Here is a 47,017-nt window from a genome sequence, read left to right on the forward strand (position 1 = left end):
GCAACAGGCCGCACGCTGGCAACAAATCAAAAAGGACTTTATGCGCAATAAAGCACTAGGTGGGGATAATGCAGATGTGGGTGACCGTGTTGTTGCACAACTTGCTGATCTGGTTGAAAGTGTACAAGCATTAAGCCAGCAAGCATGAAACAGTGGTTGAACCAACGACTGAAACTACTTGCTATTTTGGCTGGGCTATTGGTCATCATCCAAGTGATCAATAGCCTAACAGGCTATTCGTTAAATCGCTTTGGTATCATACCCAGAAGCTTAGAGGGCCTCATCGGTATCCCCCTTTCCCCCTTTATTCATAGTAGTTGGGGACATTTACTGAGTAACCTTCCTCCTTTACTGATCCTCAGCGCAGTACTGCTACATAGAGAGATCCGTGAATATCTATTAGCTTCGCTCTTTATTATTATTACTGGTGGATTAGCTGTTTGGTTAGTTGGTCGCTACGCCATTCATGTTGGCACAAGTGGTTGGATTTTCGGGCTTTGGGGGTTACTGATCGCCCAAGGTTATTTTCGTCGCAAACTTTCTGACATTATCATCACTGTCTTGGTGCTATTTTATTTTGGCGCAATGGCATCCGGCTTGCTGCCCGTTCATCAATATATTTCAACTGAATCGCATATTGCTGGTGCAATATCGGGTATTTTCTATGCATGGTGGGTTAATCGCCGCAAGAAAAGCGCCCTTTCACCTACAGAAAGCTAATTTTTAGCTAACGTGATCAGATTCACTTTTAATATTTTTTTTATTTTTATGTATCCTTTTTTATCTACTTGGTTCACATATTAATAATTTAACTATTATTTAACTCTTCATTTACAAATTAGTGATTGTTAGTCTCATAAAACAATAAAAAATGGAGACTCACCTGATGAAGATAAACAACTTATTATCTGCGGTTATTATTTTTGGATTAACAACACTTTCATCTACTGGCTATGCCGAACCGAATAAAATCAAAATCGATCGAGATAGCTACGGCGTTCCTCATATCTATGCCGATGACGTATATAGCCTTTTTTATGGTTATGGCTATGCTGTCGCCCAAGACAGGCTTTTCCAGATGGAAATGGCAAAACGCAGTACCCAAGGCACCGTTTCAGAAGTGCTCGGCAAAGATTTTATTGCCTTTGATAAAGATATCCGCAGTAATTACTGGCCTGACTCCATCCATCAACAAATTAAAAATCTCCCTAAAGAAGAACAGGATATCCTACGTGGCTATGCAGACGGCATGAACGCTTGGATCAAACAAGTGAATGCGAGGCCAGATAAATTAATGCCTAAACAATTTATTGATTATGACTTCACACCATCTCAATGGAACAGCTTTGATGTTGCCATGATTATGGTGGGCACTATGGCTAACCGCTTCTCAGATATGAACAGTGAAATCGATAATCTAGCCTTATTAACCGCCTTAAAAGATAAGTATGGTGAGCAAACAGGGTTAGCAGTATTCAACCAAATAAATTGGCTAAACAACCCTAATGCCCCCACCACTATTGATGCTCAAGAATTTACCTATTCAGATACAAAAAATAAAAATAAACAATCTCAGGTGAATCAAATAAACGATTACCGTCTAATTCCCCCTATGTTTGAGCGCCCTGCAAAGGATGCCTCCGGCAAATTAATCGCATTAACAGCACAGCAAAATAGCCAATTGATTGCCAAGCAATATGAGCAAGGCGGTGCGAACGGGTTAGCAGGTTACCCAACGACGAGTAATATCTGGGTTGTCGGCAAATCAAAAGCCGATGGCGCTAACGCAATTTTGCTCAACGGCCCACAATTTGGCTGGTTTAACCCAGCCTATACCTATGGCATTGGTTTACATGGTGCTGGTTTTGATTTGGTTGGCAACACCCCTTTCGCTTATCCAGCAATATTATTTGGCCATAATGGCAACATAGCATGGGGATCAACGGCTGGTTTTGGTGATGGTGTCGATATTTTTGCAGAGAAACTCGACCCAAAACGTCCTAACTATTACCAACATCAAGGCCAATGGAAAAAAATGCTCAGCCGCCAAGAGGTCATTAACGTGAAAGATGCTTCGCCTGTCACATTAGATGTTTATCGAACGGTGCACGGCAACATAGTCAAACAAGATAACAGCGCTAACATCGCATACAGCAAGGCTCGAGCGTGGGATGGAAAAGAAGTCTCTTCCTTGATGGCATGGGTAAAACAAGCACAAGCCAAAAATTGGCAGCAATGGCAAGCTCAGGCACAAAATCAAGCACTGACCATTAATTGGTATTATGCCGATCGAGATGGCAATATTGGTTATATCCATACAGGACATTACCCTGAGCGCCAAGAAAACCATGACCCTCGCCTTCCAGTGCCAGGTACCGGGGAGTGGGATTGGCAAGGTATGCAACCCTTTGCCAATAACCCAAAAGTGTATAACCCGAAATCCGGTTATATTGCCAACTGGAATAATTCCCCAGCCAAAAACTACCCCGCTAGTGATTTATTTGCTTTCTTATGGGGTTCGGCTGATCGAGTGACAGAAATAAATAGACTGATAGAATCAAAAGCTTTGTTAAACCAAGAGGATATGTGGGATATCCTAAAACAAACCAGCCGTGTTGACCTCAATCATCGCTTATTCACCCCTTATATCATCCGTGCTACGCGTGATTTACCTGCCGATGATGATGCAGTAAAACTTGCTAATATACTGAACCAATGGGATGGCATTAATCATCTTACAAAGGATGGTAAGCATTATATTCAACCAGGCTCGGCAATATTAGATATCTGGCTCAAGGAGATGTTAAAAGCGACTCTCGGTCAAGCTGTACCGGCTCCCTTTGATAAATGGTATTTAGCCAGTGGCTATGAAACAACACAAGACGGCCCTACAGGTTCACTGAATATTAGTACGGGGGCCAAAATCTTATATGAATCGTTATTAGGACAACGCTCTGCAATTCCTCAAGCGATTGATCTCTTTGCAGGCAAACCTCAAGATGAGGTCATTCGCCAAGCATTACGCAATACTTATCAGCAGATGACCCTAAAATATGGTGATAATCTTGCAAGCTGGCAAACCCCTGCCACGGCACTCACTTTCAGAGCCAATAATTTCTTTGGCGTTCCTCAAGCCAATGCAAAAGAGCGTTTTCATCAAAATGAGTATCATAATAGAGGCACAGAAAATGATTTGATCGTGTTTAGCGATGGTAAAGTGAAAGCTTGGGATGTCGTCGCACCAGGCCAAAGCGGTTTTATTTCACCTCAAGGCAAACCATCACCTCATTATCAAGACCAATTGTCACTCTACGAACAATTTGAAAAGAAACCATTATGGCTCACAACGGAAGAATTGACGCCGCACATCGAATCTAGCGAACAGGTTGAGATCGAAAAATAGTCAATCTCAACAGGGCCGAGGTAACACTCGGCCCTATTTCATTTGCCGTACACGATAGACACAACGTCCCGCGCCATTTAACAAATATTGCTCACGCTCAACTGTCACATCACTTCCCATAATATCGCGAAACAGTTGCAATTCTGAACGACAAAAATTTTGGCAGACCGTCGCCGCAGCACAGATAGGGCAATGATTTTCAATAAATAACCAGCTATTACCATCTTGCTCAATATGTGCCATATAACCTTCTTCGTTGCGAACATCGGCTAATGCCTGTAATCGTTCAACGAAAGGTAAAGAGCCACATCGCGACAAATATTTCGCCTTAACTTCCCCTTCTCGTTGGCTAATTAGCTTTTCCAGCCCTTCATTACCAAAAATATTTTTTACAGAATCAATGAGCTGCAATGTTAATTGAGCATGTGTGTCAGGAAAGCGCTGATGCCCTAATGCTGTGAGCACCCAATTCTGCCTTGGTCGGCCCGCTCCGGTTTGAGAGGTACATTGCACCCCTTCAACTAAACCTAAAGACGTCAGTTTCTGAATATGCTGGCGTGCCGCTTCCCCCGTCATTGCCAAGTCTTTTGCAATCACAGCTGTCGAGATAGGGCCTTTTGTTTTTATGCAAAACAAAACCTTATCAACCGCTTGGCTGATATTTAAATTATCAAAGTAATCACTTGCATTAATCATTCTGTCACTCTAATATCCAAGTCAATACTTGGATATTAACGTTTTTTTAACTCTCTCGTCTAGCAGGTCTCGCTATGAGCAATGAAACCTCCACGACAACTCAAGCTAAGTGGGCTGATTTACTTAGTGGTCGTAACGCATTATTGACGATTGCCCTCACCGGTGGTGTCGCTCTTCATGCTATCAATATTTATATTGTGACAACTATCTTACCTAGTATCGTCAATGATATCGGTGGTCTTGAATATTATGCGTGGAATACGACGATTTTTGTTGCTACTTCAATTGTGGGTTCAACACTGTCGAGTAAAATACTCAATCAATTAGGGCCTAAATTCGCCTATTTAACGGCTCTGCTTATTTTCTCATTAGGCTCCATTTGGTGTGCACTGTCACCATCAATGTTAATGTTACTTGGCGGGCGAGCGTTACAAGGGCTAGGCGGTGGAATTTTATTCGCCTTAAGCTACGCCCTTATTCGCGTTGTGTTTACTGAAAACCTTTGGTCACGTGCCATGGGCATTGTTTCCGGTATGTGGGGAATAGCGACACTTTGCGGTCCTGCTATTGGTGGAATATTCGCTCAAACGGGTCATTGGCGCTGGGCTTTTTGGTCATTACTTCCCGTTGCACTTCTACTCGTTCTAATCGTGATAAATCAATTGCCTAAAAGGACAAATCAATCCCAACAGATCAGTAAACTGCCTGTTCTCGCCATTTCACTATTAGTGATTTCCGTCTTAGCGATTTCCATCGGTAGCTTATCCAGTCAGTTGATATTCAATGCCATTGGCCTATTCGTTGGCCTTATCTTATTGGTCACTATCGCAAAAATCGATGGTAAAAAAGGTAAGCGATTACTACCAACAGGCACTTATTCATTAAAAAATTCACTCGGTGTGATTTATTTAACGATGAGCTTGTTGGTGGGTGGTATGACAACGGAAATTTATGTTCCTTATTTCTTACAAACCATCCACCACTTCTCGCCATTATCAGCAGGCTATCTTACAGCGATTATGGCAGCAGGTTGGACGATTGGCGCATTATTAAGTGCCAATAAAACTGGCCCAATCGTGTTAAAAATACTTCGTACAGGGCCAATCATCATATTTATTTCATTAATTGTGTTAGCCATTTTGACTCCTCATACGGAGCTTGTGAGTTCAATCTTACTGTTTACAATTTATTTAGTCGCAATGATGGGAGTTGGCCTTGGTATTGGTATTTGCTGGCCACACTTGGTGTTAAAAGTGTTCAGTGTCGCCCCTAGTGGTGAAGAAAATCTCGCGTCTTCATCCGTCATTACCGTTCAACTATATGCGACTGCGCTTTCTGCCGCGCTCGTGGGTGTCGTCGTGAATAACAGCGGGTTGATTTCCCCTGGTGGAATAGCAGGCGCTCAACAAGCCTCTGTTTGGTTATTTATTTTATTTGCCATTTGTCCATTCTTTGCCGCACTGTTGATCAGGAAAGTGAAGTAATACTCCCGCGTGGGGGATACGTGGTAAAAGCAGGGAAGTGTCATTTAATTCACTTCCCTTTATTCATTAACGTTAATTTTTACGGAAAAAGTAAGGGATACACAGCGTGCTGATTATGACAATAATCGCTGTCGATACCATGACACCAAAAAAGGCTTGATCAAACGCTATGTGCGCTTGATTTATCAATAAATTAGCACTTTCGTGCGGCAGATGCTCCGCAACAATAAAAGCTTCATCAATGCTATCATAAGCTTTATTATCAACGACTAAGCTATCGGGCAATGATAATTTCATTGTATAAATGGCACTCATCAATCCCCCCATAAAGGTTACACCCAACACACTACCAATTTCATATGCGACTTCTTCAATAGACGCGGCCATACCGGCTTTTTTATCTGGCGCATTGAGCATCACGGTTGTTGAAGCTGTCGTAAAAATAATTCCTAAACCAAAACCAATTAAAAACAGGAATAACAATAAGATGAAACCTGTTGAGGTTTGATAAATAGAAATGAGACCAAGTACCCCTGCCAAAGTACAAACAAAGCCAATGACGGTTAAACGTCTTTCCCCCATTGTATGTAATAACATTCCAGTTAATGGGCCTGCTAATACAGAAGCAATCGGGATCGGGATAATATACAGCGCCGCTTGAAGTGGCGTATACCCCTGAACTAATTGTAGTCTTTGGCTCAATAGGAGTTCGACACCCACAATAATCACCATCGATAATATCGCCATTAAAATACCGGCACTAAAACGAGGGTTAGAAAATAATTTAAAATCAATCATTGGTGATTCAGACGCTATTTGTCTGCGGCTAAATAACCATAAAAATAGCCCACCGATAACCCCAACAATAGTCAACTCCCACCAATTGGTATAAGGCTTACCCAGCTCTTTTAGAGCATAAATAATGCCAACTAACCCGACTAGCACTAACCCAGAGCCAAGATAATCAATTTTTTGTGAGCCTGTTCCGCCACATTTAGGAATTAAAAAATAGGCAAAAGGTAATACCAGCAATACCACAGGAACATTAATTAAAAAGACCGATCCCCACCAAAAGTGGTTAAGCAGCGCACCACCAACCAAAGGGCCTATCGCAGCACCACCTGATGCCACCGCCGACCAAATACCTATCGCAAGTGCACGCTCTTTTGGATCTAAGAAAACGTGTCTAACAATCGATAAGGTTGCAGGCATACTCAGCGCCGCTCCCACAGCTAAAAAGCCTCTGGATAAAATTAGGCTCATTGCCGTCGGAGAAAATGCCGCACATAAAGAAGCGACCGCAAATAAAGGTAGCCCTAACAGAAACATGACCTTATGGCCAATGCGATCACTAAGCATACCCGCAGCAGGCAACAGCCCAGCGACAATTAATGGGTAAGCATTCATGATCCACAATTTTTCAGAAGATGTGGCGCCTAAATCATGCGTTAATCGCGGTAACGCGGTATATAACACCGTCACATCGATAACAATCAGAAAGAGTACACTTGATACTAAAAGTAAAATAATCCAGCGTTTATAATTTGCTAGCATAAAATCATCTCAACAAGTTTATTTAATCACTATTTATTCATGATCGTGCTACAATATAAATCCATACGTATGTATTGAAAAGAGGTTTTTGTTAAATGGGACGTCAACGAACTATCGATCGAGATAAAGTGCTCGATGCCGCTGAAAACATCGTACTTAACCAAGGTGCTGCTGCTCTGACGATTGATGCAGTCGCAAAATCCATGGGGATCTCTAAAGGAGGGGTTCAATACTGTTTTGGTAACAAAGATGCCTTAATCGATGCAATGTTTGAACGCTGGGGTTATACCTATGAGCAAATATTTAACCGTGAGATTGAAAAAGACAGCTCCCCAGAAAATCGTATTAATGCCCATCGGCTTGCAACCTATGAACATGACAAAGTCGCGATGGCGAAGGGGGCAGCATTAATGGCAGCTTTACTACAAACCCCTGAATACTTAGAAAGTACCCGTGTTTGGTATCGTGATAGATTGCGCCATATAGACACCTCAACAGAGCATGGCAAACGCGCTCGGCTGATGTTTCTTGCTACCGAGGGCGCCTTTATGTTGCGCTATTTTGGTTTGATGGAAATAGACGAAAACGAGTGGCAAGAGATGTTCCATGATATGTCACGTTTTTTAGGCTAACGTGACAAACCTAGGAACTTATCCTATAAAAAAACAATCGTTCGTTGTATCGATACAGAGATACAAAAAATCGCTATTTTTCATTACGACGAAATAAATGGACGGGAATGATGCCAGAAACGGTAAGCAAATTAGGCGTATTTTTATTTGTGGGTATTTAGCCACTTCTTTGCCTGCAAAATTAAAGGTAAATCTACCATTTTGCCATCCACTTTAAAGGCGTACTGCTCTTGAGATTGTTGTAATACTTTTTTTGACCAAGCCAGCTGCTGCTGTGTTATATCAAACGATCGCTTGATAATAGCAATTTGATTGGGATGAATAGCTAATTTTGCTGTAAAACCAAGAGCTTTAGCATGCAAACACTCTTGCTCTAAAGCAGCCAAATCATCAATATCTGGTGTGACACAGTCAATAGGAGCTAAAAGATTTGCAAGGCGAGAAGCAAGCACCACTTGTGTTCTTGCAAACAACAGTGATTCACGAGACATGTCACACTGCATATCAAGAGAAAAGTCTAAAGAGCCGAATGCAAGGCGCTCAACACCTGAATGTGCGATATCATAAACACGGTGTAACCCCCATGCCGTTTCAATGATAGCAATCATCGATAGTTGCGGATTATCAAAGAGATGTTTTTTAACATCGTTGATCATCGCTACAGATTCAACTTTAGGTATAACAAGGTGAGATAAATAGATGAATAAGTTATTTTTCTTTAGCCAATCAATATCTTGATCATATTCAATACTATTTGGCTGGTTAATTCTAATGGCTATTTTTTGCGTTACCTCCTTTCTTGGATAATGGAGTAACCAATCCATAACTTCCTGCCTAGCAAGAGATTTATGTAAAGGATGGACTGAATCCTCCAAATCTAAAATCAACACGTCTGAGCCACTAATACACGCTTTATCAAAGAATTGAGGGTGATCTCCGGGTACAAATAAATAAGTTACAGAACAATTAGTCATCGTGAACCTTCCTAATCAATCATTTGAATAACATATTATTTTCCCTTACATCTCAATTGAGAATAAAAAAAACAATAATTCTCATTTACTATTTTTTTCGGCAATGCTAACTTTATTACCAATATCTTTCAAGTATTCAAAATTATTTTTCTAGTTAATGATATTCATCATTAATTAATTCGTTCTCATAGCTATAAGAGGCTAATCATGACGAATACCCCTAAACAAACAAATGTTTTAAATATTAATGCTGAATTTTCTCATCATAATAGCCTTAGGCGTTTAATTCATTGCTTGTTTGCAGAAAAACTGATTGATAAAAAACAATTTTATTGGGATTTTGATTATTGTGGATATATTTATCAATCCATAACATCATCATTTAAAATCCTTTTCACCGATGTAGATATATACCCTGCCAATACCGTATTAAGTTATGGAAATATTTATATAATCGATAAAAACAATCAAAAGGAAATTATTCAAACGATAGATGACATGCTTGATATATTAAAAGAAGATTTAAATATAGCGTTTACCCCTAACAATTTAAATAAATTAAAAAATGATATAAAAAACAGTGTCGATAATGACATTAATGCACGCAACTTCCGCATTAATTGGTCACACGATATTAGCCAACAAATGTCTAAATACGGTTTTAATGACTTAACTGATTGGGTCGTTCATAAATACAGTATCCGCGATGCGGCTTTGTTTCTCGACCAATGGGGCTCACTTGAAGGGCATCCCTATTATCCAACATGGAAAAGCCGACCAAACATGAAAGCCAAAGATGTTATGGCTTACTCTCCTGAATTTAATGCTACGGTGAATCTTACTGTCGCAGCTCTACGCCGAGATATGGCCTATATTGAAGCATTGCCGCATGTCGCTAATATTCACCTCTGGTTTCTTCAACAATTTCCACTTACTGGTCAACAATGGTGTGATTGGCTTGGGCAGCAAGGTAGGGATCCTCAACAATGGCTTCCATTACCCATTCATCCCTGGCACTTAAATCATTGGGTAAAAGAGCAAGCAGCAGAACTCATTCAAGATGAAATACTGCTTATTGATGGGCCTCAATTAGAGACCAAACCGACGATGTCCTTTAGGACCATGCTCCCCACAGATGCCACTAATAAGGCATTTGTTAAATTACCCATCGCAGTTTGGATGACAAGTGAAATGCGTAGCTTGCAAGCAAAATCCATCCATATGGGGCCTAGAATTAGTCAGTTAATCGATACCATCTTAAAACAAGAGAAAAACTTTCATGGGAAATTAGAATCTCTACGTGAAGATCTCGGTATCCACTACCGACATGCCATTGAACAAGATGATTCAGCTGGGCGCTTTCTTTCTGTCGTATTTCGTTGCACGAATTCTTATGAAAGAAGTGACAATTTATTGCCTATCACGGTTGCAACACTCTTTACTGCTTTACCAAATCAACAAAAACCGATTTTCACTGAACTCATTGAAAAATCAGGATTAACTCCTCGTGAATGGTTCCGCAGCTATACAAAAGTTATTTTAGAGCCTGTTATATCTATGTATTTGATATATGGCATTGCTCTTGAAGCTCATCAGCAAAATACCCAAGTACTCTTCACATCAGAAGGTATCCCAGAAAAATGTTTAATCCGTGACTATGGTGATGGCCGAGCCTTTTTACCCCTATTGCACCAACAAGGCTATCAATTACAAGCCTACTCTTGGCCCGGTATTTTACCGACCGTTTTTGAAGAGGATATAGAACCTGTACGGAGTTTTTTGATTGACGCTTGTTTTGTAAGCCATTTACATGAACTAGCTGTCCATATTACTCGTTTTTACCGCTTAACTAACCACCAGCTTTGGAGGGAATTAAAAAATATAACTCAATATATTTTTGAATCAGTTAAGCCTCGAATTGATGAAAGTTTTTGGAGGCAAGAATATGAAATATTTATGAATTCACCTTGGCAAACTTGCTCACTACTCACTATGCATATCCAACGATATATTAATTATCGAATACAACATGGTTTAACGAATCCATTTTTATTATTTCAATAGAAGGTAATACTAAGTTTGTTTCCTTCCTTGTAAATAAAGCGAATAAAACGACTAATTCAATATGAAAAATAAATTATTAACTATACCATTTAAAGACATAGCAAAACATAAAATTACCTATCACTCTTTATTTTGTGTGGTAATTTCATTCTTTTATCCTAATACCCTTTTTGCTAAATCAGATAATAAGCTCAGCAAAGATAGTATCATCGTATCAGCTAAGGGTAATAATAACCTACAGCCTAACCTTTTTTCTTCAAGATCAATACAAGCGGGGCTATTAGGGGATAACGATATTATGGATATTCCCTTTAATATCACTAATTACAATTCGGCTTATTTAGAATCACAACAAGCACAACAAATTTCAGACATTCTTTCTCACGATACTTCGATACAAATTAGTAGCTCTAAAGGTGGACTACTTGACTCATTATATATTCGAGGCTTCCCTATAACGGAAGGTAATATCGGTGAGTTTGCGCTTAATGGTATCTATGGTGTATCCCCTAACTTTCAATTATTAGCAGACTACGCTGAACGTGTTGATATTCTAAAAGGACCAGCATCTCTGTTATATGGTATGTCACCTGAAGGGGGGGTTGGTGGTGTTATCAATGTCGTAACCAAACGTGCCAGTGCGCAACCTATCACTCGCTTAACCGCCCAATATCTAAGTGACTCTCAGTTAGGTGGTAAATTAGATGTTGGCCGTTTATATGACCTAGGGAATAACCAATATTTTGGTATTCGCGTGAATGGAAGTTACACCAATGGTAATACTGCCGTTGACCATCAAGACCGTCGGCTCGGCGTCGGTGCTATCGCGCTAGATTATTCTAGTGAACGCTTTCGCGCTTCATTGGATCTCATTACTCAAAACCAAAATATGAATGCGACTAATCGTCCATTTTTTTTAGGGGAAAATGGGGTTGTTCCACCTGCGCCTAGTGGGAAAACCAATTTAGCTAGCCCATGGACATGGTGGAAATCCAATGATGATTCCGCCTTATTACATATGGAATATGATGTGCTAAGCAATACCTCATTATTTATGGATATTGGTGGTGCTCGAACCCGTATCGATCGGGTTAATGAACAAACCTACACCGTCCTTAATGATCAAGGGGATATCTCCACATATATCATGAATTTTCAAAGCAAAACCCAGCGTTACTCTGTTGGCACTGGTATCAAAAGTGAATTCATGACAGGAAATACCTCTCATCAACTCGCATTACAGTGGAACCGCTATTTTGATCGTTATAATGTCGGTACAAATGCAGGCACGCCATACAATACCAACTTATATCACCCTACTTATATTGATAAACAAATCCCTGATTACCCAGAAATAACAAAACGCTCCGAAAATACACTTTCAGGGGTTTCATTGGTCGATACAATTGGCTTTTTTAACGATAGCTTTATGGTCACCCCCGGTATTCGCTATCAAAATATAAAATCTGATAGCTTTACTTTAGGGGCTCTTTCAACAACTTATGATGAATCCACTATTACCCCATTAGTCGGTTTATTGTTTAAACCTACTGATAATATCTCGCTATATGCGAATTATGTTGAAGGTCTCAGCAAAGGAAGTACTGCTCCGGTTAATGCTAAAAATAGCGGCGAAATGATGAAGCCATTTCGTTCTAAGCAATATGAGTTAGGCGTTAAATATGAACAACCCGTCGCAATAACAACACTGAGCCTTTTCCAAATCAGTAAACCAAGCGGGTCATTAGACCCTAACAGCCTGATTTATTCTGCCAACGATGAACAACGTAATCGTGGTATTGAGCTAAGTGTCTCTGGTAAGCCATTTGATTCTCTCCGTTTAACCGGCGGCGTCACTTATATTCAAGCAGAGCTCACCAAAACTGCATCTGGGCAAAATAAAGGAAATGAACCGATTGGCGTTTCCCCTTGGGTCGCAAATTTTGGTGCGGAATATGATATCCCTTCTGTTTCAGGTTTAAGTATCAATGGCAATATCAATTACCATACTCGTCAATACGTTAATAAAGAAAATACTCATTCAATACCTTCATGGACAACCGTCGATATTGGCTCTGCCTATAAGACTAAGATATCGAATACGCCTGTTACGTTGAGACTAAATATCACCAATATTTTAAATGAGCGTTATTGGTCTGGTGTAGCCTCCTACAGCACATTCGCTCAAGGCTCTCCGCGAACCGTACTCGGTTCTATTTCAGTTGATTTCTAAGAGGTGAAATCATGGTGAACCAAACTAACTTAACCCATTTTTTATCGGTACCTTATCAATCTATCAAAACCGTAGCGCCAACAGAATTACCGCCGCTCATGGATGAGCAGGTCAAACGGCTATGTTTTGAAAATAATGAAAGGCTGGTAGAACTGGTTAAGCAGTATGGTTCCCCATTAAATGTGATTTTCCCTCATACCATGCAACAAAATATTCTAAAACTGAATGCTGTTTTTCAAGAACATGGTGTAACAGGGCGCATTATGTATGGCGTGAAAGTTAACCAATCCAATATCCTAGTCAAAATAGCCGTTGAAGAAGGTATTGGCGTTGATGTATCAAGCCTTCATGAATGGCAAGATGCCTATGACTATGGGATTTCACCAGAGAAAATTTGTGCTACTGGTCCTGCGAAGACCAATGAATTTCTTTGGAAACTGATATTACATAACTCACTGATTATCGTTGATTCTCTTGAAGAATTACAAGATATCCTCAACCTATTATCAGGAACATCATTCATCGCGAGGGTTCTATTTCGCTATCAACCACAAATGAGCCGCTCTAGGTTTGGCATGAAATCTGCTGCATTTATAACGGCACTTCAATTAGCCAAACAGCATGCAGGCTTACTTTGGCAAGGTATCCATTTTCATTTAGGTGGCTATAAAAGCACTTCACGCGTACAAGCTTTCCGTGAATTACAGCCACTTATAAAATCAGCACTGTCATTGGGGTTTGAAATTAAAACCATTGATATTGGCGGCGGGCTACCGGTTCAATATGTTTCAACGAGGCAATACCAATCATGGATAGATAATCAAACGAGCCAATATTACCAAAATAACCGTATACCAACCGATTTTTACCCTTATGGAGGGGAACAATCAGCCACCCAATGGTTAACTACATTCCTATCATCCCAATACACAGAAAACGAAACCATCTCTCAATACCTTAAGAAAAACCATATCACACTAACGATAGAGCCCGGCAGATGTTTAGTCGATCAAAGTGCAATATCGCTATTTCGAGTTGTGCGCGTTAATCAGCAATTCCAACATCCTATTATTTTTGTTGAAGGCAGTAGCTTTAGTGCCTGTGAAACTTGGTTTAACTCAGAGTTTTTACTCGATCCACTACATGTTTTAGTACCACACTCAAAACAACATAAACAGCGCCCCACCCGAGTATGGATAGCAGGACATAGCTGTTTAGAAAATGATGTGATCACCCATCGCTTAATTTTATTTACTCACCTTCCTCAAGCCGGTGATTTGCTCATTTTCATAAATACAGCCGGATATCAAATGGACTTACTTGAAAATCAATTTCATCGGCACCCTATTCCTTGTCGATTGTATGCACTGGAAAATCATGATGGGCAGTTTATTTTTTTCAAAGATAACAAATAGGAATATTTATGATCAGCAGCAAAGTCACTGATTTGATCGGCAATACACCTGTTTTACGTATCGCTGTTCCCCACAAAAAAAGTGCTCTATTTCTAAAAATGGAAAAGAACAATCCAGGGGGAAGTATGAAAGACAGAATGGCTCGAAACATGGTTATTGCTGGCCTTAAATCAGGAAAAATAAAACCTAAAAGCACTATTATCGAATCCTCATCAGGTAATACCGGAATAGGACTCGCGCTGGCAGCAATCGAGTTTGATTTGCATTTTATCGCGGTTGTTGACCACCATGCCGCCCCCGACAAAATTTCTATTATGAAGGCGCTAGGCGCAGATATTCGCTATGTTACAGGTGATTATCAAGAGGATGAAGTGGCTGTTGTTGAACGGCAACGCCTTGCCAGCGAGTTAGCATCTCAACTGCCTAATGCAACCTTTTTGAATCAATCAGATAATGCCGCTAATTCAGGAGGTTATGCAGCTTTAGTCTGTGAGCTTATTGAGCAAATAGGTAAAATTGATGCTTATGTCGGTTGTGTCGGTACAGGTGGCTCTATTACTGGCATCTCTCAAGGGTTAAAGGCTCATAACCCACAAACGATTACCGTCGCTGTAGAGCCTGAAGGCTCAATTATTTTTGGTAACCCAGGCAAACCCTATTATCAATCAGGAACAGGGACGCCAAAAGGGGACACCGTAGGCTTAGTGCTCGATTACAGTTGTATTGACCATAATGCTCAAGTTTCTGACTGCCAAGCTTTTGAAACAACCCGTTTTCTCGCCAACAAATACGGTTTATTAGTAGGAGGGTCAACCGGAGGCATTGTCTATAAAGCCTTAGAATATATAAATACAGATATTCTTAGCGGCAATGTCGTGGTCATTGTTGTTGATGGCGGTGAAAAATACCTGAATACAATATTCAACGAACAATGGTTAAGCGCTCGCAACCTGATTTCAGAGGAGATTTCGCATCAACTCAATCGTTGGCTAACGAATACCATTCCACTAGAGCAAGCTAACTAGAGGAAACCATGATGATAGATAACAAACAGCTCAAGGTTGTTGTCTGTGGGGGAGGCCAAACCGGTCATTTAGCGGTTGCTCTGTTTAGCCATTTCGCTCATGTTAAGGCATCATTACTTACCCAAAATCCTATAACCGTCGAACGCCACCAGCAGCAGAACCAAAAATTATCAGTTCACTATCATGATGGAAAAGTTATTGATTATTCGATTGAATTAATAACTAATTTACCGCAAATCGTCATACCTCATGCCGATATAATTATTCTTACTGTTCCTTCCCATCAACAAGCAAATTGGCTAAATTTTATCTCACCCTACTTATCGACATCCCACACGGTGTTTATTGGCGCCATTCCCGGTATAAATGGCTTTGATTGGCTTGCTGAACAATTTTTTAAAGATAAACCTAATGTCGTAATATGGGGCATGAAAGATGTGCCTCATATTGCATGGGGTTTAGAACTTGGCACAAAAGTTTGTTTCGGTGGTGAGAAATCTGAACTCTTTATTGCGTTTCATCATCGAGAAAATGAAACAAATAAAAACCAACTCCATTGTTGGTTATCGGAAATATACTCGGCTCCTATTACCATTCTTGATAATTACTTAGAAATAACCCTTACTCCCGCAAATCCTATTATGCACAGCTCAGTCATTTATGGGCTGATAGGCCCCTACGCTCAATGGCATCAACGCAATTTTGAATCTCCACTGTGCTGGTGGAATGATTGCCCTGAACTTGGTGCTTACTATTTACAGCGCTGTGATGAGGAGCGACTGGCGATTTGCCAATATTTAACCAAAGAATTGGCAATCTCACTTAATACCGTAAAACCTTTAATTGAAGAATTACGAGAAGCTTATACCGAACAAATCGAGGATGCCAAAACACTATGGTCAATTCTTCGTTCAAACAAGGCCTACCATGGTATTCAATTACCTCTTATAAAGGCTGAAGGCGGTGGCTGGGTCTTCAATAAAAACCATCGCGTTTTTCAGGAAGATATTATTTATGGTTTGTGCTTACTCGTTAATTTAGGGAAGCATCTCAATATCCCTATTCCCTATATGCAAGAGATCTACACTTGGTGTATGGATTATTTAGGGCTAAAACCTGAAATTCATCACCCTATATTTACCAAGATAGACCTCACTCAATATAGGGTGGCTAAACGGTGAAATTGCTTAAAAACCATCTGATTATTGGGTTCTTATTCGGTATTCAAATAATATCAATGGGTGCAATGGAAATGAGTGGGCCATTTTGGCCAATTCATTTGCAAAATAACAGCTCAGATTCACTACTCCCTTTCGCCCTAACAATGGTCTATGTAGCCCCCATGATTGGCATCATGCTAACCAGTACTTTTTGGGGGAAAGCTGGTGACCGGATGGGGAATAAAGCAATGATAATCCGAGCCTTGCTTGGGTTATCAATTACCCAAATTTTACTGTCATTCTGTAATGACCCTTGGTTAATTTTACTATTAAGGTTTATTCAAGGAGCATGTGCGGGGTATATAGCGCCAGCGCAAGCTTACGGGGTGGCGGTGACAGCCCCTAGAAAACGGACTCATCTCTTTGCCCTACTACAAATATCAACCAATATAGGCTCTCTATTAGGGGCGCTGGCTGGCGGGTTAATTTTAGATTATCTCAATTTCTTTTGGATCAATATGATGGCTGGGTGGCTTTGTATGCTAAGTGCCGTGGCTGTTTTTCTATTTTTACCATCAGATAAGCATTCCCCCCTTTTATCCCCCGCCAAAACAGCCCATACAACGAAAAAAAACGGTTCCCCTCAAACTATCGTTAAACAATTGATGTTGCTTACAGGGTTATTATTAATGATCCGGCTTATCACCCTGCCCAGTTTCTCCTTATATATCGAAAAAACCTATTCAACAGACTATTGGGTAATAGGGCTTATTTATGGATTACAAGCGATGGGGGTGATCCTATCGGCTCAATTATGGGCTAAATGGTTTGAACACCAATCCATTGTTGCCTCTTTGACACGCTTAAGATGGATTATCTTTGGCTGTGCGGCTATTGCTGTCAGTCTCGCAAACGCTTCAATTATTTGGTTTGCCTTACTCTATTTTATTTGGGGAATTTTACTAGGCGCGACCACTCCCATCTTAACAGCACTGATCTCCTCAGCATCGCCAGCAGAACATCAAGGTTATGTACTTGGTTTATCGCAAAGTATTAATCAATTTGCATCAATCGGGGGGATCTCTCTCGGCAGTATTCTTATTATTTACCCTGGAATCAATATGCTTTTTTATTATATTTCAGTCGGTTATCTAATATGCCTTAGCACGATTATTTTACTAACAAAACATATCATCAATAAGGAACAATATGAAAAAAAAGTATAGGCTACACCAGCAAATGGCTAAATTTTTACTTATTCTTTTTGGGTTATTATTTTCCACAATAATCTCAGCAAAACCGACCGTTGTTACAGATATACTTGGTAGAAAGGTCACCGTAAATACCCCCATAAAAAAAGTCATTTTAGGTGAAGGGCGTATGCTCTACCTTGTCGCCATGCTAGATAAAGATAATCCAGCAAAACGTATTGTTGCGATGGGGAATGATATGCAAACGTCAGATCCTGCAACATGGCGACAATACAGTACTTATTTTCCTCAACTAAACCGTATTCCCACATTTGGCGGCACTGAAAAACGTTCACTCAATATTGAAAAAGCATTAGCGCTACAACCCGATGCTATCATCATGAATATTGAGGCAAAAACAGCAATAGAAGAACAAGGGTATGATAAAGCATTAGAGAAAGCAGGGATCCCTATTGTCTATATTGATTTTCGCTATAACCCATTAAAAAATACGACGCCAACGATGCGCCTATTCGGCACTTTATGGGGTAAAGAAGAAATAGCAGAAAAGTTTATTGAATTTAGAGATAAGCAATTAAAACGAGTGAGTGATGTATTAAGTAACCAAAATCCTAAAAAGCCACGTATTTTTATTGAGCGCATTGGTGGATATACCGATGAATGCTGTCTGACATTTGGCAATGGTAACTTTGGGCGTTTTGTTTCACTCGCCGGAGGTGAAAATATCGGTGAAAAAAATGCGCCTAACACATTTTATATGATGGATCCGGAGCAAGTTATTGCCGCAAATCCTGATAAAGTCGTTGTTACCAGTGCAAACTTTTCATCATTTATGCCTAATGGTGATTGGATTGGTTTAGGGCCAAATGAAAATATGGAAGCGGCAAAAGCGAAGCTAAAAAAATACCTAAAAAAGCCTGCTTATACCGGAAGTTATGCCGTCAAAAACCAACAATTTTATGCAATTTGGCATCAATTTTATAATAGTCCATACGATTTTATTGCAATCCAACAATTAGCACGTTGGTTCCATCCCGAATTATTTCCAGATTTAAATGCAGATGAAACATTTAAGGCGCTTTACGATAAATTTTTACCGATCAGCTATGAACCTGGTTACTTTGTAAGTTTAGGTGATAAATAACCATCTTGGTAAGAAGGAGGGGGTATGACTATCAATACCTATCATATTGAACTGAAGCCAATACAATTTCTTTGCTCATCTGAAGAAACGGATCAACGCCACGTCGACTATTTAAGTAAAAAAATAATTGGTGAGGGTATTTGGACAACCCCTATTCCTTGCGAAATAAACTCCGGCATTATTATGGATGGCAACCACCGCTATCAAGTGGCTAAGCGGTTAAATCTGACTTTTCTCCCCTGTATTTTACTAAATTACCAAGATGAACGAGTCAAAGTACACCATCAAAACTCAGATCAACCTTATAATATACAAACAATTTTTGATGTTATTTTACACCAAAACAAACTCCTTCCTTATAAAGCAACGTGTCATTACTTTTCACCATCATTGCCAATAATTGGTATTGATCTCAGCATGTTAAGATAAAAATAAAAAATCCGATTATGCAGTTAAAAGCATAATCGGATTTAATGTATTTAAATTTTAAATAATTCTAATTTATTCAACCGTCACTGATTTAGCCAAGTTACGTGGTTGGTCAACGTCAGTACCTTTGATCAACGCAACATGGTAAGAGAGCAGTTGTAGAGGAACCGTATAGAAAATCGGCGCAATCAACTCTTCAACATGTGGCAACGGAATAATTTTCATATTCTCACTCGCTTCAAAGCCTGCATCTTGATCTGCAAACACATAAAGCAAGCCACCACGAGCGCGTACTTCTTCGATATTAGATTTCAATTTTTCTAACAGTTCGTTGTTAGGTGCAATGATAATGACAGGCATATCGGCATCAATCAAAGCCAATGGACCATGTTTCAATTCACCCGCCGCATACGCTTCTGCGTGAATATAAGAGATCTCTTTGAGCTTTAATGCACCTTCAACCGCAATAGGGTACTGCTCGCCACGACCAAGGAATAGAGCATGATTTTTATCAGAGAAATCTTCCGCCAGCGCCTCAATCACTTTATCTTGAGATAACATGCTTTCAATGCGTGCAGGCAGTGCATGCAGAGCATTAGCAATACTCTCTTCTAATTCAGGACTTGCGCCTTTAATACGTCCCATATAGGCGACCAGCATCAACAGTACGGTTAATTGCGTGGTGAACGCTTTGGTTGAAGCAACGCCAATCTCTGCACCTGCTTTAGTCATTAGTGCAAAGTCTGATTCACGTACCAATGAAGAGCCAGCCACGTTACATACCGCAAGAGACGTCAAATAGCCTAGCTCTTTCGATAAACGTAATGCTGCTAGCGTATCAGCCGTTTCACCTGACTGTGATAGCGTGATCATCAGGCTGCCTTTGCGATGAGCGGGCTTGCGATAGCGGTATTCAGAGGCAATCTCAACATCACAAGGAATGCCAGCCAAAGATTCAAACCAGTAACGTGCAACCATCCCCGCATTGTAAGATGTACCACAAGCTACAATCTGAATATGCTCAACTTGAGATAATATTTCACTTGCTTTAGGGCCTAACTCACTCAGATCGATGCCATTGTCTTTGCTAAAACGCCCTTCAAGGGTGTTTTTAATCGCCATTGGCTGCTCATAGATCTCTTTTTGCATATAGTGGCGATAAACACCTTTATCACCTGCATCATATTGAACATTAGATTCAATTTGCTCTCGTTCAACAGCCTGACCTTGCTTATCAAAGATACGTACAGTGCGACGAGTGACTTCCGCAATATCGCCTTCTTCAAGATAAATAAAACGACGTGTAACAGGCAATAATGCAAGTTGATCCGATGCGAGGAAGTTTTCACCCACACCTAAACCAATCACTAATGGGCTTCCCGAACGGGCTGCCACCAATAATTCAGGAGTACGACTATCCATGATCACCGTGCCATAAGCACCGCGTAATTGTAGGATAACGCGCTGAACCACTTCAACTAAAGCACCACCTTTTTGTTGTTCATGATGAACAAGGTGTGCGATCACTTCGGTATCAGTATCAGAACTAAAGATATAGCCAAGTTGCTTTAACTCTTCTTTAAGTTCTAAATAGTTTTCAATGATCCCATTATGAACAACGGCAATAAAACCAGAAGTATGTGGGTGAGCATTACGTTCACTCGGAACACCATGGGTTGCCCAACGGGTATGTGCGATCCCCGTTCCACCTGATACAGGGTTTTTCTCCGCTTCTTCCGCCAGCATTTGTACTTTACCAACTTCACGTAAACGCTGAAGATGGCCTTCATGATCAACGACAGCCATACCAGCAGAGTCGTAACCACGATACTCAAGGCGGCGAAGCCCCTCTATCAAAATTTCTGCGATATCACGTTGTGCGACAGCACCTACAATTCCACACATATTAAATTTATTCCTAAACAAAGGGCTCCAACCCTTATGATGTCGCTACCTGATTGTTGTTACAGCTTTTGCTGCTCCCAAGCCTTGTAGAAAATGGGGTTTATTATATTTTTATCTTATTAACGCTACTATTGGAGAGGCACATTCACCTCTCCTAAAAATGTATTTTATTTTTTCTTCACTGGACGCTGCCAGTTTTTAATATGGACTTGTTTCACACGACTCACGACTAACTCACCCTCATTAACATCACGAGTTACCGTTGTACCAGCACCAATGGTTGCACCATTTGCAACAGAAACAGGGGCAATTAACTGGGTGTCGGAGCCAACAAACACATCATCACCAATGATAGTTTTATACTTATTCGCACCGTCATAATTACAGGTGATCGTTCCTGCACCAATATTGACGTTTTCACCAATCTGAGCATCGCCCAAATAGGTTAGATGGCCAGCCTTAGAACCAACACCTAATGAGGCATTCTTCATTTCAACAAAGTTACCTACATGGGCTTTGGCTGCCAATTTAGCACCAGGACGTAAACGAGCAAAAGGACCGACTGTACATTCCGCAGATAATTCAGAGTTTTCTATCACAGAATAGGGGCTGATAACCGAGTTATCACCAATAACACAATTTTTAAGAATACAGCCTGATTGAATATGTACGTTATTACCTAACGTCACATTACCTTCAATAATCACATTCGTATCAATGATAATATCGCGCCCATGTGTCAATGTACCGCGAATATCAAAACGTTCAGGGTCAATTAGCATTACCCCTGCAAGCAGAAGCTTTTCTGCTTGTTCTCTTTGATAAATACGTTCAAGAGCGGCAAGTTGTAAGCGGTTATTCACCCCTTCCATTTCACTCAAACGGCTAGGGTGAACAGTTTCAATCTTGTTCCCCTCTTTATGAGCTAATGCAATAACGTCAGTGATATAGTATTCACCCTGAGCATTATTATTATCCAGTTGGGATAACCAACGTTTAAAGTCTTTACCACTTGCAACCATGATCCCAGTATTGATTTCTTGGATCTTACGTTGCTCTTCAGTTGCGTCTTTTTGTTCAATGATACCGACAACTTCACCGTTTTCACGGATGATACGGCCATAACCAGTTGGGTTATCTAAAATTACCGTTAATAAACCGATACCACCTTCAGGCTTAGCTTCAATTAAGCGTTGCAGCGTATCTTTCGCAATTAATGGCACATCACCATAAAGCATGATGATATCTTCATCATCTTGAAAGTGTGGGGCAGCTTGTTGCATTGCGTGCCCTGTACCGAGTTGCTCTGCTTGTAATACCCAATTGAGGTTTTGTTCACCCAATTTTTCTTTCAGTAAATCGCCACCATGTCCATAAACAAGGTGAATGTCTGATGCCCCAACAGATTTAGCTGTATCAATAACATGCTGAACCATTGGTTTACCTGCTAATAAATGCAGGACTTTAGGCAGTTCTGAATACATTCGAGTGCCCTTTCCAGCAGCAAGAATGACGACACTTTTTCTTTGCACAGTCATAATTTCCTGAAACTCCAACTTTGGGATAAAAGTAAACCTATTTCCTACATAAATTACTACATATTTCGCACAAATAAAAAAGCCAGTCAGGTATTAACCGACTGGCTTTTCTTTATACTGCCTTCATTACATCAGCTTTTTAGTTAACTCGATAACTCGAAGTTTCGCTATTGCTTTCGCAAGTTCTGCCGATGCCTGAGCATAATCAACATCACCGTGAGCTTTACGGACATGTTCTTCCGCTCTGCGTTTAGATTCCAGCGCACGCGCTTCATCTAAATCTTTACCACGGATAGCTGTATCAGCCAGTACGATAACACCATTTGGTTGCACTTCTAAAATACCGCCAGAGAGGTAAATTAGCTCTTCTTCACCAAATTGCTTAGTAATACGTACCATGCCCGGTTTTATGGCAGTCAGCAGTGGGGTGTGCTGTGGATAGATTCCCAGCTCACCTTCACTACCTGTCACCTGAATTTTTTGTACCAGCCCTTCAAACATCTGTTTTTCAGCGCTGACAACTGTCAGGTGGTATGTCATTGCAGCTACCATATCAACCTCCCGTCAGCCTGATTAAAGCTTCTTAGCTTTTTCCACAGCTTCTTCAATGGTACCAACCATGTAGAACGCTTGTTCTGGCAGGTGGTCGTAATCGCCGTTCAGAATGCCTTTGAAGCCACGGATAGTGTCTTTCAGGGAAACGAACTTACCTGGTGAACCAGTAAAGACTTCTGCAACGAAGAATGGTTGAGACAGGAAGCGCTGGATCTTACGAGCACGAGCAACAACCAGTTTGTCTTCTTCAGACAATTCATCCATACCCAGAATTGCAATGATATCTTTCAGTTCTTGGTAACGCTGAAGGATAGACTGAACGCCACGTGCAACATCATAGTGCTCTTGACCAACGATGAGTGGGTCAAGCTGACGGCTAGTTGAATCCAGAGGGTCAACCGCAGGGTAAATACCCAGAGAAGCGATTTGACGGCTCAGAACCACTGTTGCGTCCAAGTGAGCAAAGGTTGTTGCTGGTGATGGGTCAGTCAAGTCATCCGCAGGTACGTAAACAGCCTGTACAGAGGTGATAGAACCTGTCTTAGTAGAAGTGATACGTTCTTGAAGAACACCCATCTCTTCTGCCAATGTTGGCTGATAACCTACTGCTGATGGCATACGACCTAACAGAGCCGATACTTCTGTACCTGCCAGTGTATAACGATAGATGTTATCCACGAACAACAGAACATCACGGCCTTCGTCACGGAATTTCTCAGCCATAGTCAAACCAGTCAATGCTACGCGTAGACGGTTTCCTGGTGGCTCATTCATCTGACCATAAACCAGTGATACTTTGTCAAGAACGTTTGAATCTGTCATTTCATGATAGAAGTCGTTACCTTCACGGGTACGCTCACCAACACCTGCGAATACTGAGTAACCTGAGTGCTCAATCGCGATGTTACGGATAAGTTCCATCATGTTTACCGTTTTACCAACACCCGCACCACCGAACAGACCAACTTTACCACCTTTCGCGAATGGACAGATCAAGTCCATGACTTTGATACCTGTCTCTAGCAGTTCAGTTGAGCTCGATAGCTCTTCGTAGCTTGGTGCAGCGCGGTGAATAGACCAACGCTCTTCTTCGCCGATATCACCTTTCATATCAATAGGGTCACCCATAACGTTCATGATACGTCCTAGTGTTGCTTTACCTACTGGTACTTCAATTGGGTGTTCTAAATTTTTAACTTCTAAACCACGGCTTAGGCCATCTGATGTACCCATTGCGATACAACGAACAACACCACCGCCTAACTGTTGCTGAACTTCCAGCACCAGTTTTTCTTTACCGTTAACAACCTCAAGCGCATCGTACACTTTTGGTACTGCATCTTGAGGGAACTCGACGTCCACAACGGCGCCGATTACCTGGATAATCTTTCCAGTAGCCATCTTGAATCCTCTACGTAATTCGTAAACCTAGCTGTTAAACCGCGGCAGCACCCGAAACAATTTCGGTAAGCTCCTGAGTAATGCTGGCCTGACGAGCTTTGTTGTAAACCAACTGCAACTCTTTGATCAGGTTTCCACCATTATCGGTAGCAGCTTTCATTGCTACCATTCGTGCGGCCTGCTCACTAGCCAGGTTTTCAACGACGCCCTGATAAACCTGCGACTCGATATAACGACGCAGCAGGGTATCCAGCAACGCCTTAGGATCGGGTTCATATAAATAATCCCAAGATTTTTTCTTCAATGACTCGTCATTACTTTCAGGTAATGGCAGAAGTTGAAGAATAGTTGGCTCCTGAGACATTGTATTGATGAACTTATTGGTCACCACATACAGTTTATCCAAACGCCCTTCATCATAGGCTTGTAGCATAGTGTTAACTGGGCCAATCAAGTCTGAAAGCGTTGGGTTATCCCCCATTCCTGTCACCTGTGTGACAACATTGCCACCAACAGAGCCAAAGAATGATACTGCTTTAGAACCGATCAAAGCCAAGTCAACTTGAACGCCTTTTTCAGACCACGTCTTCATGTCTGACAACAGCTTTTTGAACAGGTTAATGTTCAAGCCACCGCACAAACCACGGTCTGTAGAAACAACCAGATACCCAACACGCTTAACTTCACGCTCTTCAAGGTATGGATGTTTATATTCCAGATTCCCTAACGCAAGGTGACCAATCACACTGCGCATAGTCTCTGCATAAGGACGGCTGGCCGCCATGCGTTCCTGCGATTTACGCATTTTGGACGCAGCGACCATTTCCATCGCTTTAGTGATCTTCTGCGTGTTTTGCACGCTGGCGATCTTGGAACGTATCTCTTTTGCGCCGGCCATTTCTGCTTCTCCTTTTAACCAGACGGCCCATTTAAATTTACGGGCCGAATAGTATTACCAGGACTGAGTTGCTTTAAATGATTCGAGCAGTTTTTTCAACTTGCCTTCGATATCATCGTTATAGTTACCCGCCTGGCCGATTTCATTCATAAGGTCAGCATGCTCGCGCAATGCATAAGAAACTAATGCAGCTTCAAACGCACCAATTTTCGCTAACTCAACATCTTCCAGATATCCACGTTCTGCAGCAAACAGAGACAGTGCCTGCTCTGCAACTGACATCGGTGCATATTGTTTCTGTTTCAGCAGTTCAGTTACTTTCTGACCATGATTCAACTGCTTACGCGTTGCATCATCAAGGTCTGAAGCAAACTGAGAGAATGCTGCCAGTTCACGATACTGAGCAAGTGCTGTACGGATACCACCAGAGAGTTTCTTGATGATTTTCGTCTGAGCAGCACCACCAACACGCGATACAGAAATACCCGGGTTAACCGCTGGACGAATACCAGAGTTAAACAGGTTAGATTCTAGGAAGATCTGACCATCTGTAATCGAAATTACGTTAGTCGGAACGAATGCAGAAACGTCACCAGCCTGAGTTTCAATGATAGGCAATGCTGTCAATGAACCTGTTTTACCTTTAACTTCACCTTTTGTGAAGTTTTCAACGTATTCAGCGTTAACGCGAGCAGCACGCTCCAGCAAACGTGAATGCAGATAGAAAACGTCACCAGGGTAAGCTTCACGTCCAGGTGGACGACGTAGCAATAGTGAAATCTGACGATACGCGACAGCCTGCTTAGACAGGTCATCGTAAACGATCAGTGCATCTTCACCACGGTCACGGAAATACTCACCCATCGCACAACCAGAGTATGGTGCTAAGTATTGCAGTGCAGCTGATTCAGATGCAGTTGCAACGACAACGATGGTGTTAGCTAATGCGCCGTGTTCTTCCAGTTTACGAACAACGTTAGAAATCGTTGATGCTTTCTGACCGATAGCAACGTAAACACATTTGATGCCAGAATCACGTTGGTTGATGATTGCATCGATTGCCAAAGCAGTTTTACCTGTTTGACGGTCACCGATGATAAGCTCACGCTGACCACGACCGATTGGAATCATCGCATCGACTGATTTATAACCAGTTTGTACAGGTTGATCAACAGATTGACGGTCGATAACACCTGGAGCAATCACTTCTACTGGTGAGAAGCCATCGTGCTCAACAGGACCTTTACCATCAATAGGTTCACCCAGTGTATTCACAACACGTCCTAGCAGGCCACGACCCACTGGAACTTCAAGAATACGACCAGTACATTTAACTTTCATGCCCTCAGCTAAGTCAGCATAAGGACCCATAACAACCGCACCAACGGAGTCGCGCTCCAAGTTCAATGCGATTGCGTAACGGTTACCAGGCAGAGCGATCATTTCACCCTGCATGACTTCGGCTAAACCGTGAATACGAATGATACCGTCACTAACGGATACAATCGTACCTTCATTGTGAGCTTCACTCACAACATCGAACTGAGCAATACGCTGTTTGATCAGTTCGCTGATTTCGGTGGAATTCAGTTGCATATGCTCCAGTCCCCTTAAGACTGCAAGACGTCAGTTAAACGCTCTAAGCGACCGCGGACACTCCCGTCAATAACGAGGTCTCCAGCACGAATAATCACTCCGGCAATAACAGACTTATCAATTTTGCAATTCAGCTTAACTTTGCGTGACAGACGTTTTTCCATCGCTGCAGAAATTTTGGCTAACTGCTGTTCATTCAATTCGTTAGCAGAGATAACATCAACTTCAATCGTTGATTCCAGGGTATCGCGCAATTGGATAAATTGAGCTAACACTTCTGGTAGCGTACTCAAACGCCCGTTTTCAGCCATAATACGAATCAGATTTTGAACATGCTCGTCAATTTCATCTCCACAAACAGAGATAAACGTTTTTGCTAACCTATCAGGGGCAATAGACCCAGAAAGTAGCTCACCAACCTGTTCATTGCGCGTCACCTCAGAGGTGAAGGCCAGCATATTTTGCCATTTTTCAACAGATTGATTTTCCACAGCAAAGTCAAAAGCTGCTTTGGCGTAGGGGCGAGCTACAGTAGCGATTTCAGACATGCCCCTCCCTCCTTACAGTTCAGCGACTAGTTTATCAACGATGTCGCTGTTAGCAGCTTCATCCACGGAACGTTCGATGATCTTCTCGGCACCTGCGACAGCAAGCATCGCAACCTGTTTACGTAGCTCTTCACGTGCACGTTTACGCTCAGCATCAATTTCTGCTTGGGCTTGTGCGACGATTTTTGTACGTTCTGCTTCAGCTTCTGCTTTTGCTTCTTCAATCATCTGATTGCGTTGTTTATTCGCTTGTTCGATGATGACCTGAGCTTCAGCTTTCGCTTTTTTCAGTCGGTCGGTTGCGTCGGTTTGCGCCAGTTCCAGGTTCTTTTTAGCACGTTCTGCGGAAGATAAACCGTCAGCAATTTCTTTTTGACGTTTTTCAATGGCCGCCATAATCGGTGGCCATACATACTTCATACAGAACCAAACAAACAGGACAAACGCGATAGCCTGGCCGAGGATTGTTGCATTTAGATTCACAGACAATACCTCTTATTCAATTATCACTTGATATTCAAAATAGTTAGCGGTTTAGGGCTAACTAGCAAACATCACATATAGGCCCAGACCAACTGCAATCATCGGAATAGCGTCGACTAGACCCATTACGATAAAGAACTGAGTACGCAGCAGAGGGATTAAATCTGGCTGACGAGCAGCTCCTTCTAAAAATTTACCACCTAGGATGCCGATACCGATAGCAGCACCGATTGCCGCTAATCCCATCATTACAGCGGCAGCCAAGATACCAAGTTCCATGATAGTCTCCAGTTTGTTTCAGTTTAATCAATAATTGATAGTTAAATTAATGCTCTTCAGATGCCATCGACAGATAGACAATCGTTAGAACCATAAAAATAAAGGCTTGTAACGTAATAATCAGTATGTGGAAGATAGCCCAAGGTAGGCTTAACAACCACTGTGACCACCACGGAAGCAGAGCCGCGATAAGAATAAAGATCAATTCACCCGCATACATATTACCAAACAGTCGCAGACCGAGTGATATAGGTTTTGATAGCAGGCTTACCCCTTCAAGAATTAAGTTGATAGGAATAAAAACTGGATGATTAAATGGCTGAAGAGTTAACTCTTTAGTAAATCCACCAATTCCTTTCATCTTAATGCTGTAGAAGAGGATTAGGATAAACACGCCAATCGCCATAGACATAGTGATACTGACATCTGCTGTTGGAACAATACGCAGAGCAGGTAAACCTAAATAGTGCTCACCAATGTATGGAATAAAGTCGATAGGGAGTAAATCCAGAAGGTTCATCAAAAATACCCAGACGAACACAGTTAATGCCAAAGGAGCAATAACTTTGCTCTTGCCGTGATACATATCACGAACGGTATTATTAACAAAACCAATGATCAGTTCTATTGCAGTCTGTAACTTACCGGGTACGCCACTAGTCGCTTTAACTGCAACTTTTCTAAATAGCCACAGGAACAGAGCCCCGAGAACTATCGAGAAAAAAAGCGAGTCAATGTTCAACGTCCAAAATGTTGGACTAGCGTGGGGATCGACCAACTCAAAGGTACGTAGATCCAACTGAAGGTTTTTCAGATGGTGACCTATGTACTCATTTGTAGTCATCACTTCTCCTGATGCAGACATGATGCCTCTTACCCTTTTGTAGTTTAAAATTACTTACCGTTTAAAAACGGCTGGTGCAACAATCTGAACAATTAGCACAGCTAAATAGGCCAAACCCAGTGGTGTTAATGACGCTTTAAACACACCAAAAGCAACAACTAGTACGATAATAGTTGTAACAACCTTTAGCCCTGCTCCTAATGCAAAGAACCAGGCAATGCGGACAGGTTCATCCTCTTCTTTTGCTTTCTGAAAGTGGACTAGCAGCATAAATACGATATTTGGTAACCAGCATGCTAAACCACCCGCAAGAGCAGAGGCCCCCCATTCTATACTATTTGCACAGAAAGCCCCACTGAGGATCACAAAAGTTATTAACTGAAAAGACAACTGCTTTACAGCATATTTGTTGTCGTAAAGGGATACAGACATAACTTTTTGTACTCCCAGCTATTCTCAGCCTCAGAAACGCTAAGTGTTGTATAAAACTGTCTTTGCTTAAATGTGTCAAGAGACAAAAACGAGCAAATTATACGGGCAGGCGAAATGAATTCAATCAGTAAGTAGCGAAAAGGTGAATAAATATTTAATTTTTTCGAGATAGCGCAGAAATGTGGCAATAATAATTAATAAATAGTTAATGACTCGACAACTAAAAACATTTTTCTGTGATGAGTATCACAATATTTACTGTTCAGATTATTAGCGGACTCCCGCGTTCTCACTAAGAAAAAAAAGATTTGAGCCATAAATCAAATAATTAAAAGCGATATTTTTTAAACAAAAAAAAGCCATAATAAATCAAATATTTCATTATTAATTAACTAAGACACAAACTGGATTTATCTAAAATATCCATTTAGAGATATTTTTTAATCTCTAATGTTCATTTTTGCTAGTTATTCGTTATTACCGTGTAAATATCACGTAAAACCCGAATTGAGAGAATAAGGTAAAAATAAAAATAGCAGTAACATTGTAAATGCTACTGCTAAAGCTCTAAAAGATAAAAATTTATTGATGAAAAGCAACTTTATTTTAAAGATAAAATCACTAAATGACGTTGTTCATCAAGTTCAGGCACTTTCAATTCAACGATGGTATCAATTGAAAAATTATCAGGTAAGTCAGTCAGTTCCTCTTCACGCACCGCTCCCTTCAATGCATAGAACTTCCCAGAAGCATTTGGCAGATGATGGCACCAGCTCAACATATCACTTAAGGAAGCAAATGCGCGGCTAATTACGCCATCAAACCCTGCTTCAGGCTGATACTCTTCAACACGTGATTGAATCGGCTCAATATTATTTAACCCTAGCTCATGTTGGACTTGTTTGAGGAAGCGAATTCGCTTCCCTAAACTATCAAGCAAAACAAAATGCGAATCAGGTCGAACAATCGCTAACGGTACTCCAGGCAACCCCGGCCCCGTTCCAACATCAATAAATGATGTGCCCTTAAGCTGACCGTTCACCACTATGCTATCCATAATATGACGGATTAACATTTGTTGAGGGTCACGAACAGAGGTCAGGTTATAAGCCTTATTCCATTTCGCCAGTAGTTCGACATATCCCACTAGCTGCTGCTTTTGTTGATCGGTTAATTCAATGTTCGCGAGAGCCGATAAGCGCGTTAGTTGTGCTAATAAACTCATTATTAAGCGCTCCTACGCAACATGCCTTGCTTTTTTAACCAAACAAGCAAGATGGAAATTGCTGCTGGAGTAATTCCCGAAATACGCGAAGCTTGACCAATTGAAGTTGGCTTATGATCATTTAGCTTAGCCATCACTTCATTTGATAACCCTTTGACTTGCTTATAATCAAGATCAACAGGCAATAAGGTGTTTTCATTGCGTAGTTGGCGCTCAATCTCTTCTTGCTGACGAGCGATATAACCTTCATATTTCACTTGAATTTCAACTTGATCCGCAGCTTGAGGATCGGTGATCCCCGGTGCAAAACGGCTTAGTGAAATTAATGTTTGGTAATCCATTTCAGGGCGACGTAATAAGTCTTCCCCGTTCGCTTCTTTAGAAAGCGGAACTGACAGTATCTGATTGATTTCATCATGACCTTCAGATTTTGGATGAACCCAAATATCTTTTAGGCGTTGACGCTCTTTCTCAATCAACTCAACTTTGTTGTTAAAGTGAGCCCAACGGACATCATCGACTAATCCTAACTCACGGCCTTTTTCTGTTAAGCGCAAATCAGCATTGTCCTCGCGTAACATTAATCGATATTCTGCACGAGAAGTAAACATACGGTAAGGCTCTTTTGTTCCTAGGGTGCAAAGATCATCCACCAGCACTCCCATGTAAGCTTGGTCACGACGAGGGAACCAACCTTCTAAATCAAAAGCATATTGAGCCGCATTTAAGCCAGCTAGCAACCCTTGCGCACCAGCTTCTTCATAACCTGTAGTTCCGTTAATTTGACCAGCAAAGAACAAACCATTAATAAACTTACTTTCAAGTGTTTGTTTTAGGTCTCTAGGGTCAAAGAAATCATACTCAATAGCGTAACCCGGACGTACGATCCTTGCATTTTCCATCCCTTTCATTGAGTGGACAATTTGCATCTGTACATCAAATGGTAGGCTGGTGGAGATCCCATTAGGGTATATTTCATTGCTCGTTAACCCTTCAGGTTCTAAAAAGATCTGGTGAGCGTCACGATCGGCAAAGCGCATGACTTTATCTTCGATCGATGGGCAATAACGAGGACCGATCCCTTCAATGATCCCAGCATACATTGGGCTACGATCAAGGTTATTTCTAATCACATCATGGGTTTTTTCATTCGTATGAGTGATATAGCAAGGCATCTGTTGTGGATGTTGATCCTGTGATCCTAAAAAGGAGAATACAGGCATTGGATCATCACCAAGCTGTTGAGCTAATTGGCTAAAATCTATTGTTCTAGCATCAATTCTTGGTGGTGTACCCGTTTTTAAACGATTAACACGTAAAGGTAATTCTCTTAGGCGCTGTGACAGTGAAACAGATGGGGGATCCCCTGCTCGTCCACCACTGTAATTTTCTAAACCAATGTGGATTTTTCCATCAAGGAAAGTACCGACTGTCAACACAACTGCTTTGGCTTTAAATTTCAGCCCCATACGGGTTACCGCACCAGTAACCGTGTTATTTTCCACAATTAAGTCTTCCACGGGTTGTTGGAAGATCATGAGATTTGGTTGATTTTCTAAAGCCGTTCTTACCGCTTGGCGATAAAGGACGCGGTCTGCTTGTGCTCGAGTTGCACGAACAGCTGGCCCTTTACTGGCATTGAGGGTTCTAAATTGAATACCCGCTTTGTCTGTCGCGATAGCCATTAGGCCACCAAGGGCATCAATTTCTTTTACCAGATGCCCCTTACCGATCCCACCGATGGCTGGGTTGCAAGACATCTGGCCCAATGTATCAATATTGTGAGTCAGTAATAGGGTTTGACGCCCCATACGTGCAGCTGCCATTGCTGCTTCAGTACCGGCATGACCACCACCAATTACGATGACGTCAAATTGCTCTGGATAAAACATGTGTGAACCTTAACGTTAGAAAAATGCTGAGTGTTGCATTCGAGGAGAGAATTCTACTCAAGTTTTAAGGATAGACCAAGCTAAGTTGATCCGAGCCTTATTATATAAAGATCTTTTTATTTAAAGATCTCTTTATTAGATCTTTTATTAGGATCATCGATATCTGTGGATAACTGACTTTTCACTTTAAAGATCATAAAAGTGTAAAGGATCATATACTGTGAATGATCCGTGATCCTTTTGCGTATAAGCTGGGATCTAAAAGGGGGGTTATGCACAGGCACCCGACCCTTTAAAACTTATACTATGGATAACTACGGGTTAATACCGCGATCTTACCAGAGTTATCCACATCTGTTCGTTGTTATTTTGAACAAACTAGAGTTCTTTTGCCCAAATTTTAACCCATTCCCCTGCCGGATCTTCCGGTATTTCGTGTTGCTGTACATCGATTTCTAGTGGCTCACCGATCCTTTTCGCCCCATGATCGACTAATAGGCGACTTAATTTATGGATCGCACCACAGAAAGTGTCATATTCAGAACTACCGATACCTACACTACCAAACTGCACCTGACTAAGATCAGGGGATTGGCTTTCAATTTGTTCAGCTAGAGGTTGAATATTTTCAGGAAGATCGCCTGCCCCATGAGTGGAACTCACCACCAGCCATAAACCTTCACGTGGAAGTGAGTCAAGATCAGGCCCATGCTGCACTTCTGTTTCATAACCAAGTTCTTCTAAGATCTCAGCCATATGTTCTGCAACATACTCAGCACTGCCCATTGTGCTGCCACTTATTAGGGTTACTTTTGTCATGGTGATTCCCGATAGCAATATTAGGGCGTTATTGTACGCTGTGAATGAGCTGGGATCTACCTGTGGATAATGTGGTTATATAAATTTTTTTCTATGGGGTGATTGTTCTCATGATCGGGTTCTGTAGCGAGATCAGCGTTTCTGTCGATTGAATTTCATCGATAGTTTGAATTTTGTTGATAAGTACGTCTTGGAGGGCATCAATAGATCGGCACATCACCTTAATAAAAATACTGTACTGCCCAGTCGTATAGTAGACCTCAACTACTTCTTCTAGGGCGTCTAATTTTTTGAGGGCGGTGTGATAATCTTTAGCACTTTTCAAAATAATGCCAATAAAGCAGCACACATCAAAACCGAGTTGTTTCGGGCTGATATCAATACGTGTTCCTGTAATGATCCCTGCCTGCTTCATTTTTTCTACACGGACGTGAATAGTACCTGGGCTAACGGAGAATTTTTTAGCAAGTTCAGCATAAGCTGTACGTGCATTGCGCATTAATTCGTGAAGTATGTCACGATCGAGATTATCGATTTGATAATTTTCAGGCATTATTCCCTCCTTAATTTAACGAATTCTCATTTTTATACCCATTTTTTTAGATAAAATAAATGAGAAAGTGTTTTTTTAATGAAGTATATTGAATTCCACCCCTGTTTTGTTGCTTAATCTACACATCGGCTAACGCAGCTAACAAATTATGGGTAAATAAAATGGACAAATCATTCATCGAACAACAGCAGCAAATCAGCTTTGTTAAATCTTATTTTTCACGTTTACTTGAAAAAGAGCTTGGCTTAATTGAAGTTCAAGGTCCTATCTTAAGCCGTTTAGGTGATGGAACTCAGGATAACTTGTCAGGCCATGAAAAAGCGGTTCAAGTAAAAGTAAAATCAATTCCTGACGCAACCTTTGAAGTGGTTCACTCCTTGGCTAAATGGAAACGTAAGACATTAGGCCGTTTCGATTTTAAACAAGGCCAAGGCCTTTACACTCATATGAAAGCGTTACGTCCGGACGAAGATCGCTTAACACCAATCCACTCTGTTTACGTTGATCAGTGGGATTGGGAAAAAGTGATGGCAGATGAGGAGCGTACACTTCCTTATCTGAAGCAGACAGTGGGTAAAATCTATCAGGCAATAAAACAAACAGAAGCCGCAATTAGCAGCGAATTTGGGCTGGCACCGTTCCTGCCAGACCAAATTCACTTTATCCACAGTGAAGAACTACTACAGCGCTATCCTGATTTAGATGCAAAAGGCCGTGAACGTGCGATTGCTAAAGAATTAGGCGCTGTTTTCCTTATCGGTATCGGTGGGAAGCTATCAAACGGTGAAGCGCATGATGTGCGTGCACCAGACTACGATGACTGGACAACTGAAAACGAAGATGGTTTTAAAGGCTTAAACGGTGACATCATTGTGTGGAACCCAGTGCTGCAAGACGCATTTGAAATCTCGTCAATGGGGATCCGTGTTAGCCCTGAGTGCCTGACTCGTCAGCTAAGCTTAACAGGCGATGAAAAGCGCATGGAGCTAGAATGGCACCAAGCATTAGTCGAAGGCAAAATGCCACAGACTATCGGCGGCGGTATTGGTCAGTCACGTTTAGTGATGTTACTGCTCCAACGTCAGCACATTGGCCAAGTTCAATGTGGTGTTTGGTCTCCAGAAACTCGTGAATCTGTTGCGGGTATGCTGTAGTTAGCGACTAAAGCGGCGCAATAACCTGCTTTTTAATCCGGTATCAAAGCGCCAGATATGATCAAATATCTTCATGATGCCGGGTTTCCCATAATTTGAAACAGATACCGCATGGAAGCGGTATTTCCCTACCTGCTGAAGGGATCTTATCTTTTTGATTAATTCGTCAGGCAAACGTTGAGAAACAAAATCGGAAATCACCACCGCGTCAGCATCTGACCATGTCGGGGTTTCGAGTTTTTTGACCGTTTCTTGCAAACAGTTAGCTAAATCTGTTCCTCCACGAAATGTTTGGTGTAAAAAACGAATACACTGCTCTAAACCATCCACGGAGAGTAAATCATAATGGACGAGTTCAGTAGAAAATAACATGATGTGACATGAACGGTTATCCGCCAGCGCAATTTTTAATAATGCGAGGCAAAATGCTTTTGCACATCGCTCATTTATTCCCCCCATAGAGCCTGAAGTGTCAATACAGACAATAAAAGGCCCTCTAGGTTGCTCTTCATGATGATGGTGAGTTACGGGGCGCAATACTCGTCTTTCTTGCCAACTTTCTCCTTGGAGACGATAAGTGATTAACTGCTTTTCAAGCAGTTTTCGATAGAACTCAAACTCAATTTCTTCAAGCCCTAACATCGCTAATTCGGTAGGTAATAGTCGTAATACGTCATCACTTTGGCTTAATCCATCAACTTGCTCTGGTATTGTTTCAGGGACTTTCTCGAAGATAGTCATTGGCTCTAGCAGCACGCTATCTTCAGGCAGGGTGCGAGCAGATTGGCTGCGGCCTAATAATTGAGCTATCTTTTCCAATTCAGGTTGTTGACGTAAAAAATCACTATATTGATTCAATAACTTATCATTATAGGCTGATGCTGTATTTAGCCCTTTACTTAAATCCCATAACCGGCCAGCAGCCCGCTCATTTTCGCCTAAAATCTCTTCGAGATTACCGCTTAACGCGAGCCGTTGTTGTAGTTCAGCGAGTAACTGCTCTTTTTCTTGCTCTAATAACTCTTTATGTAAAGTTGTCACCTGCAATATCAAACTGATCCGCCAGCGTTGGATAAATAAACTTTGCCTAGCGCTTTTATTCTCTATTTTACCTGAACTTAATTTGCAGGCTTCGGCATAAAAAGGAGAGTCTATGGCTTTTAGTGTTTCAATAATCTCGGGTAATTGATTAAAAAATAACTCAGTCGCTTGACCAAGAGACTGTTGATAAAGTTGAAACTCCTCAGCGAGTTGAGCAGGCACTAAGGCATCTTGCAGCTTTTGTTTAAGATCTTTTTTCCATTCCGATAAATCTTTTAACAGGGCTTTTTTAAGTCGAGGGTGTTTTTCAAAGAAAACGGCGAGTTGAGGTGTGGCAAGAAGAGAGATAATAATCTCTTCTATAAGCTGGCTTTCATTAACGGAAAGCAATAAGTCTAGCGTGGCTAAACTCAGCATAGTTAATCCGCCATTTTTCCTGTTATTTGATTACGTAACTGAGTGAGCTTTTCAGTTAACTTCATAAAGCTTCCTTCGATTCCTGCCAGCCAGCTTGATTCAATAAATAAATTGGGCTGTTGTTGTTCAAATTGATAACGCGCCGATTGAATATCTTGTTGGATCTTATCAAGCTTTTCTAACCATTGTGTGTTATCCGTTTTATCGACGGTGGTGGTGGATTCTTGTAAATAAAGAGTGGAAGCTTGGTGACTCACATCTAATAGCTGAATCTGATTTAAGTTATTAATTTCAGCAGCAATTTCTTGTGCAAAACCAATACCATTGAGGTGAGCTGATAGAGTAGTACCTTTCGTTAGAAAATGAGTCAGTAACTTTTTATCCGTGGTAATAAACGTTACTTTTATATCATGTAACTGTAGTGGCTTATGCAAAAATAGCGTTAAACGCCCCTCTTTGATATTTTCTGGAAGAGTGTACGTTGGCTTACGAGCAAACATTGGCGTATTTTTATTGACCTTAAAAGCATTTTGATTGTTTTGATCTTGGGTTGATGAGGTCCACTCTTGGTAGAGCATTTCTATTTCACGAGAGAGTTTTCTCTGTTGCCAGCCATCTTCTTCTAATATGGACTTGAGTAATTGAGGTAAGGCATTCATCGATTGCATGTCATGCCATAAACAATCTTTTAATAGGATGATATCAAGGGGGGAAATGGTATTTCGCCCATTAAAAAACGCACTGGCTTGTAATAAATAGACCGCTTTTTTCCAGCGTCTATCCGAGACATAAAGGTGTTTATCGGTGGCATCCAGTTGCTGGCGGAGTTGATAAATAAGTTCAAAACAGTGATCGGGCAGCGTAATTTTAGGGATTTGCTGTTGCCACTCTTTATATTCATCATCACTGATTTTTAAGTGTTCAGGAACCAGTGACTCATCTTGGGGGGATTTACCTGTCAGCAACGCTCGGAAGTTTTGTTTTTCTTGTACTTTATCGAGCCAAATACGGATAAGCATTCGGTCAAATAGCGCTTCCAAGCTATTGTCAGCATCAGGAAGCTCGTTAGATGCGGTGACTAATAAACGCATAGGAATAGCACTTTCACCATCTCCATTACGGAATTTCCGTTCATTGATAGCGGTGAGTAGGGTATTTAAGATAGCGGGGCCAGCTTTCCAAATTTCATCAAGAAAAACCACCTCAGCATCAGGTAAATAGCCTTTTGTTAGTCGTTGATAGCGCCCTTCATCTTTTAAAGCTTGGATGGATAATGGCCCAAAAATTTCCTCTGGTGTGGAAAAACGGGTCATTAAATATTCGAACGCATTCGCGTGGCGAAACGCATACTTCATGCGGCGTGCAATTAAGCTTTTAGCGATACCTGGAGGCCCTAAAAGAAAGACACTTTCACCACTTAATGTGGCCAATAAACATAAACGAATTGCTTGCTGGCGTTCATACAAACCACTTTCAAGGTAATTGCTAAGTTGGGCGATTCTTTCCGCTAACTGCATATTCGTTCCTTTTATTATTTATGTCATTTATTGCTAGGTTATCCATCGAGGTGCCAATTTTGCAACGAATTTTGTCATTTTTCTTTGATTTAGACTCACTATCAACAAAAACGATTCAGCTATAACTAATTCAATACTTTCATCTTTTCTTCTCTTTTGGGCGTTAACGAAACGTTTCGATGGCGATCACAAATCTTAGCCAACAACATTGTGTTGTTCATTTTCTTATCTATGATTAGATTTAGCGAAACGTTTCGCTCATAAGGAAACGGCGGGAACAATGAAAAAAGGTATTTTGCTTAATTCCAATATTACATCCGTGATAGCAAAGTTAGGTCATACCGACCATATCACAATTGCTGATGCTGGGTTACCTATACCACAGCAGGTTGAACGTATTGATTTAGCTATTACACAAGGTTTGCCCGATTTGATGTCGGTATTGAGTGTCATTACTCAAGAGATGCAGATTGAAAAGGCAATTTTGGCTGGCGAGATCACGACCGTCAATCCTGAAATGGAACACGCAATATTGGCACATTTGCAGGCATTAGAGCTTGCCCAAGGAAAACCAATAACAGTGGAATATTGTAGTCATGAAAGCTTTAAAAAAATGACTCATGACAGCAAAGCGGTGATTAGAACAGGGGAGTGTTCACCTTTTGCTAATGTGATCCTTTGTTCTGGTGTGACGTTTTGAGGTGTGTATGCAGCCTTTATTAGAGCTTATTGGCATTGAAAAGTCTTTTCCCGGAGTAAAAGCACTAAACGGTGCTGCACTTAAAGTTTACCCAGGAAAAGTGATGGCGCTAGTCGGTGAAAATGGTGCGGGTAAATCCACCATGATGAAAGTGCTTACAGGTATCTATAGTAAAGATGCTGGCGCTATCCGTTATTTAGGGAAAGAAGTGGTCTTTCATGGCCCTAAAAATTCACAAGAAGCAGGGATTGGTATTATTCATCAAGAGCTTAATTTGATCCCTGAACTGACAATTGCTGAAAATATTTTCCTTGGTCGCGAATTTGTTAATAAATTCGGCAAAATCGACTGGAAAACCATGTTCAGTGAATCCGATAAGCTACTAAAACGCCTGAACTTGGATTATGACAGCCATCAATTGATCGCTGAGCTTTCTATTGGCGAACAGCAAATGGTTGAGATAGCGAAAGTGTTAAGTTTTGAATCGCAAGTCATCATCATGGACGAACCAACGGATGCCCTCACAGATACGGAAACAGCATCACTCTTTCGAGTTATTGAAGAGCTTAAAGCGCAAGGGCGTGGAATTGTTTATATCTCTCATCGCTTAAAAGAGATTTTTGAAATCTGTGATGATGTAACCGTGTTTCGTGATGGACAATTTATCGGTGAAAAACCCGTCAAAGAATTAGAAGAAGAAACCCTGATTGAAATGATGGTGGGCCGTAAATTAGAAGACCAATACCCACGTATTCATGTTCCGGTGGGAGAGGTTCGCTTACAGGTTGAAAATGTATCAGGCCCTGGTGTCGATAATGCCTGCTTTTCATTGAGAAGCGGTGAAATTCTAGGCGTTTCTGGTTTGATGGGAGCAGGGCGTACTGAATTAATGAAGATCATTTACGGCGCTGCGACAAAAAAATCAGGTGAAGTACGCCTTGATGGCAAAAGTATTTCATTAAAAACGCCACAAGATGGTTTAAATAACGGCATTGTCTATATCTCGGAAGATCGTAAACGTGACGGTTTAGTACTAGGCATGTCCGTCAAAGAGAACATGTCGTTGACAGCACTTCGTTACTTTAGTCGTGCTGGCGGCAATCTTAAACATAAAGAAGAACAACAGACGGTCGGTGACTTTATTCGCTTATTTAATATCAAAACCCCTTCCATGGATCAGATTATTGGCAACCTATCGGGAGGAAATCAGCAAAAAGTCGCGATTGCGCGTGGTTTGATGACAAGGCCTAAAGTCCTGATTTTAGATGAACCAACTCGAGGTGTGGATGTTGGGGCTAAAAAAGAGATCTATCAATTAATTAACCAATTTAAAAAAGAAGGGCTGAGCATCATCTTAGTTTCTTCTGAAATGCCAGAAGTGATTGGGATGAGTGACCGCATTCTCGTTATGCATGAAGGGCATATTAGCGGTGAGTTTTCAGCTAAACAGGCCACTCAAGAAGTCTTAATGGCTGCCGCTGTTGGCAAAAGCTACGGCTCAGTTCAGGAGTTATCAGAATGACATCGAATACCACAACCTCAAAACGTTGGTTCAGTAAAGCATGGCTAATGGAGCAAAAATCACTGATTGCATTATTAGTGTTAATTGCCATTGTTTCATCCCTTAGCCCGAATTTTTTCACCCTTAATAACCTGTTTAATATCCTGCAACAGACATCGGTTAACGCCATCATGGCTGTGGGGATGACGTTGGTGATCTTAACCTCCGGTATTGACCTATCTGTTGGTTCATTACTGGCTTTAACAGGGGCTGTTGCGGCATCGATGGTGGGGGCTGATGTGAATGCCTTCGTCGCCGTTGCGGGAGCATTAGCCCTTGGGGCTGCTATTGGTGCTTGTACGGGGGTGATTGTCGCCAAAGGTAAAGTTCAAGCCTTTATTGCGACATTAGTCATGATGTTGTTATTGCGGGGGGTGACACGTGTGTATACCGATGGTAGCCCGATCAATACAGGTTTCAGTGATAATGCAGATCTTTTCGGCTGGTTTGGTATTGGTCGCCCCTTCGGGATCCCGACCCCTGTTTGGTTGATGATCATTGTGTTTGCCGCGGCATGGTATCTATTACACCACACCCGTTTGGGTCGATATATCTACGCATTGGGTGGAAATGAAGCCGCGACGCGCTTATCCGGCATTAATGTCGACAGAATTAAAATTATTGTCTATGCCCTGTGTGGATTATTAGCGGCATTGGCGAGTGTTATTGAAGTTGCTCGACTGTCGTCAGCGCAACCAATGGCTGGTAATGGTTATGAGCTTGACGCAATTGCCGCTGTTGTTCTTGGCGGTACAAGTCTGGCTGGTGGTAAAGGACGCATTGTTGGAACTTTGATTGGTGCTCTTATCTTAGGTTTTCTCAATAATGGCTTAAACTTACTAGGTATATCATCAAACTATCAAATGATTGTAAAAGCGGTTGTCATCTTACTTGCCGTACTCGTTGATAATAAAAAGTAACTTATACCCTACAGGAATACAATTATGAAAATGAAAAAACTCGCAACCTTGCTATCAGCCGTCGCTTTAAGTGCTACTGTGAGTGTTAATGCGATGGCGAAAGAAAGTATCGCTCTGGTTATTTCCACACTGAACAACCCGTTCTTTGTGACAATGAAAGATAGTGCTCAAAAAGAAGCCGATAAATTAGGTTACGAACTAATAGTACTCGACTCTCAAGATAACCCTGCTAAAGAGCTAGCTAACGTTCAAGATTTAACTGTTCGTGGCACTAAACTCATGTTGATTAACCCGACCGATTCAGATGCGGTTGGGAATGCCATTATCATGGCCAATAAAGCAAAAATTCCTGTTATCACCCTAGACCGCGCAGCTAACAAAGGTGATGTAGTCAGTCATGTCGCTTCTGATAACCGAATGGGCGGTAAGATGGCGGCAGATTTTATCGCTGAAAAAACAGGTAACGACGCCAAAGTGATCCAACTCGAAGGGATCACAGGAACTTCCGCAGCTCGTGAACGCGGTGAAGGTTTTAATACCGGTGCAAAAGAGCATAAATTTAATGTATTAGCCAGCCAGCCTGCTGATTTCGATAGAACAAAAGGCTTAAACGTGATGCAAAACCTACTGACAGCGCATCCTACTGTGCAAGCGGTATTTGCTCAAAATGATGAAATGGCATTAGGGGCGCTAAGAGCGTTACAAACCGCAGGACGTGATGATGTATTAGTTGTCGGGTTCGATGGAACCAATGATGGTATTAAAGCGGTTGAAGGGGGCAAACTAGGCGCAACAATTGCACAGCGCCCTGATCAAATTGGCATTGTAGGTGTACAAATCGCCGATAAAGTTTTGAAAGGTGAAAAGGTCGAGCCAACAGTACCTGTAGAACTAGAACTGGTTGTTAAAAAGTAATAAAGATTAACCGCCGTTATCCTTAACGGCGGTTTGCTCTATTTGCGAATAAAATAAAAAAGGCAAAAGGAAATAAATGTTATGGGCGCAGCTAAACTTGTGGTTTTAGGTAGTATCAATGCTGATCATATTCTAAACATCGGGCAATTTCCGCAACCGGGAGAAACGGTTAGAGGGAATCACTATCAGGTTGCTTTTGGTGGTAAAGGTGCGAATCAGGCGGTTGCTGCTGGACGAAGTGGTGCTGACATAACATTTATTGCTTGCGTCGGTAACGATAGCATTGGGCAAAGCATCAAAACGCAGCTCAAAAATGATCATATTGATGTTGAATGTATTGATGTCGTTGATAATGAAACAACGGGTGTTGCACTGATTTTTGTAAACCAACAAGGTGAAAACGTAATTGGTATCCATGCTGGAGCCAATGCGCATTTAACTAAAGAAAGAGTGAACCACTATCAGCAAAAAATCATTGATGCAGATGCCGTACTGATGCAATTAGAATCCCCTATTGAAGCGGTTCAGTTAGCAGCGGAAATTGCACAAAAAAACAGTACAAAAGTCATCTTAAACCCTGCACCTGCCCAAGCTCTTCCTGACTCGTTACTTGCTTTAGTCGATATTATTACGCCAAATGAAACAGAAGCGGAGCATTTGACTGGAATTACCGTCAAAGATGATCAGAGCGCACAAGCGGCAGCTCAAGTATTGCATGATAAAGGTATCAGTAAAGTCATGATTACGTTAGGGGCGAGAGGCGTTTGGTATAGTGAAAAAGGTTCAACAGGTAAAATTATCGCTGGATTTAAAGTGAAAGCCGTCGATACAATTGCGGCAGGGGATACCTTTAATGGCGCTTATGTTACCGCTTTACTTGAAGGGAAAAGTGATGCTGAGGCTATTGTTTTCGCTCATGCAGCGGCTGCAATTGCGGTAACTCGACCCGGTGCACAACCCTCTGTACCATGGCGCAATGAAATCGATGCATTTTTAACTCAACAGGAATAGCTTGTGGCAACAATGAAAGATGTTGCGCGCCTTGCTGGCGTGTCGACATCCACCGTTTCTCATGTCATCAACCAAAATCGCTATGTCAGCGAAAGTGTGACATTACGAGTCAAAAATGCGATTGAGCAGCTAAATTATGCTCCATCGGCGTTAGCTCGTAGCTTAAAAATGAATCGTACTAATACGATAGGTATGTTACTGACAACCAGTAATAACCCTTTTTATGCAGAAGTGGTTCGTGGGGTTGAGCGCAGTTGTTATGAACGTGGTTATAGTTTGATCCTCTGTAATACTGAAGGCGACCTTCAGCGGATGAATCATAGTTTAGAAACACTATTACAGAAACGCGTTGATGGTTTACTGATGATGTGTACAGAAGTTCAGGGGCCATCAAAAGAGGTTCTTTCCCGTTATCCCGCAGTGCCTACCGTGATGATGGATTGGTCTCCCTTTGAGTCTGATGGCGATATTATTCAAGATAACTCTTTTCTTGGCGGGGAGATTGCCGCACGTTATTTAATTGATGCGGGGTTCACCCAAATTGCTTGCATCGCAGGCCCCCAAGACAAATCACCGGCACGTGCGCGTTTCCAAGGTTTTATGCAGGCGATGAAGCAAGCATCGCTGAATATTCCTGATGAATATATTATTTTTAGTGATTTTGAATTTGCTGGTGGCTTTAATTCAATGAATAAACTGTTGGCGCTTGCTAACCCACCTAAAGCTATTTTTGCCGGGAATGATGCCATGGCCGTTGGCGCTTATCAGGCGATATTTCGTAAAGGACTGAAAGTACCTGATGATATCTCAATCATTGGCTACGATGATATCGACTTATCACCTTATATGATCCCGCCATTAACGACGATTCATCAACCAAAAGATGAATTGGGTAAATTGGCTGTCGACCAGCTTATTTTTCGAATGGATAACCCTGAAGCCGACGCTAACGTTTTGGTGTTGACGCCCAAACTGGTTGAGCGCCAATCCGTTAAACGAAATTAGTTCTTATCTGATGGTTTAGACTTATTTTTTATTAAGTTTTGACCATCACTTTTCTTCAACAACAAGAAGACAAATGCAGAAAGTAATGTAATAGCACCGATAGTTATAAAGGTGTAATGGAAATTATCTACGGTATTCCCATGTGGTAAGCCTTCATAGAAGCTCAATATTGCCGCACTGACTGCAATACCAAAACTGATCGATAGCTGTTGAGTCACCGCTAACATACTATTCCCCGCACTGGCATTATTATCTGTTAAATCAGCTAAGCAAATCGTATTCATCGCAGTAAATTGCGTTGACATAACCATCCCAAGCACAAATAGAGGTATCACCAGTAAATAGATAGACATAGTCGGGGTCTGGAGAGAAAACTGAGCTATCATAAAACTAATAATGACCGTCACGGTAAACAGTGTTTTTCGATAACCAAAGCGAGTCAGTATCCGAGTTACTGCTGATTTTGCGATAATTGACCCTATAGCCATTGGAGCCATCATCATACCGGCGATAACCGCTTCGTAGCCAAAACCAACCTGCAACATTAATGGCATCAAAAATGGAATACTTCCTGTCCCTAATCGAGTGGCAATATTACCGCTAATACCAATACTAAAAGTACGGGTTTTAAATAAGTTTAGTGGAATGATGGCATGTTTTATACGTCGAGCATGAAAAACATAAAGAAATAGGCATACAAAACCACCGAGTACGATGGATGCTGGAATGTAACCGGGCAAGGACTTGTCGCCAAAGAGATCCAGACTGACTGATAACATGACAAGACCAAAGCCAAAGAGAATAAACCCAAGAACATCAAACTTACGTTTTGGCATTTTAAAATCAGGCATTGATTTTAAGGCGTACAAGATCCCTAAAATACCAATCGGAATATTGATAATAAAGATCCAATGCCATGTGGCATAAGTCACTAATACACCGCCTAGTAAAGGGCCTAAGATAGGACCTACTAATCCAGGGATAGTAACAAAGTTTAATATTGGGAGTAATTCACTGCGTGGATAGGCACGGATCAATGCAAGGCGCGCAACAGGCATCATCATTGCCCCACCAATACCTTGGATAACGCGGGATGTGACTAAGAATGTCAATGACGGTGATAGCGCACAAAGAAGGGAACCAAAGGAAAACAGTGAAACAGCGATAATAAAAATGCGACGAGTGCCGAACCTATCTGCAAACCATCCACTCACAGGAATTAATAATGCAACTGTTAATGTATAACTGACAATCGCAGATTGCATGGCGAGTGGTGAATGGTGGAGGCTTTTGGCGATATCAGGTAGCGCCGTGTTCAAAATGGTTGCATCAAGGGCTTGCATGAAAAATGCCATTGCGGCTATCCATGGAAGGCCTGACATGCTTTTAGCTGTTTTTAACATCGGTAACCTATTAAATAAAAAGTTAAAGCAAACATGGAAAGTTATCGTGTTAGGTCTGTTTTCCAGTAATAGTTAATAACTTATAGCAGAGATCAAACGCTTTGGCGCTATTACCTTTTATTATGGCATTTGCCAGTTGCTGATGAATGTCTACTTCAATAACGTCATTTTCTGTAATCGCATCAAAATAGAATTGATAGACAGAACGGAATAAATTGGCAAAGGAGATCAAAAATGGATTGGCACAAGCTTCATAAATCGTTAGATGAAAACGGTGATCAACATCTATCCAACGTTGCCTATCAAATTGCTTTTCTAATAATTGCATTTCATTGGCGAGTGCTTTGAGTAAATTATTTTGCTTGTCTGTGGCATGTTTTGCGGCAAGGTAGCAAGCTTGCGGTTCAATCGCGAGTCTTACAACATGAAAATGCCTAATAACGACCGTTTGTTCATCACTGCTTATCCACCATTTAAGCAGATCTTGATCCAAAAAATTCCAGTGGGATGAAGGCATAACTCTTGTGCCAATGCGAGGACGCGCAAGTAACATCCCTTTTGCTGCTAACATCTTAACCGCTTCTCTAATCGCTGTGCGGCTAGCTTGGAATTTATCAGATAACTCTATTTCACTGGGAAGAATAGAGCTTGGTAAATAAGTGCCTTTCAAAATCTCTTGGCCTAGCTGTTCGGCAATAAGATAAGAAAGGTTTTTTTGCGAAGCAGTTTGCTGCTCACTAAATTCCATAATTAGTCCCAATACATAACCTTGAGCAATTATATTACGTGAGTTGGGGGATAATTGCTGCTGAAATAATCAATTCTACCGTTGTTTTAGTTGATTTATCACCGTTTTGATGAAAAAAAGCGCGAACGAAAAGAAAATGCAAAATAAGGGTTGCTAGAATTTTCTGACTCCCTATAATGCGCATCCGTTGTCACGACAAACCGCTTCGGTGGTCAGGTTGGAAAAGGAACCGG

42 protein-coding genes (1 of these 42 running past the window's edge) are annotated in these 47,017 nt (G+C 41.3%); 20 read left to right on the top strand and 22 right to left on the bottom strand.

From position 1 onward, the window contains the following. From PR675_RS14170 to PR675_RS14180, 3 genes are all read left to right on the top strand, one after another. Positions 1-148, top strand: the end of a protein-coding gene (locus PR675_RS14170; RefSeq protein ID WP_040132619.1) for a DNA repair ATPase. It extends 4,793 nt beyond the left edge of the window; only the last 148 of its 4,941 coding nucleotides appear in the window; its start codon lies off the left edge, out of view; its stop codon occupies positions 146-148. Further along, positions 145-720 carry a rhomboid family intramembrane serine protease gene (locus PR675_RS14175; RefSeq protein ID WP_040132620.1) on the top strand — a complete coding sequence of 192 codons (576 nt, stop codon included), beginning with the start codon at positions 145-147 and terminating at the stop codon, positions 718-720. The genes PR675_RS14170 and PR675_RS14175 overlap by 4 nt, the downstream gene beginning before the upstream one ends. Before the next feature lie 151 nt (positions 721-871). Further along, on the top strand, positions 872-3,403 hold the full coding sequence (locus PR675_RS14180; protein ID WP_040132621.1) for a penicillin acylase family protein: 2,532 nt from the start codon (positions 872-874) through the stop codon (positions 3,401-3,403). A 33-nt stretch (positions 3,404-3,436) separates the two neighbouring features. On the opposite strand, the gene PR675_RS14185 is transcribed toward PR675_RS14180, so the two are convergent. Beyond that, on the bottom strand, positions 3,437-4,099 hold the full coding sequence (locus PR675_RS14185) for a helix-turn-helix transcriptional regulator (RefSeq protein ID WP_004924040.1): 663 nt from the start codon (positions 4,097-4,099) through the stop codon (positions 3,437-3,439). Between the two features lie 74 nt (positions 4,100-4,173). Here PR675_RS14185 and PR675_RS14190 point away from each other — a divergent pair, with 74 nt between their 5' ends. Then, positions 4,174-5,583 (top strand): MFS transporter, encoded by a 1,410-nt coding sequence (locus PR675_RS14190; protein WP_060560772.1) that lies wholly within the window; start codon positions 4,174-4,176, stop codon positions 5,581-5,583. Between the two features lie 72 nt (positions 5,584-5,655). Here the strand turns inward: PR675_RS14190 and PR675_RS14195 are convergent, their stop codons facing one another. Beyond that, a complete protein-coding gene (locus tag PR675_RS14195; protein WP_004924034.1) occupies positions 5,656-7,137 on the bottom strand; it encodes an MFS transporter in 1,482 nt (493 codons plus the stop codon). 95 nt (positions 7,138-7,232) lie between these two features. Here PR675_RS14195 and PR675_RS14200 point away from each other — a divergent pair, with 95 nt between their 5' ends. After that, positions 7,233-7,769, top strand: coding sequence for a TetR/AcrR family transcriptional regulator (locus PR675_RS14200; protein ID WP_072502652.1), 537 nt, complete (start codon positions 7,233-7,235; stop codon positions 7,767-7,769). Positions 7,770-7,912: 143 nt separating this feature from the next. On the opposite strand, the gene PR675_RS14205 is transcribed toward PR675_RS14200, so the two are convergent. Then, positions 7,913-8,743 (bottom strand): HpcH/HpaI aldolase/citrate lyase family protein, encoded by an 831-nt coding sequence (locus PR675_RS14205; protein ID WP_060560771.1) that lies wholly within the window; start codon positions 8,741-8,743, stop codon positions 7,913-7,915. A gap of 207 nt (positions 8,744-8,950) precedes the next feature. On the opposite strand from PR675_RS14205, the gene PR675_RS14210 reads away from it, so the two are divergent. The 8 genes from PR675_RS14210 to PR675_RS14245 all read left to right on the top strand — a co-directional run bounded on the left by PR675_RS14210 (position 8,951) and on the right by PR675_RS14245 (position 19,424). Then, positions 8,951-10,807: an IucA/IucC family protein gene (locus PR675_RS14210; RefSeq protein WP_272582772.1), complete on the top strand. Its 1,857-nt coding sequence runs from the start codon at positions 8,951-8,953 to the stop codon at positions 10,805-10,807. 298 nt (positions 10,808-11,105) lie between these two features. Next, positions 11,106-13,040, top strand: a complete 1,935-nt coding sequence (locus PR675_RS14215; RefSeq protein WP_272582773.1) for a TonB-dependent receptor — start codon at positions 11,106-11,108, stop codon at positions 13,038-13,040. An 11-nt stretch (positions 13,041-13,051) separates the two neighbouring features. Next, positions 13,052-14,455 (top strand): Y4yA family PLP-dependent enzyme, encoded by a 1,404-nt coding sequence (locus PR675_RS14220; protein ID WP_060560768.1) that lies wholly within the window; start codon positions 13,052-13,054, stop codon positions 14,453-14,455. A gap of 8 nt (positions 14,456-14,463) precedes the next feature. Next, complete coding sequence (locus tag PR675_RS14225) at positions 14,464-15,480, top strand: PLP-dependent cysteine synthase family protein (RefSeq protein ID WP_004924012.1); 1,017 nt, start codon at positions 14,464-14,466, stop codon at positions 15,478-15,480. An 11-nt stretch (positions 15,481-15,491) separates the two neighbouring features. Further along, a complete protein-coding gene (locus PR675_RS14230; protein ID WP_060560767.1) occupies positions 15,492-16,661 on the top strand; it encodes an NAD/NADP octopine/nopaline dehydrogenase family protein in 1,170 nt (389 codons plus the stop codon). Next, complete coding sequence (locus PR675_RS14235) at positions 16,658-17,866, top strand: MFS transporter (protein WP_060560766.1); 1,209 nt, start codon at positions 16,658-16,660, stop codon at positions 17,864-17,866. The genes PR675_RS14230 and PR675_RS14235 overlap by 4 nt, the downstream gene beginning before the upstream one ends. Continuing rightward, a complete protein-coding gene (locus PR675_RS14240; RefSeq protein ID WP_060560765.1) occupies positions 17,850-18,995 on the top strand; it encodes an ABC transporter substrate-binding protein in 1,146 nt (381 codons plus the stop codon). Before PR675_RS14235 ends, PR675_RS14240 begins: the two co-directional genes overlap by 17 nt. Before the next feature lie 24 nt (positions 18,996-19,019). Next, positions 19,020-19,424 (top strand): ParB N-terminal domain-containing protein, encoded by a 405-nt coding sequence (locus PR675_RS14245; protein ID WP_004924000.1) that lies wholly within the window; start codon positions 19,020-19,022, stop codon positions 19,422-19,424. A 72-nt stretch (positions 19,425-19,496) separates the two neighbouring features. Here PR675_RS14245 and glmS read toward each other — a convergent pair whose 3' ends face one another. From glmS to asnC, 15 genes are all read right to left on the bottom strand, one after another. Continuing rightward, positions 19,497-21,329, bottom strand: coding sequence for a glutamine--fructose-6-phosphate transaminase (isomerizing) (glmS, locus tag PR675_RS14250; protein WP_060560764.1), 1,833 nt, complete (start codon positions 21,327-21,329; stop codon positions 19,497-19,499). Positions 21,330-21,496: 167 nt separating this feature from the next. Beyond that, the gene (glmU, locus tag PR675_RS14255; RefSeq protein ID WP_004923994.1) at positions 21,497-22,867 is read right to left on the bottom strand and encodes a bifunctional UDP-N-acetylglucosamine diphosphorylase/glucosamine-1-phosphate N-acetyltransferase GlmU; all 1,371 of its coding nucleotides are present in this window, start codon (positions 22,865-22,867) and stop codon (positions 21,497-21,499) included. Between the two features lie 126 nt (positions 22,868-22,993). Continuing rightward, positions 22,994-23,419 carry a F0F1 ATP synthase subunit epsilon gene (locus tag PR675_RS14260; protein ID WP_004923991.1) on the bottom strand — a complete coding sequence of 142 codons (426 nt, stop codon included), beginning with the start codon at positions 23,417-23,419 and terminating at the stop codon, positions 22,994-22,996. A gap of 21 nt (positions 23,420-23,440) precedes the next feature. Continuing rightward, positions 23,441-24,823, bottom strand: a complete 1,383-nt coding sequence (gene atpD / locus PR675_RS14265) for a F0F1 ATP synthase subunit beta (protein WP_272582774.1) — start codon at positions 24,821-24,823, stop codon at positions 23,441-23,443. 34 nt (positions 24,824-24,857) lie between these two features. Next, positions 24,858-25,721, bottom strand: coding sequence for a F0F1 ATP synthase subunit gamma (gene atpG / locus PR675_RS14270; RefSeq protein WP_004923989.1), 864 nt, complete (start codon positions 25,719-25,721; stop codon positions 24,858-24,860). Between the two features lie 54 nt (positions 25,722-25,775). Further along, positions 25,776-27,317, bottom strand: a complete 1,542-nt coding sequence (gene atpA / locus PR675_RS14275) for a F0F1 ATP synthase subunit alpha (RefSeq protein WP_004923988.1) — start codon at positions 27,315-27,317, stop codon at positions 25,776-25,778. Between the two features lie 14 nt (positions 27,318-27,331). After that, complete coding sequence (gene atpH / locus PR675_RS14280) at positions 27,332-27,865, bottom strand: F0F1 ATP synthase subunit delta (RefSeq protein WP_004923982.1); 534 nt, start codon at positions 27,863-27,865, stop codon at positions 27,332-27,334. A 12-nt stretch (positions 27,866-27,877) separates the two neighbouring features. Beyond that, entirely contained in the window at positions 27,878-28,348 is a 471-nt protein-coding gene (gene atpF, locus PR675_RS14285; protein ID WP_004923980.1) for a F0F1 ATP synthase subunit B, read from the bottom strand. Between the two features lie 57 nt (positions 28,349-28,405). Further along, the gene (gene atpE, locus PR675_RS14290; protein WP_004923979.1) at positions 28,406-28,627 is read right to left on the bottom strand and encodes a F0F1 ATP synthase subunit C; all 222 of its coding nucleotides are present in this window, start codon (positions 28,625-28,627) and stop codon (positions 28,406-28,408) included. Positions 28,628-28,673: 46 nt separating this feature from the next. Next, positions 28,674-29,492, bottom strand: a complete 819-nt coding sequence (atpB, locus tag PR675_RS14295; protein WP_004923976.1) for a F0F1 ATP synthase subunit A — start codon at positions 29,490-29,492, stop codon at positions 28,674-28,676. Between the two features lie 33 nt (positions 29,493-29,525). Continuing rightward, on the bottom strand, positions 29,526-29,903 hold the full coding sequence (atpI, locus tag PR675_RS14300; RefSeq protein ID WP_004923974.1) for a F0F1 ATP synthase subunit I: 378 nt from the start codon (positions 29,901-29,903) through the stop codon (positions 29,526-29,528). 601 nt (positions 29,904-30,504) lie between these two features. Continuing rightward, complete coding sequence (gene rsmG / locus PR675_RS14305; RefSeq protein ID WP_036942414.1) at positions 30,505-31,128, bottom strand: 16S rRNA (guanine(527)-N(7))-methyltransferase RsmG; 624 nt, start codon at positions 31,126-31,128, stop codon at positions 30,505-30,507. A gap of 2 nt (positions 31,129-31,130) precedes the next feature. Beyond that, positions 31,131-33,020 carry a tRNA uridine-5-carboxymethylaminomethyl(34) synthesis enzyme MnmG gene (gene mnmG / locus PR675_RS14310; protein WP_004923968.1) on the bottom strand — a complete coding sequence of 630 codons (1,890 nt, stop codon included), beginning with the start codon at positions 33,018-33,020 and terminating at the stop codon, positions 31,131-31,133. Positions 33,021-33,398: 378 nt separating this feature from the next. Beyond that, a complete protein-coding gene (gene mioC, locus PR675_RS14315; protein WP_060560763.1) occupies positions 33,399-33,839 on the bottom strand; it encodes an FMN-binding protein MioC in 441 nt (146 codons plus the stop codon). Positions 33,840-33,930: 91 nt separating this feature from the next. After that, positions 33,931-34,392, bottom strand: coding sequence for a transcriptional regulator AsnC (gene asnC, locus PR675_RS14320; protein ID WP_004923964.1), 462 nt, complete (start codon positions 34,390-34,392; stop codon positions 33,931-33,933). A 161-nt stretch (positions 34,393-34,553) separates the two neighbouring features. Between asnC and asnA the strand changes: the two genes are divergently transcribed. Next, the gene (gene asnA / locus PR675_RS14325) at positions 34,554-35,546 is read left to right on the top strand and encodes an aspartate--ammonia ligase (RefSeq protein ID WP_004923963.1); all 993 of its coding nucleotides are present in this window, start codon (positions 34,554-34,556) and stop codon (positions 35,544-35,546) included. Here asnA and viaA read toward each other — a convergent pair whose 3' ends face one another. Then, on the bottom strand, positions 35,547-37,004 hold the full coding sequence (viaA, locus tag PR675_RS14330) for an ATPase RavA stimulator ViaA (protein ID WP_004923962.1): 1,458 nt from the start codon (positions 37,002-37,004) through the stop codon (positions 35,547-35,549). It lies immediately after the preceding gene. A 2-nt stretch (positions 37,005-37,006) separates the two neighbouring features. Beyond that, positions 37,007-38,521 carry an ATPase RavA gene (gene ravA / locus PR675_RS14335; RefSeq protein ID WP_004923961.1) on the bottom strand — a complete coding sequence of 505 codons (1,515 nt, stop codon included), beginning with the start codon at positions 38,519-38,521 and terminating at the stop codon, positions 37,007-37,009. Between the two features lie 280 nt (positions 38,522-38,801). Between ravA and rbsD the strand changes: the two genes are divergently transcribed. The 6 genes from rbsD to rbsR all read left to right on the top strand — a co-directional run bounded on the left by rbsD (position 38,802) and on the right by rbsR (position 44,633). Next, entirely contained in the window at positions 38,802-39,221 is a 420-nt protein-coding gene (gene rbsD / locus PR675_RS14340; RefSeq protein ID WP_004923960.1) for a D-ribose pyranase, read from the top strand. A gap of 7 nt (positions 39,222-39,228) precedes the next feature. Beyond that, positions 39,229-40,743, top strand: a complete 1,515-nt coding sequence (gene rbsA, locus PR675_RS14345; RefSeq protein ID WP_060560762.1) for a ribose ABC transporter ATP-binding protein RbsA — start codon at positions 39,229-39,231, stop codon at positions 40,741-40,743. Beyond that, positions 40,740-41,702 (top strand): ribose ABC transporter permease, encoded by a 963-nt coding sequence (gene rbsC, locus PR675_RS14350; protein ID WP_004923956.1) that lies wholly within the window; start codon positions 40,740-40,742, stop codon positions 41,700-41,702. The genes rbsA and rbsC overlap by 4 nt, the downstream gene beginning before the upstream one ends. Positions 41,703-41,726: 24 nt before the next feature. Further along, the gene (gene rbsB, locus PR675_RS14355) at positions 41,727-42,617 is read left to right on the top strand and encodes a ribose ABC transporter substrate-binding protein RbsB (protein WP_014657139.1); all 891 of its coding nucleotides are present in this window, start codon (positions 41,727-41,729) and stop codon (positions 42,615-42,617) included. An 81-nt stretch (positions 42,618-42,698) separates the two neighbouring features. Next, a complete protein-coding gene (rbsK, locus tag PR675_RS14360) occupies positions 42,699-43,628 on the top strand; it encodes a ribokinase (protein ID WP_004923951.1) in 930 nt (309 codons plus the stop codon). Between the two features lie 3 nt (positions 43,629-43,631). Beyond that, entirely contained in the window at positions 43,632-44,633 is a 1,002-nt protein-coding gene (gene rbsR / locus PR675_RS14365) for a ribose operon transcriptional repressor RbsR (protein WP_014657138.1), read from the top strand. On the opposite strand, the gene mdtD is transcribed toward rbsR, so the two are convergent. Both mdtD and PR675_RS14375 read right to left on the bottom strand, forming a co-directional pair. Next, positions 44,630-46,036: a multidrug transporter subunit MdtD gene (gene mdtD, locus PR675_RS14370; RefSeq protein WP_004923945.1), complete on the bottom strand. Its 1,407-nt coding sequence runs from the start codon at positions 46,034-46,036 to the stop codon at positions 44,630-44,632. The two genes, rbsR and mdtD, sit on opposite strands and share 4 nt — an antisense overlap. Positions 46,037-46,085: 49 nt before the next feature. Then, a complete protein-coding gene (locus PR675_RS14375; protein WP_004923944.1) occupies positions 46,086-46,784 on the bottom strand; it encodes a FadR/GntR family transcriptional regulator in 699 nt (232 codons plus the stop codon). Positions 46,785-47,017 lie beyond the last annotated feature (233 nt).

The sequence above is a fragment of the Providencia sp. PROV261 genome, assembly GCF_028477945.1.
Lineage (GTDB): Bacteria > Pseudomonadota > Gammaproteobacteria > Enterobacterales > Enterobacteriaceae > Providencia > Providencia stuartii.

Coding starts and splice junctions, on each gene's coding strand:
- PR675_RS14175 (WP_040132620.1), top strand. CDS start 145: ATGAAACAGTGGTTGAACCAACGACTGAAACTACTTGCTATTTTGGCT.
- PR675_RS14180 (WP_040132621.1), top strand. CDS start 872: ATGGAGACTCACCTGATGAAGATAAACAACTTATTATCTGCGGTTATT.
- PR675_RS14185 (WP_004924040.1), bottom strand. CDS start 4,099: ATGATTAATGCAAGTGATTACTTTGATAATTTAAATATCAGCCAAGCG.
- PR675_RS14190 (WP_060560772.1), top strand. CDS start 4,174: ATGAGCAATGAAACCTCCACGACAACTCAAGCTAAGTGGGCTGATTTA.
- PR675_RS14195 (WP_004924034.1), bottom strand. CDS start 7,137: ATGCTAGCAAATTATAAACGCTGGATTATTTTACTTTTAGTATCAAGT.
- PR675_RS14200 (WP_072502652.1), top strand. CDS start 7,233: ATGGGACGTCAACGAACTATCGATCGAGATAAAGTGCTCGATGCCGCT.
- PR675_RS14205 (WP_060560771.1), bottom strand. CDS start 8,743: ATGACTAATTGTTCTGTAACTTATTTATTTGTACCCGGAGATCACCCT.
- PR675_RS14210 (WP_272582772.1), top strand. CDS start 8,951: ATGACGAATACCCCTAAACAAACAAATGTTTTAAATATTAATGCTGAA.
- PR675_RS14215 (WP_272582773.1), top strand. CDS start 11,106: ATGGATATTCCCTTTAATATCACTAATTACAATTCGGCTTATTTAGAA.
- PR675_RS14220 (WP_060560768.1), top strand. CDS start 13,052: ATGGTGAACCAAACTAACTTAACCCATTTTTTATCGGTACCTTATCAA.
- PR675_RS14225 (WP_004924012.1), top strand. CDS start 14,464: ATGATCAGCAGCAAAGTCACTGATTTGATCGGCAATACACCTGTTTTA.
- PR675_RS14230 (WP_060560767.1), top strand. CDS start 15,492: ATGATAGATAACAAACAGCTCAAGGTTGTTGTCTGTGGGGGAGGCCAA.
- PR675_RS14240 (WP_060560765.1), top strand. CDS start 17,850: ATGAAAAAAAAGTATAGGCTACACCAGCAAATGGCTAAATTTTTACTT.
- PR675_RS14245 (WP_004924000.1), top strand. CDS start 19,020: ATGACTATCAATACCTATCATATTGAACTGAAGCCAATACAATTTCTT.
- glmS (WP_060560764.1), bottom strand. CDS start 21,329: ATGTGTGGAATTGTAGGTGCTGTCGCACAACGTGATATCGCAGAAATT.
- glmU (WP_004923994.1), bottom strand. CDS start 22,867: ATGACTGTGCAAAGAAAAAGTGTCGTCATTCTTGCTGCTGGAAAGGGC.
- PR675_RS14260 (WP_004923991.1), bottom strand. CDS start 23,419: ATGGTAGCTGCAATGACATACCACCTGACAGTTGTCAGCGCTGAAAAA.
- atpD (WP_272582774.1), bottom strand. CDS start 24,823: ATGGCTACTGGAAAGATTATCCAGGTAATCGGCGCCGTTGTGGACGTC.
- atpG (WP_004923989.1), bottom strand. CDS start 25,721: ATGGCCGGCGCAAAAGAGATACGTTCCAAGATCGCCAGCGTGCAAAAC.
- atpA (WP_004923988.1), bottom strand. CDS start 27,317: ATGCAACTGAATTCCACCGAAATCAGCGAACTGATCAAACAGCGTATT.
- atpH (WP_004923982.1), bottom strand. CDS start 27,865: ATGTCTGAAATCGCTACTGTAGCTCGCCCCTACGCCAAAGCAGCTTTT.
- atpE (WP_004923979.1), bottom strand. CDS start 28,627: ATGGAACTTGGTATCTTGGCTGCCGCTGTAATGATGGGATTAGCGGCA.
- atpB (WP_004923976.1), bottom strand. CDS start 29,492: ATGTCTGCATCAGGAGAAGTGATGACTACAAATGAGTACATAGGTCAC.
- atpI (WP_004923974.1), bottom strand. CDS start 29,903: ATGTCTGTATCCCTTTACGACAACAAATATGCTGTAAAGCAGTTGTCT.
- rsmG (WP_036942414.1), bottom strand. CDS start 31,128: ATGAGTTTATTAGCACAACTAACGCGCTTATCGGCTCTCGCGAACATT.
- mnmG (WP_004923968.1), bottom strand. CDS start 33,020: ATGTTTTATCCAGAGCAATTTGACGTCATCGTAATTGGTGGTGGTCAT.
- mioC (WP_060560763.1), bottom strand. CDS start 33,839: ATGACAAAAGTAACCCTAATAAGTGGCAGCACAATGGGCAGTGCTGAG.
- asnC (WP_004923964.1), bottom strand. CDS start 34,392: ATGCCTGAAAATTATCAAATCGATAATCTCGATCGTGACATACTTCAC.
- asnA (WP_004923963.1), top strand. CDS start 34,554: ATGGACAAATCATTCATCGAACAACAGCAGCAAATCAGCTTTGTTAAA.
- viaA (WP_004923962.1), bottom strand. CDS start 37,004: ATGCTGAGTTTAGCCACGCTAGACTTATTGCTTTCCGTTAATGAAAGC.
- ravA (WP_004923961.1), bottom strand. CDS start 38,521: ATGCAGTTAGCGGAAAGAATCGCCCAACTTAGCAATTACCTTGAAAGT.
- rbsD (WP_004923960.1), top strand. CDS start 38,802: ATGAAAAAAGGTATTTTGCTTAATTCCAATATTACATCCGTGATAGCA.
- rbsA (WP_060560762.1), top strand. CDS start 39,229: ATGCAGCCTTTATTAGAGCTTATTGGCATTGAAAAGTCTTTTCCCGGA.
- rbsC (WP_004923956.1), top strand. CDS start 40,740: ATGACATCGAATACCACAACCTCAAAACGTTGGTTCAGTAAAGCATGG.
- rbsB (WP_014657139.1), top strand. CDS start 41,727: ATGAAAATGAAAAAACTCGCAACCTTGCTATCAGCCGTCGCTTTAAGT.
- rbsK (WP_004923951.1), top strand. CDS start 42,699: ATGGGCGCAGCTAAACTTGTGGTTTTAGGTAGTATCAATGCTGATCAT.
- mdtD (WP_004923945.1), bottom strand. CDS start 46,036: ATGTTAAAAACAGCTAAAAGCATGTCAGGCCTTCCATGGATAGCCGCA.
- PR675_RS14375 (WP_004923944.1), bottom strand. CDS start 46,784: ATGGAATTTAGTGAGCAGCAAACTGCTTCGCAAAAAAACCTTTCTTAT.